50 protein-coding genes (1 of these 50 running past the window's edge) are annotated in these 57,671 nt (G+C 66.3%); 25 read left to right on the top strand and 25 right to left on the bottom strand.

Going from position 1 to position 57,671, the window contains the following annotated elements:
• Positions 1–124: 124 nt before the first annotated feature.
• The 5 genes from J2X57_RS19165 to purT form a co-directional block, all read right to left on the bottom strand.
• Positions 125–637, bottom strand: coding sequence for a tetratricopeptide repeat protein (locus J2X57_RS19165; protein ID WP_036115171.1), 513 nt, complete (start codon positions 635–637; stop codon positions 125–127).
• Positions 638–640: 3 nt separating this feature from the next.
• Positions 641–2,974: a penicillin-binding protein 1B gene (mrcB, locus tag J2X57_RS19170; protein ID WP_036115175.1), complete on the bottom strand. Its 2,334-nt coding sequence runs from the start codon at positions 2,972–2,974 to the stop codon at positions 641–643.
• Positions 2,975–3,071: 97 nt separating this feature from the next.
• Positions 3,072–3,905 (bottom strand): NAD-dependent epimerase/dehydratase family protein, encoded by an 834-nt coding sequence (locus J2X57_RS19175; protein ID WP_309869457.1) that lies wholly within the window; start codon positions 3,903–3,905, stop codon positions 3,072–3,074.
• A 5-nt stretch (positions 3,906–3,910) separates the two neighbouring features.
• Positions 3,911–5,626, bottom strand: a complete 1,716-nt coding sequence (locus J2X57_RS19180; RefSeq protein ID WP_309869460.1) for a hypothetical protein — start codon at positions 5,624–5,626, stop codon at positions 3,911–3,913.
• Between the two features lie 71 nt (positions 5,627–5,697).
• Positions 5,698–6,879: a formate-dependent phosphoribosylglycinamide formyltransferase gene (gene purT, locus J2X57_RS19185; RefSeq protein WP_309869463.1), complete on the bottom strand. Its 1,182-nt coding sequence runs from the start codon at positions 6,877–6,879 to the stop codon at positions 5,698–5,700.
• A 147-nt stretch (positions 6,880–7,026) separates the two neighbouring features.
• On the opposite strand from purT, the gene J2X57_RS19190 reads away from it, so the two are divergent.
• Both J2X57_RS19190 and J2X57_RS19195 read left to right on the top strand, forming a co-directional pair.
• Complete coding sequence (locus J2X57_RS19190) at positions 7,027–8,553, top strand: transglutaminase-like domain-containing protein (protein WP_309869466.1); 1,527 nt, start codon at positions 7,027–7,029, stop codon at positions 8,551–8,553.
• 90 nt (positions 8,554–8,643) lie between these two features.
• A complete protein-coding gene (locus tag J2X57_RS19195; protein WP_309869468.1) occupies positions 8,644–10,134 on the top strand; it encodes a transglutaminase-like domain-containing protein in 1,491 nt (496 codons plus the stop codon).
• Positions 10,135–10,173: 39 nt separating this feature from the next.
• On the opposite strand, the gene J2X57_RS19200 is transcribed toward J2X57_RS19195, so the two are convergent.
• Positions 10,174–10,551, bottom strand: coding sequence for a DUF423 domain-containing protein (locus J2X57_RS19200; RefSeq protein WP_308847158.1), 378 nt, complete (start codon positions 10,549–10,551; stop codon positions 10,174–10,176).
• A gap of 80 nt (positions 10,552–10,631) precedes the next feature.
• On the opposite strand from J2X57_RS19200, the gene J2X57_RS19205 reads away from it, so the two are divergent.
• Both J2X57_RS19205 and J2X57_RS19210 read left to right on the top strand, forming a co-directional pair.
• Complete coding sequence (locus J2X57_RS19205) at positions 10,632–11,249, top strand: SCO family protein (protein WP_036115195.1); 618 nt, start codon at positions 10,632–10,634, stop codon at positions 11,247–11,249.
• Positions 11,246–11,695 (top strand): copper chaperone PCu(A)C, encoded by a 450-nt coding sequence (locus J2X57_RS19210; RefSeq protein WP_309869472.1) that lies wholly within the window; start codon positions 11,246–11,248, stop codon positions 11,693–11,695. Before J2X57_RS19205 ends, J2X57_RS19210 begins: the two co-directional genes overlap by 4 nt.
• 9 nt (positions 11,696–11,704) lie before the next feature.
• Here J2X57_RS19210 and J2X57_RS19215 read toward each other — a convergent pair whose 3' ends face one another.
• Genes J2X57_RS19215 through J2X57_RS19225 form a run of 3 tightly spaced genes read right to left on the bottom strand, consistent with a single transcriptional unit; the run spans position 11,705 to position 13,711 of the window.
• On the bottom strand, positions 11,705–11,974 hold the full coding sequence (locus J2X57_RS19215; RefSeq protein ID WP_036115200.1) for an acylphosphatase: 270 nt from the start codon (positions 11,972–11,974) through the stop codon (positions 11,705–11,707).
• A 1-nt stretch (position 11,975) separates the two neighbouring features.
• A complete protein-coding gene (locus tag J2X57_RS19220) occupies positions 11,976–12,443 on the bottom strand; it encodes a TlpA disulfide reductase family protein (RefSeq protein WP_052191147.1) in 468 nt (155 codons plus the stop codon).
• The gene (locus J2X57_RS19225; RefSeq protein WP_309869476.1) at positions 12,440–13,711 is read right to left on the bottom strand and encodes a YihY family inner membrane protein; all 1,272 of its coding nucleotides are present in this window, start codon (positions 13,709–13,711) and stop codon (positions 12,440–12,442) included. The genes J2X57_RS19220 and J2X57_RS19225 overlap by 4 nt, the downstream gene beginning before the upstream one ends.
• An 82-nt stretch (positions 13,712–13,793) precedes the next feature.
• On the opposite strand from J2X57_RS19225, the gene wrbA reads away from it, so the two are divergent.
• From wrbA to J2X57_RS19245, 4 genes are all read left to right on the top strand, one after another.
• Positions 13,794–14,396, top strand: a complete 603-nt coding sequence (gene wrbA / locus J2X57_RS19230) for an NAD(P)H:quinone oxidoreductase (protein WP_036115205.1) — start codon at positions 13,794–13,796, stop codon at positions 14,394–14,396.
• Positions 14,393–14,791 carry a DUF2069 domain-containing protein gene (locus J2X57_RS19235; RefSeq protein WP_309869479.1) on the top strand — a complete coding sequence of 133 codons (399 nt, stop codon included), beginning with the start codon at positions 14,393–14,395 and terminating at the stop codon, positions 14,789–14,791. Before wrbA ends, J2X57_RS19235 begins: the two co-directional genes overlap by 4 nt.
• 93 nt (positions 14,792–14,884) lie before the next feature.
• Positions 14,885–16,525 (top strand): acyl-CoA dehydrogenase family protein, encoded by a 1,641-nt coding sequence (locus J2X57_RS19240; RefSeq protein WP_309869481.1) that lies wholly within the window; start codon positions 14,885–14,887, stop codon positions 16,523–16,525.
• A gap of 37 nt (positions 16,526–16,562) precedes the next feature.
• Complete coding sequence (locus J2X57_RS19245; RefSeq protein ID WP_309869484.1) at positions 16,563–17,048, top strand: asparaginase domain-containing protein; 486 nt, start codon at positions 16,563–16,565, stop codon at positions 17,046–17,048.
• 37 nt (positions 17,049–17,085) lie between these two features.
• Here J2X57_RS19245 and J2X57_RS19250 read toward each other — a convergent pair whose 3' ends face one another.
• Positions 17,086–18,423 carry a S8 family peptidase gene (locus J2X57_RS19250; protein WP_309869487.1) on the bottom strand — a complete coding sequence of 446 codons (1,338 nt, stop codon included), beginning with the start codon at positions 18,421–18,423 and terminating at the stop codon, positions 17,086–17,088.
• Between the two features lie 238 nt (positions 18,424–18,661).
• Entirely contained in the window at positions 18,662–20,515 is a 1,854-nt protein-coding gene (locus J2X57_RS19255) for a M4 family metallopeptidase (protein ID WP_309869490.1), read from the bottom strand.
• Positions 20,516–20,763: 248 nt separating this feature from the next.
• Here J2X57_RS19255 and J2X57_RS19260 point away from each other — a divergent pair, with 248 nt between their 5' ends.
• On the top strand, positions 20,764–21,213 hold the full coding sequence (locus J2X57_RS19260; protein WP_036115215.1) for a DUF4279 domain-containing protein: 450 nt from the start codon (positions 20,764–20,766) through the stop codon (positions 21,211–21,213).
• A 17-nt stretch (positions 21,214–21,230) separates the two neighbouring features.
• Here J2X57_RS19260 and sufT read toward each other — a convergent pair whose 3' ends face one another.
• On the bottom strand, positions 21,231–21,788 hold the full coding sequence (gene sufT / locus J2X57_RS19265) for a putative Fe-S cluster assembly protein SufT (RefSeq protein WP_079520771.1): 558 nt from the start codon (positions 21,786–21,788) through the stop codon (positions 21,231–21,233).
• A 194-nt stretch (positions 21,789–21,982) separates the two neighbouring features.
• Between sufT and J2X57_RS19270 the strand changes: the two genes are divergently transcribed.
• The 7 genes from J2X57_RS19270 to J2X57_RS19300 all read left to right on the top strand — a co-directional run bounded on the left by J2X57_RS19270 (position 21,983) and on the right by J2X57_RS19300 (position 26,231).
• Entirely contained in the window at positions 21,983–22,429 is a 447-nt protein-coding gene (locus J2X57_RS19270) for a hypothetical protein (RefSeq protein ID WP_043692731.1), read from the top strand.
• A gap of 141 nt (positions 22,430–22,570) precedes the next feature.
• Entirely contained in the window at positions 22,571–23,152 is a 582-nt protein-coding gene (locus J2X57_RS19275; RefSeq protein WP_036118197.1) for an RNA polymerase sigma factor, read from the top strand.
• Positions 23,149–23,526, top strand: a complete 378-nt coding sequence (locus J2X57_RS19280; RefSeq protein WP_036115221.1) for a hypothetical protein — start codon at positions 23,149–23,151, stop codon at positions 23,524–23,526. Before J2X57_RS19275 ends, J2X57_RS19280 begins: the two co-directional genes overlap by 4 nt.
• A 5-nt stretch (positions 23,527–23,531) precedes the next feature.
• Positions 23,532–24,110, top strand: a complete 579-nt coding sequence (locus tag J2X57_RS19285; RefSeq protein ID WP_051943903.1) for a DUF3106 domain-containing protein — start codon at positions 23,532–23,534, stop codon at positions 24,108–24,110.
• Between the two features lie 14 nt (positions 24,111–24,124).
• Complete coding sequence (locus J2X57_RS19290; RefSeq protein ID WP_036115224.1) at positions 24,125–24,697, top strand: nitroreductase; 573 nt, start codon at positions 24,125–24,127, stop codon at positions 24,695–24,697.
• Positions 24,694–25,584: a 5'-3' exonuclease H3TH domain-containing protein gene (locus tag J2X57_RS19295; RefSeq protein WP_255349731.1), complete on the top strand. Its 891-nt coding sequence runs from the start codon at positions 24,694–24,696 to the stop codon at positions 25,582–25,584. Before J2X57_RS19290 ends, J2X57_RS19295 begins: the two co-directional genes overlap by 4 nt.
• A gap of 62 nt (positions 25,585–25,646) precedes the next feature.
• Positions 25,647–26,231 (top strand): NUDIX hydrolase, encoded by a 585-nt coding sequence (locus J2X57_RS19300; protein ID WP_036115229.1) that lies wholly within the window; start codon positions 25,647–25,649, stop codon positions 26,229–26,231.
• A gap of 48 nt (positions 26,232–26,279) precedes the next feature.
• On the opposite strand, the gene J2X57_RS19305 is transcribed toward J2X57_RS19300, so the two are convergent.
• Positions 26,280–26,921, bottom strand: coding sequence for a hypothetical protein (locus J2X57_RS19305; RefSeq protein ID WP_309869504.1), 642 nt, complete (start codon positions 26,919–26,921; stop codon positions 26,280–26,282).
• A gap of 298 nt (positions 26,922–27,219) precedes the next feature.
• Between J2X57_RS19305 and dnaE the strand changes: the two genes are divergently transcribed.
• On the top strand, positions 27,220–30,765 hold the full coding sequence (gene dnaE / locus J2X57_RS19310) for a DNA polymerase III subunit alpha (RefSeq protein ID WP_309869507.1): 3,546 nt from the start codon (positions 27,220–27,222) through the stop codon (positions 30,763–30,765).
• A 36-nt stretch (positions 30,766–30,801) separates the two neighbouring features.
• Here dnaE and J2X57_RS19315 read toward each other — a convergent pair whose 3' ends face one another.
• Positions 30,802–31,554: a hypothetical protein gene (locus J2X57_RS19315; RefSeq protein ID WP_308847170.1), complete on the bottom strand. Its 753-nt coding sequence runs from the start codon at positions 31,552–31,554 to the stop codon at positions 30,802–30,804.
• 250 nt (positions 31,555–31,804) lie between these two features.
• On the opposite strand from J2X57_RS19315, the gene J2X57_RS19320 reads away from it, so the two are divergent.
• From J2X57_RS19320 to ispA, 5 genes are read left to right on the top strand one after another with little or no spacing between them, the layout of a single operon-like run.
• Positions 31,805–32,764 carry an acetyl-CoA carboxylase carboxyltransferase subunit alpha gene (locus J2X57_RS19320; RefSeq protein ID WP_043692721.1) on the top strand — a complete coding sequence of 320 codons (960 nt, stop codon included), beginning with the start codon at positions 31,805–31,807 and terminating at the stop codon, positions 32,762–32,764.
• A gap of 52 nt (positions 32,765–32,816) precedes the next feature.
• On the top strand, positions 32,817–33,557 hold the full coding sequence (locus tag J2X57_RS19325; protein ID WP_036115245.1) for an NYN domain-containing protein: 741 nt from the start codon (positions 32,817–32,819) through the stop codon (positions 33,555–33,557).
• Positions 33,554–34,843 (top strand): tRNA lysidine(34) synthetase TilS, encoded by a 1,290-nt coding sequence (gene tilS / locus J2X57_RS19330; protein ID WP_309869511.1) that lies wholly within the window; start codon positions 33,554–33,556, stop codon positions 34,841–34,843. Before J2X57_RS19325 ends, tilS begins: the two co-directional genes overlap by 4 nt.
• A 48-nt stretch (positions 34,844–34,891) precedes the next feature.
• A complete protein-coding gene (locus tag J2X57_RS19335; protein ID WP_036115247.1) occupies positions 34,892–35,152 on the top strand; it encodes an exodeoxyribonuclease VII small subunit in 261 nt (86 codons plus the stop codon).
• Between the two features lies 1 nt (position 35,153).
• Complete coding sequence (gene ispA / locus J2X57_RS19340; protein ID WP_309869562.1) at positions 35,154–36,038, top strand: (2E,6E)-farnesyl diphosphate synthase; 885 nt, start codon at positions 35,154–35,156, stop codon at positions 36,036–36,038.
• A 103-nt stretch (positions 36,039–36,141) separates the two neighbouring features.
• Here the strand turns inward: ispA and J2X57_RS19345 are convergent, their stop codons facing one another.
• Entirely contained in the window at positions 36,142–36,579 is a 438-nt protein-coding gene (locus tag J2X57_RS19345; RefSeq protein ID WP_309869515.1) for a DUF4870 domain-containing protein, read from the bottom strand.
• A gap of 105 nt (positions 36,580–36,684) precedes the next feature.
• The gene (pmbA, locus tag J2X57_RS19350; protein WP_036115253.1) at positions 36,685–38,034 is read right to left on the bottom strand and encodes a metalloprotease PmbA; all 1,350 of its coding nucleotides are present in this window, start codon (positions 38,032–38,034) and stop codon (positions 36,685–36,687) included.
• 123 nt (positions 38,035–38,157) lie between these two features.
• Between pmbA and J2X57_RS19355 the strand changes: the two genes are divergently transcribed.
• Positions 38,158–38,406, top strand: coding sequence for a DUF1653 domain-containing protein (locus J2X57_RS19355; RefSeq protein WP_036115254.1), 249 nt, complete (start codon positions 38,158–38,160; stop codon positions 38,404–38,406).
• On the top strand, positions 38,403–38,957 hold the full coding sequence (yjgA, locus tag J2X57_RS19360) for a ribosome biogenesis factor YjgA (RefSeq protein WP_036115257.1): 555 nt from the start codon (positions 38,403–38,405) through the stop codon (positions 38,955–38,957). The genes J2X57_RS19355 and yjgA overlap by 4 nt, the downstream gene beginning before the upstream one ends.
• A gap of 471 nt (positions 38,958–39,428) precedes the next feature.
• Here the strand turns inward: yjgA and J2X57_RS19365 are convergent, their stop codons facing one another.
• Both J2X57_RS19365 and tldD read right to left on the bottom strand, forming a co-directional pair.
• Positions 39,429–46,562 (bottom strand): beta-1,3-glucanase family protein, encoded by a 7,134-nt coding sequence (locus J2X57_RS19365; protein ID WP_309869520.1) that lies wholly within the window; start codon positions 46,560–46,562, stop codon positions 39,429–39,431.
• A gap of 393 nt (positions 46,563–46,955) precedes the next feature.
• On the bottom strand, positions 46,956–48,398 hold the full coding sequence (gene tldD / locus J2X57_RS19370) for a metalloprotease TldD (RefSeq protein WP_176167742.1): 1,443 nt from the start codon (positions 48,396–48,398) through the stop codon (positions 46,956–46,958).
• A gap of 154 nt (positions 48,399–48,552) precedes the next feature.
• On the opposite strand from tldD, the gene J2X57_RS19375 reads away from it, so the two are divergent.
• Positions 48,553–49,749, top strand: a complete 1,197-nt coding sequence (locus tag J2X57_RS19375; protein ID WP_079520758.1) for a sterol desaturase family protein — start codon at positions 48,553–48,555, stop codon at positions 49,747–49,749.
• Positions 49,750–49,793: 44 nt separating this feature from the next.
• On the opposite strand, the gene J2X57_RS19380 is transcribed toward J2X57_RS19375, so the two are convergent.
• From J2X57_RS19380 to holA, 7 genes are all read right to left on the bottom strand, one after another.
• On the bottom strand, positions 49,794–53,666 hold the full coding sequence (locus tag J2X57_RS19380; RefSeq protein ID WP_309869525.1) for a YhdP family protein: 3,873 nt from the start codon (positions 53,664–53,666) through the stop codon (positions 49,794–49,796).
• 30 nt (positions 53,667–53,696) lie between these two features.
• A complete protein-coding gene (rng, locus tag J2X57_RS19385) occupies positions 53,697–55,181 on the bottom strand; it encodes a ribonuclease G (RefSeq protein ID WP_036115267.1) in 1,485 nt (494 codons plus the stop codon).
• Between the two features lie 55 nt (positions 55,182–55,236).
• A complete protein-coding gene (locus J2X57_RS19390; protein WP_309869528.1) occupies positions 55,237–55,794 on the bottom strand; it encodes a Maf family protein in 558 nt (185 codons plus the stop codon).
• Positions 55,795–55,804: 10 nt separating this feature from the next.
• Positions 55,805–56,275: a 23S rRNA (pseudouridine(1915)-N(3))-methyltransferase RlmH gene (rlmH, locus tag J2X57_RS19395; protein WP_036115269.1), complete on the bottom strand. Its 471-nt coding sequence runs from the start codon at positions 56,273–56,275 to the stop codon at positions 55,805–55,807.
• Between the two features lie 7 nt (positions 56,276–56,282).
• Positions 56,283–56,672 (bottom strand): ribosome silencing factor, encoded by a 390-nt coding sequence (gene rsfS / locus J2X57_RS19400; RefSeq protein ID WP_036115271.1) that lies wholly within the window; start codon positions 56,670–56,672, stop codon positions 56,283–56,285.
• A gap of 122 nt (positions 56,673–56,794) precedes the next feature.
• Positions 56,795–57,436, bottom strand: a complete 642-nt coding sequence (nadD, locus tag J2X57_RS19405; protein ID WP_043692708.1) for a nicotinate-nucleotide adenylyltransferase — start codon at positions 57,434–57,436, stop codon at positions 56,795–56,797.
• Positions 57,433–57,671, bottom strand: partial view of a DNA polymerase III subunit delta gene (holA, locus tag J2X57_RS19410; protein WP_036115275.1) — the 3' portion only. The gene runs 772 nt beyond the window's last position; 239 of the gene's 1,011 nt are visible here — the last part of the coding sequence; its start codon lies off the right edge, out of view; its stop codon occupies positions 57,433–57,435. Before holA ends, nadD begins: the two co-directional genes overlap by 4 nt.

Here is a 57,671-nt window from a genome sequence, read left to right on the forward strand (position 1 = left end):
CCTCGGCTTTGACCGCTGCCGGAATTTTTCTATGAGCCATGATTCACCTCGCAGGAGATTTTGCTCCTACTTGGTGGTCCTGAAAAACCCGGCCACTACAGGCGCGCTCCTACGGGGTCTTATCTCAGAACCGGTTCGGTCCCGCGATGTGGCATTTGTTGAGCTCGGTCTTCGCCGACGCGGCGCCGGCCTGATCGTTCGCCTGCAGACGCATCTCGACGACCGTCTGCCAGTTACGTGCGCAGAGGCTGCCGGACTTCGGGCCCATCTCGAACGACTGTTTGGCCAACTGCTCCGCGCGGGGGAAATCCTGCATGCGCACGGCGATTTCCGCGCGGTCCTGGATCAGCTCGGGCGCGTCCGGCGCGCGCTTCAGCGCTTGCGCCAGCTTGGCGTCGGCATCGGGGTAATTGCCCGCGCGCTCGTCGGCCGAGGCGGCCTGCTGCAGGCCCTGGACGCCCGGATCGCGCAGCGGCGCGACTTCGATCGCCGACTTTTCACGCTCACCCGCGGCGCGAATCTGCGCCACGATGTCGTAAGACGGCTTGCTGGGGCGGGTGGCTTGCGGCGGCGCCGGCTGGCTGCAGGCGGCGACGAAGGTGACGGCGGCAATGGCGCAGAAGCGAAAGCGATGCATGGGTCAATCCGTAGGATTACTGGGAACGGGCGGCGCGGGCTGGGCAGCTCCGTCACCGCCGCCGAACATACCCTTGAATCGCTGCCAGAAACAGCCCTCTTCCGCTTCCGGCACGTAACCGGATACGAACGGGAACTGACGCGCGCCTTCGCACGACGGGTCCGTGCGCTTACCCGTCTGCGGATTCACATAGGCCATTTCCAGGCCCTCGCCCGGCGCCGCTGACAGCGGACGCGTCGGCAGCTTGCGGAACAGCTCCTGCCAGACCTTCATGCTGCCGGTGGCGCCGTAGAGGCCGGTGGGCTTGTTGTCGTCACGGCCCATCCAGATCACCGCGAGACGGTCGCCCGTAAAGCCGGCGAACCAGGCATCGCGCTGGCTGTCGCTGGTGCCGGTCTTGCCCGCCGCGTGCAGGTAGGCGAGGTTCGAATTGCCGATGGCCGCGGCCGTGCCGCCGTTGACCACCTGCTGCATGGCCCACGTCGTGAGACGCGCGGCGGTCTGGTACTCGCCTTCGCCCTCCTTCACTTCGTAGCGCTTGATCGCCTGGCCCTTGCTGTCCATGACGCCGCGCACGGCCACCAGCGGCAAGGCGTGCCCGTCGGCGGCGATGTACTCGTACAGCTGCGCCACCTGCAGCGGCGAGATGTCGATGGCGCCGAGCAGGAGCGACGGACTGGGATTGACGCCTTCGAGCCCGAACGACTCGAGAAAGCCCTTCACCCGGCCGACGCCGACCTGCATGCCGAGGTTGACCGTCGCCAGGTTCCACGAATGGACCAGCGCGTCCAGCATCGGTACCTGGCCGTGGACCTCGCGGTCATCGTTCTGCGGCGTCCATGGGGTACCGTCGGGCTGACGCATGTTGATCGGCGAGTCGTCGACGATCGACGCCAGCGACCATTTGGACGGCTGCGCCAGCGCGACGAGATACACCAGCGGCTTGACCAGCGAACCGATCGAGCGACGGGCATCGAGCGCACGGTTGAAACCCTGCTCGCCCGGATCGCGCGAACCGACCACGGCCAGCACGCTGCCGTTGGTGGTATCGGTCACCACAGCGGCGGCTTGCGCGGCGGCGCCCCGCTTGCCGAGGCTCTTCATGGTCGTGACGATGGCCTGCTCGGTATAGAGCTGCGCCGTCGGATCCAGCGTGGTGAAGATGCTCAGGCTGCCGTCGCGCAGCGCGGCTTCGTCGAAGTCCGCCGTGATCTGCGACCGCACCAGTTGCATGAAGGCCGGGAAGCGGTTGTGCGGCAGCTGTGCGTTGGGCGCGATGCCCAGCGGCGCGGCCTGCGCCGCCCTGGTCTGCGCGTCGTCGAGCAGGCCGGTGTCGTGGAACTGCTGCAGGACGAGGTTGCGACGCGACAGGGCACGGTCCGGATAACGACGCGGATCGTAATAGCTGGGGCCCTTGACCAGGCCGATCAGCAAGGCGATCTCCTGAGGACGCAGGTCTTCAAGACGGCGGCCGAAGAAGAACTCGCCGCCGGCGGCGAAACCGTGCACCGCCTGATTACCCTGCTGGCCCAGGAAGACCTCGTTGACGTAGGCCTCGAGGATGCGTCCCTTCGGATAATGCGCTTCCATCAGCAACGAGAGAATGGCCTCGTTGACCTTGCGCAGCATGTTCTGGTCGCGGTCGAGGAACAGGTTGCGCACCAGCTGCTGGGTCAGCGTGGAGCCGCCCTGCACCGTGTGACCTGCGCGGATGTTGGCGACCGACGCGCGCGCGATGGCCGAGAAATCCAGACCGATGTGATTCTTGAAGTCGCGGTCCTCGACGGCCTGCAGGCCCTGCACGAGCAGCGGCGGCACGTTCTCCAGACGCACGATGCGACGCTCTTCCTGCTGCGCGCCATACAACGTCGCGATACGTGCGGGATCCAGATGGATCGACTTGATCGGCTTGTCATTGGTGTCGTCCACCACCGAGGCGACCTGACCATTGGCCAGGACGACACGGATGCGGTGCGGCAGCTCGCCGCCATCCGGACCGAAGTAGCCGTGCGATGCGATGATGAAGCGCGAGCCGTTCTTCGAGTAGCTGCCCTGGACCTTGCCGGCTCCTTCGGTGGTGTAGCCGGCAAAGGTCAGTTCCAGCTCCAGGGCCGCCGGCGTCAGCGCCCTGCCCGGTTCCAGTGGCAGCGGCCGCGCATAGACGCGGGTGGGGACCGCGAACACGAGGTCGTTGAAGCGCTCCTGCAGGCGCGCATTGAGAATCAGCGTGTAGGGCAGCAGGAAGCCGAACAGCAGTCCCATCACCAGCCAGAAGGGAATACGCAGCCACGGCCAGGCCGTGCGCAGGAGGGAGCCAAGACGATTCAGGAAAGCCAACGCGGGAAAGTCCTGCGAGAGAGGTCGGGGACCGATGATAGGGGCAGTTCACCGGCGCCCATCTGAACGGATGAGGGCAAAGTGAGGGCGATACGGATCAGCGGACCGGCTGCCAGGTTCCGGGCTGCGGCCGGAAAGGCCGCGGATGCACACCGAGGATGGCCTCCAGGTCCGTATTGTCGGCAATCAGGTCGGTATCGAGCCGGTTCACCGGTCCGCGCATGAGCGGCGACACGGACGCGGCTAGTTCGAGCACCAGACGAGGGACCGGGAGCGGCACGACGAAACCGCCCGCGCTCCGCTGCGTCCGCCGGAACATGTCCGCGGCCGTGAGCCGTTCACCGCCGCCCATGGAGAGGGTGCGGCCGCGCGCCGCCGGTGTCCGCAGAGCGGCGACGACGGCCGCGGCGATATCGTCCGCGTGCACCGGCTGGCGCTGCCCCCGACCTGCCGGCAGCGGAAAGATATGGCGCCGGCGGGCGGATGCCACGATCGGCGTCAGACTCTTGTCCATGCCGGCCCCGTAAATAAGCGTCGGCCGGAAGACGGTCCAGGGCATGCCGCGCGATGCGCAGGTCGCGATCAGCATCGTCTCCGCATCCCGCAGGCGGCGCGAGACTTCCCGCTCTTCGGGCACCTGCGATTCGCGCTTGGTTTCGGCGCTCATCGACGACGTGGCGACGATGTGGGGAATGCCCGGCAACCGCATCTCGGCAAGCCACTTTGCCAGCAGATCGATGGGCCCCAGCGAGACGACGGCCTGCAGCGGCGGCAGCTCCGGCATGCCGTCCGGAAGATGACCGGACCGCCAGCGAGGGTCGTGGCCCGGCGGGCGCCGGCTGACCGCCATCCATGCATATCCCTCCGCCTCGAGTCGCGGAAGAAGAAAGTGCCCGATCTGACCGGACGCGCCCATCACCAATACCGTCATCGTGCTCAGCGTCCTGTCGCGATGCGCTCATACGCACTTTGCAGTCGCGGATCGTCCGGCACGTAGCGTCGTGCGTGGTCGAGCGACTGGAAGGCGCCCTGGCGATCGCCGCTGGACGCGCGCTGCAGCGCGTTATCGATGAGGGCGCTGCCGAGGCGATGACGCATCTCGCCCTGGGAAGCATCGCCCGGCGCCAGGTCCGACAGGGTGCCGTACAGATCTTCGGCGCGCTTTACGTTGCCAGCGGCGACGGCCTGCTGCATCTGCTTCTCGACCTGTGCGGGCAAGCCCTGCAGGCCCGCGCGAGCGGTCGGGTCGTTGCCGTCGATCGCCAGGGCGTTTCGGTAGAGGTCGTAGGCGCTGTCGCCCGGGGGATCCATGATGTCGCCGCGCGACGCCGCGGCCTGTGCACGACGAACCAGATCGGCGACCTTGGCTTTCTGCTCCGGACTGACCGCGAGCGAGGCTTCCGGTGCGTTGTCGTCACCTGCCTGCGCGCCCGCCACGGGCGGGACACCAGCGGCCGCATGCCCGTCGCCACCACCCAGTCGTGCGCGTGCGGCGGCGAGTTCGGCGGATTTCGGGGCGAGCTTCGTCGCCTGATCGAGCAGCCTCGCCGCCTGGGCGTCGTCATTGCTGTCGAGGGCGGCATTGGCTTGCACGATCAGCGCCTGCGCCACCTGGCCGAGCCCGGCCTTCGCGCCCGCGTTGTCGGGGTCCGCGGCGAGCGCGGCGTTGAAGCGTGCCAGCGCGGTGTCGTCGCCCTCACCGGTGAAGCGCCCCGCGCGCATCGCATCGTTGCCCTGCTGGATGAGCGTGGCGATCGCCTGGTCGTCCTGCTTGCGTGTTTCCGCCAGCGAGGCACGCAGCGACGGAAGGTCGCTGTAGCCGGGCACGAGGATGGCGATACGATCGACCAGCGCATTGGCCCTGGGGCGATCGTTGTCGGAAATCGCCTGCCTTGCCTGCGCCGCCAGCGCGTCGCCCACACGATCGAGACCGCGTGCCGCCACCGTGTTGTTTCGGTCGGCGTCGAGCACCCGGCGGTAAAGCGCCCCCGCACCGTCGTCACCGTCGAACTTGCCGGCGGCGAACGCCGCCTGCGCACGGTCGATCAGTGATTCGGTGTGGCCCTGCGGATTACGCGCCTGCGACAGCTGCTGGGTGAGGCGTTCGACGTCGCTGCCACCCCCGAGCAGTTCGCGGGCGACGTTGAGCGCGGCTTCGGCTTCGTCAAGGTTGCCCGCGCTGAGGGCGGCGTCGGCGCGAGCCACTTCCGCCATGCCGACGCGGCGCAGGCCGTCGCGCGCCTGGTCGCTGTCGGGCTGCTGGTCACGCGCCTTTTCGAACAGTTCGCGGGCGCTGTCACCCGCCGTGCCATCGAGCTTGCCGGCCGCGAGGGCCTGGTTGGCCTGACCGAGGAGATCGTTGAGCTCCGTCGCCGGCATCAGATTGCGCAGCCGGTCCTGCTGCAACCACAGGCCGGTGACGCCACCGATGAGCACGAGAACCAGCACCGGAATGAGCCAGCCGCGTTTGCGCTCGCGCCGTGGCGGCGGTGGCGTAGGTCCACCCGTACGCCGACGCGGCTCGTCGACGACGATGTGAGGCAGGCCGTCGTCCACCGGCGCGGCCGGACGGTCGAGGTCATCCAGCCGGCCGAGCGTCGGCTCGGTGCGACCGCGATGGTCGTGATCGTGGTTGTCTTTGCGTCCGCTCATGGGCGTGGGTCTTCCCTAGGAGCGGAGCAGCTTAACATTCAGGCGTGAACGGCCGTTGTAGGCCGCGCACGTCAGATTTCGACGCGGATCCGGCTGGCCGCGCGCTTGGCCTTCTCGAGGGCCTCGTCGACCGTCGCGGCGCGCGCCAGCGTCACGGCCATGCGGCGACGGCCGCGCACTTCGGGTTTTCCGAAGATACGCAGCATGGTGCCGGTCTCGGCCAGGGCTTCCGCCACGCCGTGGTAGGTGGGCGAGTGCCCCTCCCCTTCCACCAGCACCGCGCAGGAGGCGGCGGGCGAAAAAGCGTGAATCTCCGGCACAGGCAGACCAAGGATGGCGCGGGCATGGAGGGCGAACTCGGACAGATCCTGCGAGATCAGGGTGACCAGGCCGGTATCGTGCGGCCGCGGGCTGACTTCGGAGAAGATCACTTCGTCGCCACGGACGAAGAACTCCACCCCGAACACCCCCCAGCCACCGAGCGCGGCCGTGATCGCGTCGGCCTGGCGTTCGGCGGACGCCCGCGCGGTATCGCTCATTGGCTGCGGCTGCCACGACTCGCGATAGTCGCCGTCTTCCTGGCGATGGCCGATGGGCGCGCAGAACGACACGCCGTCCCGGTGGCGTACCGTCAGCAGGGTGATCTCGTAATCGAAGTCGATGAAGCCCTCGACGATGACCCGGCCCCGGCCGGCACGGCCGCCGGCCTGGGCGTAATCCCACGCCGCCTGCGCATCGGCGGGCGTGCGCAGCACGCTCTGACCCTTGCCCGACGAGCTCATCACCGGCTTGGTGACGCACGGCGTACCGAGCACCTTCACCGCCTCGACGAACTCCTCGTAGGTGTCGCAGAACCGGTAAGGCGAGGTCGGCAGGCCGAGCTCCTCGGCGGCGAGGCGACGGATGCCCTCGCGATCCATGGTCAGCCAGGCCGCCTTCGCGGTGGGGATGACCCTGAGACCTTCCTTCTCCATCTCGATCAGCGTGGGCGTGTGGATCGCCTCGATCTCCGGCACCACCAGATGCGGCTTCTCTTCCTCGATCAGCGCGCGCAGGGCCTTGCCGTCCAGCATGTCGATGACGTGGCTGCGGTGGGCCACCTGCATCGCCGGCGCATTGGCGTAGCGGTCCACGGCGATCACCTCGACAGCGAAGCGCTGCAACTCGATGGCGACTTCCTTGCCCAGTTCGCCGGAGCCCAGCAGGAGCACCTTGAGGGCGGTATGGGAGTGCGGCGTGCCGAAGGTTTTCATGCGGGGGAGGTCCAGGAAAGCGTGATCGCACATTCTAGGTGTCGCGCCACGGGGGTGCCAGCGGGCCTTACATGAAGGTTTGCATCATTGACACGACAGCTAATCGTGCTTTCATGCGATCTGGCCTTACAACGTGGATGTATGCCCATGCGTCGTCAGATCGTCGCGCTCGCGCTCCTGTCGAGCCTCGCCACCGCCCATGCACAAGATTCGAAGACCTGGATGAGCGTGATGCTCGACGGGCGCAAGGTCGGCAAGCTGGTCACGGAACGCTCGGTCACCGGCGACACCGTGACCACCCGCCAGGCCATCGATCTGCGCGTCACGCGTGGCAGCACGCCACTGGTCACCCAAAACGAAGCGGTCGCGACGGAGAGCCTCGACGGCAAGCCCCTGGCGTTCCACGCCAGCAAGACCGGCTCATCGCAGGAGAACGCCGTCGACGGCCAGCCGCGCCCCGACGGAACGTTTCAGGTGACCACGCGCGTCGGCGACGATGCGCACGTCAGCCTGCTGGCGTGGACGCCAGGCGCGGTGCTCAGTGAAGGACAGCGGCTAGCCATCGTCGCCGGCGGCTTCAAGGCGGGCAGCCACTACCCGCTGAAGACCTTCGACGCCATGAAGCAGGAGGTCGCGACGCTGGACGTCGAGGTGATCGGCGACGAGATGATCGACCTGCCGGGCGGCACGGAACGTCTCCATCATCTGCGCCAGCGGCTGGCCGGCGGCAGTGGCGCACAGTCGCTGGACATGTGGGTGAACGACCGCGGTGAAGTGCGTCGCGGCATCTCGCCACTGCTCGGTTTTCGTATGGAAGTCGCCGCGTGCGACGAAGCCTGCGCGACGGCGCCCGACCAGGACATCGACGTGCTTCGCTCGGCCATGCTGCAGTCGCCACGGATCATTCCGAACGGGTCGCAGGGTCAGGCGATGACGTATCGCTTTCACCTGCGCGACGATCTGCCGGCACCGTTCGTCAACACGGACGAGCAGCAGGTGAAAAAGCTGTCGAACGGCGATTACGAGATCACCGTCGGCCATCCGCAGAGGCATGACGACGAACCCGGCCCGACGCCTGAAGACACGGCGTCCAACCCCTGGGTGCAGTCGGACGCACCCGAGGTGATCGCGCTGGCGAAGGAGGCCGTCGGCAACGCATCCAGCGATCTGAACCGGATGCGCCGCCTGCGCAGTTTCCTGACCAGTTATATCGACCAGACCGGTCTGGAAGTCGGCTATGCCTCCGCACTGGAAACTATCCAGACGCGCCGTGGCGACTGCACGGAACACGCCGTGCTGCTGGCGGCCATGGCGCGATCGCAAGGCATTCCGACGCGCATCGTCACCGGCCTCGTCTATGCACAGCGATTCGCGGGCGCATCGCGGGTTTTCGTCCCGCACACCTGGGTGCAGGCGTGGATCAACGGGCGCTGGGAAAGCTTCGATTCCGCGCAGTCGCGCTTCGACGCCACCCATATCGCTCTCGGCGTCGGCAGCGGCGATCCCTGGCGCTTCTTCGCGTCGATGGCATCGCTGGGACGCATGCAGGTCGCCGACGTCAAGATCTCCGGATCGATGCCCGATTTCATGCAGGGTCCGGCGCCGTCGCAGCAGCCCGCGACCCCATCGTTCAACCCGGTGGGCCCTGTCGGCCAGACGGGCGGCCGTCGCTGATCCGGGCATGCCCCCCGACCCACGGGGGGCTTGACTGTGACGGCAAAAGTGCTGTGATGGAGCCGTCCCCGCCCATCCGGACGTACGCACATGAGACGGTATCCAGTCGTTCTCGCCGTACTGCTGTGTCTCCTGCCCGCGTGTGCGCTGGCGACGGAGACCTGGATGACCGTGTTGCTCGACGGGCGCAAGGTCGGCAAGGTCCGCATCGAGCGTGACGTCGTCGGCGACCGGGTGACTACCTCGCAGAGCCTGGATTTCCGCCTCACCCGCGTGAAGACGCCGCTTGCGATGCATACCGATGTTCGCTCGGTCGAGACCATCGCCGGTGCTCCCCTCGCGTTCTACGCGCGTAGCAAGATGTCCGCGCAGGAGAACACCGTCGAGGGCACCGTGCGCGACGACGGGGCCTTTCAGGTATCCAACACCGTGGGCGGCCAGTCGAAGGTAAACCTGCTGATCTGGCCGTCCGGGGCGGCGCTGATCGAAGGCCAGCGGCTGACCATGGCCACTCATGGTTTCCAGCCGGGCACGACGTACCGTATGCGCAGCTTCGATGCGGTGAAGCAGCAGGTCGCCACCGTCGACATGGAGGTGATCGGCGACGAGATGGTCGACATGCCGCTGGGGCGCGAATCGCTGCACCACCTTCGGCAGACCCTGGCCTCGGGCAAGAACAACCCGTCGGTCGATCTGTGGGTCGACGACCAGGGCTTCGTCCGTCGCGGCATCGCACCGTTGCTCGGCTTCCGCATGGAAATGACGGCATGCGATGAGGCCTGTGCCAGTGCACCCGACCAGGACGTCGACCTGCTGCGCGCGGCGATGATCGGCGCACCCCGCCCCATGACCGCCAACCTTCGCTTCGCACCGGTCCGATATACGATCCTCGTGCGCGGCGGTTACACCAGTCCGTTTGTGCAGACCGACGAGCAACGCGTCACCCCGATCGGCGACGGGCTCTACCAGCTGGACATCGGCTTTTCCCAGTCGCACAGCGGCGAGCCCGGCCCGCTTCCGGAGGACACGGCACCCAATCCCTGGGTGCAATCCGACTCGCCTGAAGTACTCAGTATGGCGCGATCGATCGTGGGCGACGCGGCGACCGATATTCAACGCATGCGACGCCTGCGCTCCTACCTCTCGGACTACATCACGGAGAAAGGGCTGGACGTCGGTTACGCCTCGGCGCTGGAGACGATCCAGACCCGGCGTGGCGATTGCACGGAACATGCGGTGTTGCTTACCGCCCTCGCCCGCTCGCTGGGCATTCCCACACGCGTGGTCACCGGCGTCGTCTACGTCGAGCGATTTGGCGGCGTGAACCGGGTCTTCATCCCGCATGCCTGGGCACAGGCGTGGATTGAAAACCGGTGGGTGAGTTTCGACTCCGCGCAACGCCGCTTCGACGCCACGCATATCGCACTGGGCGTGGGTGACGGCGAACCGTGGCGCTTCTTCTCGTCGATGTCGGTCCTGGGCAGGGTCCGCATCGAGCGCGCCATCCCGGCATCGTCGCTGATGGACATGCCGGCACCGAGCATGGGTGACATGGGCGGCGGAGCTGGCAAAGGCGGGTGATGGAGACGCTCTTGCAGGGAGCCGGCCCTGCTGGCGATCCTACGGCGCCCGCCGCAAGGACAGCCCGACCGCGATCCACGCAACGATAAACGCCACCCCGCCGAACGGCGTCATCGCCCCCGTCCACCGTGGCGCCCCCAGTGCCAGCGCGTAGAGGCTCCCCGAAAACAGCACGATGCCCACCGCGAACAGCGCGACGGCGACCGATCGCGCCCGTCCCGGCGCCAGCCCGACCACCGCGACGAACATCGCCAGCGCATGCCAGAAGTGATACTGCACCGCGGTGTGCCACACCTGCAGCCCGGCATCGTCGACCACGCCACGCAAGGCGTGCGCACCGAAAGCCCCTAGCCCCACGGCCGAAGCACCGGCCACGCCGACGAGGAGAGCATGGGCACCACTGACAGGTTGTCGCATTCGGTTCGTTCCGGATAAGGGCGTGCCTGGGAACCGGCACGGGTGTCGTATCCTGCGCAGGATATCCCGCGGAGTGTCGCATGAAGCCGTTCCTTGCCCGCCGGGTCATGCTGACCCTGCTCGCCCTCGTCTCACTGGCTGCGCTGAGCGCCTGCCAGCACGAGCCTCAGCCCGAGTGGCGACTGAACGATGTGTCGGGCCACCTTCCCGACCTGGACTTCAGGCTGACCGACGACAACGGCAAGGCGGTGACCGGTGCCGACTACCGTGGCAAGGTGACGCTCATGTACTTCGGCTACACCCACTGCCCGGACGTCTGCCCGCTGACCCTGACGCAGCTGCACGTGGTGCTCGGCCGCCTCGGGCCTGCCGCCGACAAGGTCCGCATCCTTTTCGTCAGCGTGGATCCGGCGCGCGACACCCCGCAGATCATGCACGACTACGTCAACGCCTTCGACAAGCACGCCGTGGGCCTGGTCGGCTCCGATGCCGATGTGGAAGCGCTGGCCAAGCGCTATCGCTCCGCATTCACCCGTGAGCCCGACAAGGGCGACGGCGCTTATGATGTCAGCCATAGTTCGGCCATCTACTTCTTCGATGCCCAGGGCAAGGCACGCCTGCTTGCCACACCGTCGGCGTCACAGGACGACATGGTCCACGACCTGACCCTGCTCACCTCGCTGGAACCCCACGCATGATGCTTCGCTCGCTCGCCGCCGCTCTGCTCGTTTTCGCCACGACGGCGCATGCCGCCGATACCGCGCCTGTCGTCGACGCCAGCGCCGCATGGATCCGCGTCCTCCCCGGCAGCCTGCCCGCCGGCGCGTACGTGACGTTCGAGAACCGGTCGACGACCGCACTGAAGATCGTCGGTGCGGAAAGCGCCGACTACGCCGAAGCCATGATCCACCGCAGCAGTACCGAAGGTGGCATGGGGCGCATGGAAATGGTGGACAGCGTGCCCCTGCCCGCGAATGGCAAAGTCGAGTTCAACCCGGGCGGCTATCACGTGATGCTGGAGAAGCCCAGGCATCCGGTGAAGGCGGGCGATACGCTGACCATCACCTTCGATTTGTCCGACGGGAAGAAGCTGCCGGTGACGTTCATCGCGCGGCCGGCGAATGCCACGGGCCCGAAGGACTGAGGCGCGCTCCTACCGGATGAGGAAATCCACGGGCGCATCGTGCGCCCCGATGTCCTCGCGATACATCTCGTCCACCCGCGCGTGTTCCGGCCCGTCACGCAGCCAGACCTCGAGCTGGTCGATCGCCGCGGCATCACCGTACGCGACCACCTCGACGCTGCCATCCGGCAGATTGCGTGCATGGCCGGTAAGCTTCAGCGCCACGGCCCGCTCGCGCGCCGAAGCGCGGTAGAACACGCCCTGCACCTTGCCTCTCACGATGAAGCGTGCGGCTTTCATCTCATGACCCCCTGGCGATGGCCTCGCTCAGTTTCTCGCCCGTCACCGGGCCGACGAAGCGCTGGGCGACGTGGCCGTCCGGCGCGATCAGGTATGTGGTGGGCAAACCCTTGGGCGGGTCGAAGTCCTTCGGCGGTGCCGTGACGTCGAGCTGAGCGATCGGGTAGACCACCGGGTGCTTGTCGACGAAGGCCTTGATCTCCTTCGCGTCGGTGTCCTCGAAGGCGAGACCGATCGCCACGACGTCCTTGCGGCTCTTCACGAACGCGGAAATGTCGGGCATCTCCTTGATACACGGCACGCACCAGGTGGCCCAGTAATTCACGATCACCCACTTGCCGTGCTGAGCGGAAAGATCGAACGGCTTGCCCTCCAGCGTGGTGACCTTGAGCTCGGGTTTGGCGGCGGTGGCCGCCATCGCGGGCGTGGCGAGTGCCAGGGCGACGACGGCGAGTGTGCGCAGGATCATGCGGGGAAATCCTCGATGGAAACGGGTGCGGGTGTCGGAGGGAACAGCTGGTCGAGTCGCGCACCGAGCGTGGCGTCGAGCGCCGCCGCCAGGTTGTCCAGCAACACCAGCAGGTCGGGCGGAAGGTAGATGCCCATGCGCTCGACCTGCTCGCGCGGACGCAACGGCAGACGGTACTGCGTGCAACGGTACACACGCAGGAGTTCGGTCGTGTCGAGGCTGCGACTGAGCAACCAGCCACCGGCCTCGCCACGCTGAATCATGTCGGCGCGCTGTAGGTCTTCGAAATAGCAGGCAATCGCGCTGGATGGAAGATACGGCTCGCGCAGGCGGATGATGGCCGGATCGACGCTGTCACCGCGACGCTGCGCCTCGACGAAATGCTGCAGCACGACGAGCAGACCGATGAACTCCGCGCCTTCCGGCAAGGCTTCGGTCGGTACGACGTACTCGAAAGCGGAAATCGACGCGGCGATGGAGGCGCCGAGGATCACGATGATCCACGACAGGTAGATCCACAGCAGAAAGATCGGGATCGCGGCGAGCGCGCCGTAGATCTCTTCGTAGTTGGGCGAGTTGCGGATGAACTGGGTGAAACCCCAGCGCGCGAACTCGAACAGGATCGCCCCCAGCAGCGCACCGATGGCCGCATGCCGCCACGAGATGCGGCGGTTGGGCACCATCGTGTACATCAGCACCAGCGTCACGAAGGTGATGACGAAGGGCAGCAGGCTGATCAGCCGGAACTGCGAGGCGATCTGATCGGCCGCCGCGTGCAGCAGCGGAAACGCGGTGATATAGGACGACAGGGCCAGACCGCCGACGACGAGGATCGGCCCGAGGGTGAGGGCCGCCCAGTAAAGCAGCAGCCGCGAGGTCCAGCCGCGCGGCTTGCGCACACGCCAGATCCGGTTGAGACGATCCTCAATGCTGATCATCATCGAGACCGCGCTGAACAGCATGACCAGGATGGAGATGCCGGTCAGCTGGCTGGCCTTGTCGGCGAAGGCCAGCATGTACTCCTGGATCTTCATGCCGGTGGCCGGCACGAAGTTCTGGAAAGCGTAGTTGGCCAGGGAGCCGCGCCACTCCGCGAACACGGGGAAGGCCGAAAGGATGGCGAAGATCGCAACGGTCAGCGGCACCAGCGAGACCAGCGTCGTGTAAGACAGTGCGCCCGCGGTCTCGAAGCATTTGTCGTCGACGAAACGCAGCCAGGTGAAGCGGGTGAAGCTCAGGGCGCGGTCGCGGTCGAAGCGCAGCGGCATGGTGGTCCTTGAATCCTGGTCCCGGTGGTTTGGGAACGTAAACAGTTCTGCGAGACTAGTGCCTTCGCAAAGGCACTCATCCATGTCCCACGACGTTCTCGTACTCTACTACAGCCGCACTGGCCACACGGCCCAGCTCGCTCGACTCGTTGCCCGCGGCATCGAGGAAGTCCCCGGCATGCGCGCCCGGTTGCGCCAGGTACCTCCCGTGGCCCCGGTGACCGAAACCGCCATGCCGCCGGAACCCGAGGAAGGCGCGCCGTACGTCAGCCGGACGGACCTGGTCGAGTGCGTCGGTCTGGCCATGGGTAGCCCGACCCGCTTCGGCAACATGGCGGCCCCGCTCAAGCATTTCCTCGACACGACGGGCGCCGAATGGGCATCCGGCGCGTTGGCCGGTAAGCCCGCCGCGCTGTTCACCTCGACCAGCACCATGCACGGCGGGCAGGAATCGACCCTGCTGACCATGGCCCTGCCCCTGCTCCACCACGGCATGGTGATCGTCGGCCTGCCCTACACGGAGCCGGCGTTGTCCAGCACGACCACCGGTGGCACGCCGTACGGCGCCAGCCACGTCGCCGGCTCCCGTGGCGACAACGCGATCAGCGAGCACGAACGCGACCTTGCCCGCGCGCTGGGCAAGCGTCTGGCCGACATCGCGCGGCGGCTCGGCACCCCGGCATGAACGAAACGCCACAGGGCACGGGCGGCTCAGCCGGGCATCGCACGGCGCGCACGGGCGGGATGAACGGCCTCAGCGCCAGCCAGAAGACCGGACTGGCCGCCTGGGCGGCACTGATCGTCATTCAGCTGCTCTGGTACTCGCTGTATCCGCCGGTCTCGATACCGACGTGGGTGGCCTTCGCGATCACCGTTCCGCCGCTGCTGCTCCCGCTGATGTCCCTGCCCCGCGTCACCCGCGCGCTGCTATGGGTGGGCATCCTGGCGCTGTTCTACTTCTGCCACGGCGTGGCGGAAACCTGGAGCTCCGCGAACGATCGCTGGCTCGGCATCCTAGAAATCGTCGTGACACTGCTGCTGATCGGCACCCTCGGCGCAGGTGTGCGCCGTCGCCGATAAGGTCCAACCAGGCGTTATGCTGCTCCGCGTATCGACGCGGGCGTCCGCAGGATGCAGGCTTGGCTATCCGATCGACACGCCAAGGACGTCACGATGGCATTCGTGCAGCACGCGCCGCAGCTGGCGCACCCGTTTCAGCATGATCGCGTGCTCCAGGCATGGCTCGCGCAACGGCTTCCCGCGGAGCGCGCCACGGCCGTGCGCCCGGACCTCGATGCCCTCGGCGACTACGCCGTCATGGCCTGGGAACGGCGTAACCGCACCCCCCGCACCGAACCGGTGCTCACCTCGTGGGATGCGTGGGGTAACCGCGTCGACCGGATCGCCCTGACGCCGGCGTGGGAAGAAGGCCCGGCCATCACCACACGCCACGCGGTGCTCGCTTCAGGTCACGAAGCCTCGCCCTGGGCGCGCGTCGAGGAGTTCTTCCGGGTTTACATCTACCACGTGTCGAGCGAGTTCTATTGCTGCCCGCTGGCGATGACCGACGGCGCCGCCACGGCGATCCGCGCCTCCGGCAACGCGGCGCTGATCGAGCGGGCACTGCCGCACTTCCTCAGCCGCGACCCGGCCTCGTTCTGGCTCTCCGGCCAGTGGATGACCGAGACGCCCGGCGGCTCGGACGTCGGCCGTACCGAGACGGTCGCCCGGCAGGACGCGAACGGTCAGTGGCGGCTTTACGGCCGCAAGTGGTTCAGCTCCGCCGTCGTCGGCGAGGCCGCGCTCGCCCTTGCGCGCCCCGAAGGCGCTGGGCAGGGCACCGCCGCGCTGGGGCTCTTCTACGTGGAAACGAAGGACGACCACGGTGCGTGGCGTGAGATCACCATCGACCGGCTCAAGAAGAAACTCGGCACCCATGAACTGCCCACCGCCGAGATCCATCTGAACGGTCTGCCGGCCATCCCGGTCGGCCCCGTCGACCACGGTGTGCGCCAGATCGCACCCATGCTCAACGTCACCCGTACCTGGAACGCCGTCTGCGCGGTCGCGAGCATGGCCCGCGCGATCTCCCTGGCGCGAGACTACGCGACACGCCGATACGCTTTCGGCGCGCGTCTCATCGACCACCCGTTGCACGCGCGCACGCTGGCCGACATGCAGGCCGAATACGAGGCCGCCTTCGCCCTGACCTTCCACGTGGCCGAATTGCTCGGGCACGTCGAGCACGGCCAGGCCGGCCCCCTGGACGCTCCCCTGCTCCGGCTGCTGACGCCGCTGGCCAAACTCTGGACGGCCAAGGTGTCCATCCGCGTCGTCTCCGAAGCGCTCGAGTGTTTCGGCGGCGCGGGCTACATCGAAGACACCGGCCTGCCGCAGCTCCTGCGCGACGCGCAGGTCTACGCGATCTGGGAAGGCACCACCAACGTGCTGTCGCTAGACATGCTGCGCGCGCTGGGCAGCGTCGGCGTCGCCCCGATCCGCGGCGCGGTCGCCGCGCTGGCCGAAGAAGGGAGCCCCGAACGGCGCGCCATCGACAGGACGCTCGATGCGACCGAAGCCCTTCTGGGCGACGTGGCGGCCGACCGGGCGTCCCTCGAGGCGTCGGCGCGAGGCATCGCCTTCACCCTCGCGCGCTGCATGGCGGCGGCCCTGCTCGCCCGTGCCGCACGGGCAGGCGATTCGGCCGGCGACGCCCGCCCGGCAGCCGCTCTCCGCCGGTTCGTCGCCCGCGGCCTCGATCGTCTGGCTCTTCCCGACAACGAGAGCGACAGCCTGCTCGCCGGCAGCATGTAAGATAGGCGCCCGTTTCACCCGGCTTCCCAGGTCAACCATGCAGCAGCTCACCATCGTCACCACCGGCGGCACGATCGACAAGGTCTACTTCGACGAAAAGTCGGATTACCAGATCGGCTCCCCGCAAATCGGCGACATCCTGACCCAGCTCGGCGTCGCGTTCCGCTTCGACGTGATTCCGATCCTGCGCAAGGACAGCCTGCACGTGACGGACGAAGACCGTGCGCTCATGCGCAGCACCATCGAGGCCCAGCCCCATCGTCATGTGCTGGTGACCCACGGCACCGACACCATGGTGGAAACCGCGCGTGTACTCGCCGGCATCCCCAACAAGGTGATCGTGCTGACCGGCGCCCTGAATCCGGCTCGTTTTCAGGGGTCGGACGCCGTGTTCAACATCGGCTGCGCGGTCGGCGCGGTACAGACGCTGACCGATGGCGTGTACATCGCCATGAACGGCCGCGTGTGGAATCCGGAAAGCGTCCGCAAGAACCGCGACGCGAACCGCTTCGAAGCCATCTGATTCGAAGCGATCCGATACGCCGGCCTGAACGCGCCGGTCAGGGCTTGCCACGATCTTCGACGACGGCGTCCACCGTGGCGCCCGCATCCATCAGGCCCGCACCACAGCCTTTCGGGCAGGGACCGGGTAAAGGCCGCGCATTGTCGACGAGCTGACGCGTGATCGCTTCCACACCGATCGCCGGATCCGCCGATCGCATCAGGGCCACCAGCGCGGAAACCTGGGGCGCTGCCATGGATGTGCCCGCGTAGTACTTGAGAAGAGGCCTGCCCTCACTGCCGCGCTTGCCGCCGTCGACGGTCGACAGGATGTCGTCGGCACCGAATGTCGTCAGCGAGCCGCCCGGCGCAGCCAGGGTGACGCCGTCGCCGTGGTTCGAGTACCAGGCCATCGATCCGTCGCGTGCCAGCGCATTCACGCTCACGACGCCCGCGCAATTGGATGGAGAGACCGCGGAGGCACGGATGCCGTCGTTACCTGCCGCCGCTACGACGGCGACACCACGCGAGCGCGCCTGTGCGATGGCCGTCGCCAGTGCCATCCCGCAGGCACCGGGCGTCCTCAGGCTCAGGTTGATGACGTCGGCGCGGCGGGCGATCGCGGGAACACCTGGCAGTTCACCACCGCTCGCCCAGACGATCGCATCCGCCACATCCGAGAGACGGCCCCCGCACTTGCCCATCACCCGCACGGGGATCACCTTCGCCTCGGGCGCGACGCCCAGCATCCCGCGACCATCGGGTGACCTCGCCGCCACGAGACCGGCGACATGCGTGCCGTGCCACGATGATTCGGACGCCGTTGACGAACCACACTCGCCCGCGTCGCTCCAGTCGCCTTCGTCCGCGGGATTCGCATCGCGCCCGTCACCATCGCGTGCCGCGGCGGCATCGCTGACGAAGTCGTAGCCCGGCAAAAGCTGACCGACAAGTTGCGGATGCGGTGCGATGCCGGTGTCGAGTACGGCCACCACGGATCCGGCGCCTTTCGTGTAACGCCAGGCCACCTCCGCGTCGATGCCGACACGAGGATCGTGCATGTACCACTGGCGATGCCATAACGTCGTAAGGCGGCCTGCGGGCGTGACGATGCGGTCTTCTTCGATATCGATGACACCCGCCATCGATGCGAGCACACCCGGATCCAGGCCGTGCACGTCGAAAACCTCGCCGCCCGCCGCAAGGGTGCGCACATGCACGGGCTGGGCGATGCGCGTGGAACGCGCGTGCGATACACGTGGATGCCTTGCGGCTGCCGCACTCACCCTGTCGCTGAAGTGCACGATGTATCGATCGGCGGGCATCTCGCCAGCCATGGCGACAGGTACGGGCACGCAGGCCGCGGCGGCGAGTAAAGCTAAACGGGGATACGTCATCGATCGCATCTCGGACACCCTGGGAAAACGCGGCGACGCCGCAGTCGCTACAACGTAGGCCGATCCGTTCCCGGCCAGTACGCGCCGACGCTCATCAAGGCATGTAGGCGAAATGGGGATGCACGTTAAAGGGTTTGCGAGCAGCGAAGTGTGCAGACAGGCATCCTCCCGACGCGGGCACAAAAAAGGGCCCGGACGTTTCCGTCCGGGCCCCGACGCAGCAAGCGAGAGGGGTCGCTTACGGCGTCCAGGTTGCCTTGAGCGAGACGCCCGAGAACGTCGAGTAACCGCGGACCTTCACGTAATACGTGCCCGCCTGGGTGGTGGCGAAGGTGCAGGTTTCGTTGTTGCCCGAAACGTACGGACGGCAGTTGTAGCTGGAGGTGGTCGGTGCGGAACCGAACTTGACGTAGAGATCCGCATCACCGGTACCACCGCTGGTCACGATGCTGAGGTTCTTCGCGCCAGCCGCCACCACGACGGTGTAGCTGAGTTCGGTACCCGAGCTGCCGGCAAGGCCGGTCTTGGCCACACCGTTCTGCAGCGCCGTGCCACCGGTACCGCCACCGCCGCCGGTCGAGCAGCTGACACCCACGCCGGTGAAGGCGGTGGCGACATCCGTCGCGGAGTAGCCGAGATCGGTCGCCGCGCTGGCGACACCGCAGGCACCGGAGTTGAACGTGGAGCTGGCGGTCCAGTACAGGGCATTGGCGCGGGCGAACACCTTGAATGCCTTCACCGTGTCCCAGCCACTGGTCTTGGCCAGCAGGCAGAACGCCTTGTTGTAGACACCCGACGAGTAATGCACGTCGAGACCGCTGTAGTAATCGGACGCATTGTCGATCGAGCCACCGTCCTGCGACGGCGTGCACATGTAGCGCAACGCGTTACCGATACCGGCGCTGGTCTTGACGATGTCGGCACCGACGAGGAAGTCGTTGCTGCCGCGGTCGTAGTATTCGGCCGCTTCACCGGCGATGTCCGAGTAGGCCTCGTTCATGCCGCCCGACTGTCCGCTATAGGCCAGGTTGGAGTGCTGTTCGGTGTAGCCATGGCTGATCTCGTGCGAGGTCACGTCCAGGGCGACCAGCGGGTAGAACGTGCTGGCACCGTCGCCGAAGGTCATCGAGCTGCCGTCCCAGAACGCGTTCTCGTAGGAGCTGCCGTAGTGCACCTTCATGATCAGAACCTGGTTCAGCGGTGCCGCGCCGGTGTACGAGGTGTACATGTCGTGCACCACGCCACCGAAGTGGTGGGCGTCGTTGATCGGGCCGTACGCGCCGTTGACCGCGTCGCCACTCGATCCGGCGCTACAGGTGAAGCTCCACAGCGTGCCGGTTCCCGACGTCGCCTTCTTCATGTTGTACGACTTCACGTAGGCGTTCTGCGCCGTGCAGGTCGTGCCGGATTGCGTAACGCGCAGCGCGGGCTTGCCGCCGGCGCCCCAGGTGTACTGTCCGGTTTTCTGATTGCCGCCCGGACCGGTCGCATCGATCTCGGCGTAGGTCAGGCCTTCCCACTGCTCGATGATCTCGCCGGTGTTGGCGTCGATCAGGGCGGTCGGGCGGGTCGGATGGTCACCGCCGGAGAAGAACGAGGTGAGATAGACCAGACGCGCGGGAGCGCCGTCGCCCGGATAGATGTACAGATCCGCCTTGACGTTCTCCGGTTTGACGGTGGCGACGCCGGCCAGCGACGGCGCCTGCTTGCTGAGCAAGGCGACGGCGCGCGTACCGTCCAGCCTGGGGGTGACCGAGGCGATATCGACCTGCAGGTCGGACGTGACCGCACCATTGGCGACCAGCGCATTCCCCTGCGTGTCCTGCTCGACGGCGATGCTGCGGCCATAGACCGGCACGCCCTTGAAGGTCTGCTGCATGCGGACGGTCTGCGTGCCCTTTACCGTGGGCAGCGAGGCTTGTGCGACGAATCCGTTGTCGGCGGAAAGTCCCAGTTTTGTCGCCAGCTGGTTGGCCGGTACGGCACCCAGGCTCTGCGCACGCAGTGCCTGTTCGGTAGCCGCCGATGCGACCGAGGTGGCGGCGATCCCGAGGGATGCGACCAGGAGTTTCAAGCGAACATGAGTTGCCATTAACGTTCCTCCTCCAGGAATGGGCCGCACTCCGCCATGGCGGACCGTGAGGACCACACTCCGAACGATTTGAATTCGCGCCGCGGCGCGATGCCCGTTTTATGTCGCGACGACCGGTCCCCCAACCGGAAGTCCTCACCAACCTAGCGCAAGAATTCGCGACCGACTACCTAGGGATTTCCCTAGGGCGGCAAAAAACGCGATGCTACGCACGAATTGCGAACACGAACTTGCGGAGGGGGCGACGCATGGCGCGATTACCGGATCTGGACCTTGACCTGCGTCGACTGACGCCGACGGTGCGCGCGGCGTTCCGTCTCACGTCGGAGCGGCACACGCTGGATCATCTGCTGAGAGAGGTCGGCATCGAGGGTGCCGTCACGTGGCAAAAGGGCGAAAGCATCGCCTCGACGGCGTTGCAGCGGCGGACCAACGGCTGGTGCTTCGAGCTGCCGCCGCAACGCACCTACATGCTGGATGACGCGCTGACGCAGCTGTTGCACGCGCTTGCGCCGCATCGCGACCAGATCGTCGCGCTGTCCAGAGCACTCGAACTCGACGCACACGTCGCGCTCGACACCGACATCTACGAAGACCGTGTGCCGACCGGCTACCTGTCACCCGCCAACGTCAAAGCCATCGCGACATACGGTGCGTCGCTCGGCACGGAAATTCATCTCGCCGAGCCGAACGGCTGAGGACGGCGTCGCCGGGATCAGAGCATCCCGGTTTCGAGCTTCGCCGCATCGGACATCATGGAGTGATTCCAGGGCGGGTCGAATACGAGGTCGACATCGGCCTCGACGATCGTGGGAATGAGCTCGACCTTGGTGCGGACATCGTCGACGAGGATGTCGCCCATGCCGCAGCCCGGCGCGGTCAGCGTCATCTTCACGTAAACGCGGCGCGAGCCCTCTTCGGTGGATTCGAGGCTGACGTCATAGACCAGACCCAGTTCCACCACGTTGATGGGGATCTCGGGATCGAAGCAGGTGCGCAGCTGCTGCCAGACCAGCTTCTCCACGTCGTCGTCCGTCGCGCCGTCCTCGAGTTCGATCGGGCGCGGCGGCTCCTTGCCCAGCGCGTCGGCGTCGTCGCCGGCGATGCGGAACAGGTTGCCTTCCACGTAAACGGTGAAACTGCCGCCGAGGGCCTGGGTGATGTAGCCGATCTGCCCGGCGGGAAGCGTCACCGTCTCACCCTGCGGCACCATGACTGCCTGGCAGTCACGTTCGAGGGTGAAGGGCTCGCTGCTGAGGCTGAAACCGCTCATTGCTGTCCTGTAAAGGCCGCGCCGCGGCCGCAAAGTCGTCGATTATGCGCCTGCCCGCGAGGCGGGGGTAGGCACCTACCGGCTTAACGTCGGGGCGCGCGCGTCGGGGCACAAGAGCGCCCGGCCGCTTGCCCCGCTATGATGGCCCCCTTTTTGCCGCACCCGGGATCCCATGCGCGACCTGACCGAAATCCATGCCGGCTGAGCGCACAGGCCTTCCCGGTTTCCTCTTCGGTGCACTCTGCGCGGCCATGTTCGGCCTCGCCGCGGGCGCCGTCTGGATGCTCCCCTCGATGATGTTCGGCCGCGCCCTCCCGGCCCTCGTGCTGCCGGTGGGCTGGGCGCTGGGTCTCGTCGTGCGCCGCTGGCTGCGCTTCCGCGGTCCTGTCGGCGCCGTCCTGGCCGGCGCGGCAACCCTGCTGGCGGCCCTGTACACGGCGTGCCTGGTGGTCGCCGCCACGATCTCCGGGATGATGGGCATCGGCTTCGGCCAGGCCATCGCCGACGCCGGACCGGCCATGCTGCTGGACCTCGCCCGTCTCGCGCAGCGCCCGGTCGACCTGTCGCTCTACCTGACCGGAGCCCTGATCGCGGCCCTTACCGCCTGGCCGCTGGGCCGGCGGAAGCCGCGCGGCGACTGACTTTCATAAGCGGTAAATCCCCCTACGGGAAAGATGTTGCGGGGAAGTAACAGTCAACCGGCGGTCGATGACCGCGTTTACCGGAGTGAACCTGGCGATATGGAGCACGAGGATGCGAAACACGACGATGCGGAGAAAGCCGTGAACGGCTCCCTCGCACTCGACAGCGCATCGCTCGAGGATCTGCGCGAGGTCCCGGCGAACATGGACGCCTTCCTGGCGGGTATCGAGCGACGCGCCTGGCGTATGGCCGAAATCCACCTGGGCAACAAGGACGACGCCATGGATGCCGTCCAGGACGCCATGCTGCGACTCGTCAACCATTACGCGGGTAAGCCCGCCGGTGAGTGGACGCCGTTGTTCTGGGGCATCCTGCGCCGACGCATCGTCGATCTGCAGCGGCGCCGCAAGGTCCGGTCCATCGTCGTCAGCTGGATGGGCGGCGGTCGCGACGACGAAGGCGACGAACTCCCGATGTGGGAGCCGGCGGACGACGCGCCGGATCCCTCGGCCCGGTTGCAGGACACGCAGGCCTACGGCGACATCGTGACGGCCGTGCGCAAGCTGCCCCGGCGCCAGCGCGAAGCGTTCACGCTGCGCATCATGGAAGGCCTGGATGTGGCCGAGACGGCCGCCGCGATGGGCTGCTCGGACGGCAGCGTGAAAACCCACCTTTCGCGCGCGATGCATGCGCTGCGCGATCAACTGGAGGCTTGGCGATGAGCCAGCACGATCGAGAACTCGAACGTCGCGCCCGGGACCTGTACCTGCGGGCCAGCCGCGACGTGGATCCGGCCACCGCGGGCCGCCTGCGCGCGGCGCGGCGCACCGCGCTCGCCCGTCCGCAACCGTCCATGACGCGACGCCTGCTACTCCCCGCAGGTGCCTTCGCCGTGGTCGCTCTCGCTTCGCTGATGATCTGGCAGCCGCGGGTATCCCCCTCGGACATGCCGGTGGCCACCCAGCAGTCCGCCGAGGCGGAGCCCAGCGATCTGCCGCCCGATGCCGACAGCGCGGACCCCGCGCTGTACAAGGACATGCAGTTCTACAGCTGGCTCGCCTACAACGACGCGCCCTCGTCCCCGTCCCGCAAGTGAGCCCCATGCGCCGCCTTCCGCTCGTCCTCGCCCTGTTCATGGCCTTCGCGGCGCCGCTGACGGCGAGCGCGCAGGATCGCCCCCCACCGCCGCCCGGCGGTGAGATGCCGCTGCCGCCGCCCCGTCCGTGGAGCGCGCTGTCGGCCGACGAAAAGGACATCCTCGCGCCGCTGGCGCATGACTGGGACACGTTCCCGCCGCAGCGCCAGTCGCGGATGCTCGAGAAAGCCCAGCGCTGGCGCGGGCTGCCGCCGGATCGTCGTGCGGAAATCCGCGACCGCATCGAACGCTGGCAGCACATGACGCCGGAGGAGCGAGCCGAGGCACGCCGGAACCAGCAGAAGTTCCAGGACCTCTCTCCCGACCAGCGTGCCCGCCTGCACGACGCCTTCGAGCGTTTCAGGAGCCTCACGCCCGACCAGCGGCATGCGCTGATCGAAAAGTGGCGCAACATGACACCCGATCAGCGCCGCGACGCGGTGGACCACGCGGGCCCGAACGACATCGTGCCCCCGCCCCACGGCGGTCCGGGCGGCCCCGACGGCCCGGGCGATCGCCGGCCGCCTCCCCCTCCGGGGGAGTGAGCTAAACTGGGGCAATGACCGAAAACGACCTGGCTTTCCTCAACGACCGCCGTTCGGTGCCTTCGCGCCAGCTCGGCGAACCCGCCCCCGATGACGCCACGCTGCGCCGCCTCCTCGAGGCCGCGATCCGTGTGCCCGACCACGGAAAACTCGAACCCTTCCGCATCCGCGTGCTGCGCGGCGAGGCCAAACTGGCCTTCGGCCGCAAGCTGGCTAAGCTGGCGGTCGAAGCCAATCCGGGCCTGTCCGAATCCAAGCGCGAGAAAGAACAGCGCCGCTACGAATTCGCCCCGCTGGTCCTGGTCGTTTCGGCGAAGATCGACACCGACAGCAAGGTCCCCGAGCTGGAGCAGGACCTTACCGCCGGCTGCGTCGCATACAACATCCTGCTCGGCGCGCAGGCGCTCGGCTACGGAGCGCAGTGGCTCAGCGGCTGGGCCGCCTACGACCGTGAGGTTGCGAAGCTGCTCGACATGAAGAAAAGCGAACACATCGTCGGCTTCATCCACATCGGCACGGCCGCCATCGACGCGCCGGAGCGCGATCGTCCGTCGTACGACGACATCGTGAGCGTGTGGTCGCCGTGAGCGACGACTCCCTCGTCCACCTGGTCGACGGCAGCCTGTATGTGTTCCGGGCATGGCACTCCATGCCCGACGAATTTCACGACCACGAAGGCGAGCCGGTCAACGCCGTGCACGGCTTCACGCGATTCCTCTGCGAGCTGCTCGAGCGCAGCCGTGCGGAGCACATCGCGGTGGCGTTCGACGCGTCGCTCACCACCTCGTTCCGCAACACGATCTATCCGGCGTACAAGGCCAACCGCGACCTGCCACCGCCCCATCTGGTCCGTCAGTTCGGGCTGTGCCGCGAGATCTCCGCGGCCCTTGGCCTCACCGTGCTCAACGATCACCAGTACGAGGCCGACGACCTGATCGGCAGCGCGCTGTGGGGCCTGCGCTCGCATGGCTTCCGCGGCGTCATCGTTTCCGCCGACAAGGACTTCGGTCAGTTGCTCGGCGAGCACGACGAGCAATGGGACTTCGCGAAGAACGTGCGCTGGGGGCCTTCCGGCGTCTTCGACAAGCTCGGCGTGCATCCACACCAGGTCGCCGACTATCTGGCGCTGTGCGGTGACGCGGTCGACAACATCCCCGGGGTACCTGGCATCGGTGCGAAGACCGCGGCCGCCCTGCTCGCCCACTTCGGTAGCCTGGACAACCTGCTCGATCGCATCGACGAGGTGCCGTACCTGCGCATCCGCGGCGCCGCGGCCTGTGCGGCTCGTCTGCGTGAACATGCGGAACAGGCGCTGCTGTGCCGTCGCCTTACCCGCATCGCGCTGGATATCGCCGTCGCCGAGACCGCCGATGCCCTGAGCCGCCGTCAGGGCGAAGCCGCCACGATCGACGAATTGTGCGAGCGCCTGCGCTTCGGACCGCTGACCCGGTCACGCCTGCGCGCCTTGATGTAATACGTCACCCAGTCGATATACCCTTGGTCGGATATTCCCTATATCCCTCCAAGGAACCCGCCATGCAGACCAGTCCGCTGCCCCATGCCTCGCCGATCCCCGATGACGCCAGTGCGCCGGAAGAGGTCCTGCACAAGGCGAAGTGGCTGACCCTGAAGAAGCGCGGCCGCTGGGAATACGCCGAACGCAACAATCCGGGTGGCGCGGTGATCATTCTCGCGGTGACGCCCGACGACAAGGTCGTCTTCGTCGAGCAGTACCGCGTGTCGATCCTGAAGAACACCATCGAGATGCCCGCCGGCCTCGTCGGCGATCTTGCCGGTGCCGAGGACGAGGACGTACTGCTGGCCGCTCGCCGCGAACTGGAAGAAGAAACCGGCTACGCCTGCGGCAGCATCGAGTTCGTGCATGAGGGCCCGTCGTCGGCCGGCATGAGCACGGAGATGATCGCCTTTGCACGCGCCTGGGACCTGTCCAGGGTGGGCAAGGGCGGCGGTGACGAGACGGAAAACATCATCGTTCACGAAGTGCCACGTGCCGAAGCCGGCAAGTGGCTGTTCGACCGTGCGAAGGAAGGTTTCTCCATCGACGCGAAGCTGTTCGCGGGGCTCTGGTTCATCGAGCATCCCGAAGCGCACATGCGCTGACAGCGACCGGCAAACCCACTCCGGCCGGGTGGCCGGAGTGGGTGACGATCAATTCGCCGCGGTCGGCTGGACGCTGACGTGCACGTTCTGGATCGACACCGAGCCGCCTTCCATCCACATCTCATGGCCTCCCGGCGTCGAGAGCCGCTCCTCCGACTGGATGTCGACATACAGGAAGTTGGGATCGAACCCGACGTTCTGGCCCGGCACGGTGAAGCGGAACGTGCCGACGGCATCGCCGCCGAACGTGGCCTTTTTCTCGCCAAGCTCCAGTCGGTGACGCCCCTGATCGTCACCCAGCCAGAAATTCACTCGCAGCTTGCCGAGCGCGCCGCCCTGGACCTGCGTGAGACCTGCGTTGAACTGAACGGTGTAACTGACGTCGCCGCCGTAATACGTCGTACCGAGGGGCGTAAACCCACGGACCGTCATGGTCGGAGCGCGCCACGCCGGGCCTACGCCTCCGTCGATCTGCTCGCCAGGGTGGCCGAACGATTGCCACATCGAGGTCCGATCGAATAAGCCGTGGTCGGTCTTCAGTCGGCAGGCTGCCTGTGCCATGGCATCGATCGAGCCGCTGCAACCGGGGAGATTTTCCAGTGACGGAGCCGCCAGCGCGTGACCGGTGAAGAGCAGGGTCGCGATCGCCGCCGTGGCGACCCACCGACGGTGAGAAGGGTGCTTGCGCATGACTTACATTCCTTTGTGAGTGATGAGGGGTAGTACGGACACTGGCGCCAGGGCGAGGGAGGGGGATAGCTCAGGCGCCAGCCGACGGGATTGTCGGCCGATTGCCCAGGAAACTGTGGCCTACTGACAGGCCTGACGGCATAGGCCGCAGCAACCTCGCGGCGACCGCCTACACGGACCCGCTATATCACGTGCCGAGGCCGCCAGATGGCTGCCCGGCGGACAAATCCGTCCTGTCAATTCTTGTCCCCGCCCCCTTCCCGGCGTAGCCTTCCCTCTGCTCTGCCCGGCGCCGCCCATGTCCGTTCGTTTCGCCCATCTCCACCTGCACAGCGAGTACTCGCTGGTCGACTCGACCATCCGCATCAAGCAGCTGGTCGCCGCCTGCGCACGGGCGGGTATGCCCGCCGTCGCGCTGACGGACGAGAACAACATGTTCGGGCTGGTAAAGTTCTACAAGCAGTGCACGGCGGCGGGCATCAAGCCGATCGGTGGTTGCGACATCTGGGTCTCAAGCCCCGATGATCCGCGCCCCTGGCGTCTCACGCTGATCTGCCAGGATCGCGACGGCTACCTCAATCTCTCCCGGCTGGTTTCACGCGCCTGGCGCGAAGGCCAGGGTACCGGCCGCGCGCTCGTCGATGCCGCCTGGATGCATCCGGAGAGCGTACGCGGCCTGATCGCCATCGCCGGTCGCGAGAGTGAAGTCGCGCGCGTCGCGCTGACGGCGGGTCTTCCCGCCGCGACCCTGCGCCTCGGCTTCCTGCAGCGCCTGTTCCCCGACCGTCTTTACCTCGAACTGACCCGCACGGGCCGTGAGAACGAAGAAAACTGGGTGCGCGCCGCCATGGCGCTGGCAGGCGATCACGAACTGCCCGTAATCGCGAGCAACGACGTGCGCTTCCTGCTGCGCGAAGACTTCGATGCGCACGAAGCCCGCACCTGCATCAACCAGGGCCGCGTCCTCGCGGATCCGAAGCGCCCGAAGGATTACAGCGAAGAGCAGTACTTCAAGTCGCCCGAGGACATGGAGGCGTTGTTCGCCGACATTCCCGAGGCGCTGGAAAACACGGTCGAACTGGTCAAGCGCTGCAATCTCGTGCTCGAGTTCGGCACGTATTACCTGCCCAACTTCCCGGTCCCCGAAGGCCACACGCTCGACACCTTCATCCGCGATCTCGCACAGAAGGGACTCGAAGAACGCCTCAGCCAGCATCCCATCGCCGCCGGCAAGACGCTGGAGGATTACCAGGCGCGCCTGGATCGCGAAGTCGACGTCATCATCCGGATGGGCTTCCCCGGCTACTTCCTGATCGTCGCGGACTTCATCGGCTGGGCGAAGGACAACGGCATTCCGGTGGGCCCGGGCCGAGGCTCGGGCGCGGGCTCGCTCGTGGCGTGGGTGCTGAAGATCACCGACCTGGATCCGCTGCAGTTCGAGTTGCTTTTCGAGCGCTTCCTCAACCCCGAACGCGTGTCGATGCCCGACTTCGACATCGACTTCTGCATGGATCGCCGCGACGAGGTGATCGACTACGTGGCGCGCAAGTACGGTCGCGATCACGTCAGTCAGATCATCACCTACGGCTCGATGGCGGCGAAGGCCGTGCTGCGCGACTCCGGTCGCGTGCTCGGCATGGGCTACGGTCAGGTCGACCGTCTCGCCAAACTCATTCCCAACCGTCCGCTCGACCTCACCCTCGGCGACGCGCTCGGCCGTACGGAAAAAGCCAGGAAAGAACCCGATCGCGTCGTCAAGGAATTCTGCGACGTCTACGATCAGGAAGAAGAGCCGCGCCAGCTGATCGATCTGGCGCTCAGCCTCGAAGGTCTCACCCGCAACGCCGGCAAGCACGCGGGTGGCGTGGTGATCGCGCCCACACCGCTGACCGACTTCGCCCCGCTGTACTGCGAAGCCAGCGGCGAAGGCGTCGTCACGCAGTACGACAAGGACGACGTCGAGGCGGTCGGCCTGGTGAAGTTCGACTTCCTCGGCCTGCGCACGCTCACGATCATCGACTGGGCGGTCAAGGCGATCAACAGGCGCCGGGCGAAGGAAGGCACGGACGCGCTGGTGATCGAATCGCTGCCGCTGGACGATCCCAAGGTCTACGACCTGCTGAAGAAAGCGCAGACCGTCGCCGTCTTCCAGCTCGAGTCGCGCGGCATGCAGGGCATGCTGAAAGAGGCCCAGGCCGACCGTTTCGAGGACATCATCGCGCTGGTGGCGCTGTACCGCCCCGGCCCGATGGATCTGATCCCGAGCTTCTGCGCGCGTAAGCATGGGCGCGAAGCGGTGGAGTACCCGGATCCGCGCGTCGAACCCATCCTGAAAGAGACCTACGGCATCATGGTCTATCAGGAGCAGGTGATGCAGATGGCGCAGATCGTGGGCGGTTACACGCTCGGCGGCGCCGATCTGCTGCGCCGTGCGATGGGTAAGAAAAAAGCCGAGGAAATGGTCAAGCACCGCGCGACCTTCCGCGAAGGCGCCGCCAGGGACGGGATCGTGGGCGACAAGGCCGACGCGATCTTCGACCTGATGGAGAAGTTCGCCGGCTACGGCTTCAATAAGTCGCACGCCGCTGCGTATGCGCTGGTGTCGTATCAGACCGCCTGGCTGAAGGCGCACTACCCCGCCGAGTTCATGGCCGCGACGATTTCGTCGGACATGGACAACACCGAGAAGGCCGTCACCTTCCTCGAAGAAACGCGGGCGATCGGCATCAAGGTGCTGCCGCCCGACGTCAACGCGTCGGACTGGATGTTCGAAGCGGTGGAACCGCGCGTGGTGCGTTACGGCCTTGGCGCGATCAAGGGCGTCGGCCAGGGTATCTGCGAGGAAATCGTCGCCGAACGCAAGGCGAAGGGGCCGTTCCGCGGACTGGTCGACTTCTGCCAGCGCGTCGGCTCGAGCAAGCTCAACAAGCGCACCATGGAAGCGCTGGTCCAGTCCGGCGCGCTCGACGCGCTCGGCGAGAACCGCGCCACCCTGGTCAAGCACATTCCCGAAGCGATGCGCGCCGCCGACCAGGAAGCGAAGAACCGCGCTTCGGGACAGGTCGATATCTTCGGCAACGCGTTCGGTGAGGCGGAAGCCCCCAGCATCATCGAACTCTCCGGTTCGGTGCCGGAGTGGCCACTCGAACAGCTGCTGCAGGGCGAGCACGACACGCTCGGCCATTACCTGTCCGGTCACCCCACCGACCCGTGGAAGGCCGAACTGGCGCAGCTGGGCAGCTGTCCCATCGGCGAGATTCCGCAGCGCTACCAGCCGCCCAAGCCGCGCCGTAACGACGACGACGAAAACGCCAACCGCTTCCGTCGCGGCCCAGATACGCCGTGGACCGTGGCCGGCATGGTGGTGGGCATGCGCAAGCGTGGCGAGAGCGATGCGTTCGTCCAGATCGAGGACGCGACGGGCGTGCTCGAGACCAGCTTTTTTCGTGACGTGTTCACCGACGCCGCCCCCCTGCTTACACGCGGAAGCATGATCGTGGTCGAAGGGGGCCTGCGTATCGACGACTTCGCCGGCGGCTATCAGCTGCGTGCCCGCAAGGCCTACGCGCTGTCCGATGCCATGGAGCACTTCGGCCGCCTGCTCACGCTGAAACTCAACGGCGTCGGTCCGGACTTCCCGCAGCACCTGCGTCAGGCCCTGATGGGTTATCGCGGGGGACGTACCCCGCTGATGCTGGCCGGCTACCGCAACGCGGAAGGCCAGGCCAGCCTGGAGCTGGGCGATCAGTGGCGCGTGCGCGCCCTCCCCGACCTCGTGCGCACCTTGCGGACGATCCCCGGTGTTCTGGGGACCGAGCTGCGCATGGTACGGCCGGCCGACTGAGCGCCGGCCGCTCCTGCCGGCCGGGCGATACGCCGCCTATTCGGACGCCGACAGCTGGACGGGAATCTGGCCGGGGTAGGAACGGACGACGACGACATCGTCCGCCTTGATCGCACCGACGCCGTCGACTTTCTGGATCCTCACGCCGATATGCCGGACATGCGAGCCTGCCGGGACGAGGACGCTGTCGACAAGTTCGCCCGAGGGCCAGCCCCCCGAGTTCAACTCGCCCTTGATGGCCTGTGTCTTATGCGCCGCGTTCCACTTCTTGTCGCCGTCGTCGAACGCGGTGGCTATGAGGACCGTGGCACCGCCCTGCTCGGCACCGACATGCGCGTGGACGGTGTAGACGAAATCGTCGGCGTCGGCGGGCGGGAGGGCGACCCACTGGGTCACACTGTCTTCCGGCTCCGCCAGGCGCACCGTCCGATAACGGTTATTCGCCGTGTCGTAGAGCGCCAGCGACGCGTTGTACCTGTCGGCGCCAGGTCCTTCGAAGACCCAGGGCGCCAGATGATCGGCCATCGCGTGGCGCTTCGTGTTGAACCCGAACCACTGGTACTCGCCATGCCAGAAGGCGTCGTTTACGCCTTCAAAGTCACCGTTTGGCACGGTGAGCCGGCAGATCTGGCCTTCCGCGGCGATGTCGCACTCGGGCATGCGATGGATCGCGTAGGGGCCGGGGATCTCGGCGAACGCCACGTTCGCCCCGGAGACGCTGGCGACCAGGCCGACCATCAGAAGCGAGAAGCGGCGGCGTTTTGCGATACGGTGAATTGCACCGGGCATGATGATTCCTTTCGTCAGAAGAGGTGATCCTCCCGTCGACGCGAAGGTCGAGGCAGGGCCGCGGGCAGCCGTGCCCGCCGACGCATTGAAGCAAAGATCACACGTCCCGGGGGACCGCCTCACAGCGGCGCCAGTCGTACCTACATGAATTTCGGGCAATTCTTACCTCCCGGGCCGACCGTACCCTCGCGCACACGTCCCCGGGCGCCACTGGGTATAATCAGCGGTCTTGTCCGGATGCTTCGTATTCATGAATCCCAACTTCCTCGATTTCGAACAACCCATTGCCGAGCTGGAAGCGAAGATCGAAGAGCTTCGTCATGCCAGCAGTGGGCAGGCTTTCAACATCGACGAGGAAGTGGGCCGTCTGCGTGAAAAGCTGAAGATCAAGACCAACGAGATCTTCCGCAATCTCACCCCGTGGCAGATCAGCCAGGTATCGCGCCACCCGGCACGTCCGTACACCCTCGATTACATCCAGGCGATGTGCGAGGAATTCCACGAGCTCAAGGGCGACCGCATGTTCGCGGACGACCAGGCCATCGTGGGCGGCCTAGCCCGTATCAATGGCCGCTCGGTCATGGTGGTCGGTCACCAGAAGGGCCGCGACACCAAGTCCAAGGTGAAGCGCAACTTCGGCATGCCGCGCCCCGAGGGCTATCGCAAGGCGCTGCGGCTGTTCAAGATGGCCGAGCAGTTCAGGATCCCGGTCTTCACCTTCATCGATACGGCCGGCGCGTGGCCGGGCATCAATGCGGAAGAACGCGGTCAGTCCGAAGCCATCGCCCGCAATCTGCTGGAAATGGCCGAGCTGCGTGTGCCGATCATCTGCACGGTGACTGGCGAAGGCGGCTCCGGCGGCGCGCTGGCCATTGGGGTAGGTGACCGTACGCTGATGCTGCAGTACTCGACGTACTCGGTCATCACGCCCGAAGGTTGCGCGTCCATCCTCTGGAAGAGCGCCGACAAGGCCAAGGATGCCGCCGAGGTCATGGGCCTCACCGCGCCGCGCCTGCTCGAGAACGGCCTGATCGACAAGATCGTCCGTGAGCCCCTGGGCGGTGCGCATCGCAGCCCGCAGTCGATGGCGGTTCGTCTCAAGGCCGTGCTGCTCAACGAGCTGGATGCCCTGGAAGCGCAGCCCGTCGAAGCCCTGCTCGAAAACCGCTACAAGCGCCTGCGCGGCTACGGCGCCTTCACCGAGGGCTGATCGTCCCGGCATTGCGGTTACCATCGGCGCATCTCCCCAGCGGACATGCGCCATGGCCGACGTCCTCGTCAAACTCGCCGTCCTGATCGACGCCGACAACGCCCGCCCCGCCATCGTCGACGGCCTGCTCGCCGAAGTGGCGAAGTACGGCACCGCGCACGTGAAGCGCATCTACGGCGACTGGACCGGCCCCAACCTCAACGGATGGAAGGCCGCCCTGCTCGATCATTCGATCCAGCCGATCCAGCAGTTCGCCTATACGTCCGGCAAGAACGCGACGGACTCCGCGATGATCATCGACGCGATGGACCTGCTGTACTCCGAACGCTTCGATGGCTTCTGCATCGTTTCCAGCGACAGTGACTTCACGCGGCTGGCGTCGCGTATTCGCGAGGCGGGGCTGATCGTTTACGGCTTCGGCGAACTGAAGACGCCCAAACCGTTCGTCTCCGCGTGCGACAAGTTCATCTACACCGAGGTGCTGGTGGGCGCCAGCGAAAACGAGGGCGATGAAGCGCCCGCACCGAAGTCCGCCAGCGAACTGCGCGGCGATACCAAGCTTGTCAATCGCCTGCGCAACGCGGTGGAAGCCGCTTCCGATGAAAATGGCTGGGCCGCGCTCGGCGGCATCGGCAGCATCCTCAGCAAGCGCTCACCCGACTTCGATTCACGCAATTACGGCTACGCCAAACTGAGCGGCCTGATCAACGGCATCGGCCTGTTCGACGTGGACGAGCGTCAGTTCGGCAACGCCAAACACCTTTACGTGCGCATGCGAAGCAAGGGCAAATGAGTCGTTCCCTGACCGATCACGTGGCGAGCGCTCTCAGTGACGCTCCCAGGGCTGCGCTCGTCGTCGCGTTCAGTGGCGGGCCGGACTCGAGCGCCCTCCTGCACGCCCTGGCGACCCATTCCCCACGCCCGCCGTTGCGTGCGTTGCATGTGGACCACGGGTTGCATGCCGAAAGCGGCGCGTGGGCTTCGCACTGCCGACGCTTCTGCGACGGTCTGGAAATACCTCTCGAGGTATCCCGTGTCTCCGTGGATCTCAGTCGCGGCGAAGGGGTCGAATCCGCCGCGCGACGTGCGCGGCACGCCGCCTTCGCTGCATCGCTGCGTCCCGGCGAGCGCATGGTGCTGGCGCATCATCGGGACGACCAGGTCGAGACCGTGCTGCTGAAACTTCTGCGTGGCGCGGGGCCCGACGGCCTGGGCGGCATGCGTCCGCTGCGTCCGTCAGGCGCGGGGATGCTCTGGCGGCCACTCCTCGACCTGCCGCGCGACGCGCTGCTCGAGCATGTCGCCACGCATGCCCTGTCGACGATTCACGACCCGTCCAACGACGACCCGTCGATCGCCCGTGGCTACCTGCGCGGCAGCGTGCTTCCCGTGCTTCTCGAACGCTGGCCTCAGGCTGGCACCAGCATCGCGCACAGCGCGCGGCTATGCATGGAAGCGGCCGACAGCCTGCGCGATGCCTGGATGGATGCACTGGAAACCGTGCGCCGCCCCGAGAGAACGCTGGATGCCGAAGGCTGGCTCGCGCTTCAGCCGGCGTGGCGGACGCCACTGCTCGAGCACTGGCTGCACACGCAGGGCCTGTCCGCCCCCACGACCGGACAGCGACTGCAACTGGAACGCCAGGCCCGCGAAGGCGGCGCCGAAAAGCTTCCGCTGGTCGGCTGGCTGGATACGGAGGTGCGTGTCTGGCGCGGCCGCCTGTGGGCCATGCGGCGCCTGCCCTCGTTCGATACCGAATGGTCGGCCATGTGGTCGGGTGAGCCGCTGGCGCTGCCCGGTGGGGGCACGCTCACCCTGGGCTCCGCGCGACTCCGGGAGCCGCTACAGGTGCGCTATCGCTCCGGCGGCGAAACCTTGCGTCCCGAGGGGGACCGGCACACCCGCGAACTGCGTGACCTGTTCCAGCAGGGCGCGGTGCCGCCGTGGCGCCGTCCGCGCATGCCGCTGCTGTGGTCAGGCAAGGAACTGGTCGCCGTCGGATCCCGCTGGATGAGCGAACGCGGCCGACAATTGTTCCAGGAAGCGGATGGGGTCCTCACGTGGGATGAGGACGCCTGATTCGCCGCGCGATTGATCAAAAAGCCTATGTGAGCTAGTTTTGCGGCCATGCCGAAGTCGTCCGCCCCTGTCGCCGCCACTCCCTCGATCGCCGAGTTCGAGCATTCGCTCGACGAACTCGAGCAACTCGTCACACGGATGGAAGGCGGCGAACTCAGTCTCGACGAGTCCCTCAAGTCCTTCGAGCGCGGCATCGGCCTCTATCGCCACTGCCAGACGGCGCTGGAGCAGGCCGAACTGCGCGTGCGACTCCTGCTCGATCCCGAAGCCCCCGAAACCGCCGAAGCCTTTGACTCCCGCACCGACTGACCTGCCCGCGCCGCTCAAGGCGCTGGTCGGCCGTGCAGACGACGCGCTCGCGCGCGCGCTGCCCGCCGAAGACCTCGCCCCCACCGAACTCCATCGCGCCATGCGCTACGCGGTGCTGGGCGGTGGCAAGCGTCTGCGCCCCCTGCTCGTCTACGCAGCGGGCCATGCCCTCGGTTGCGACGGCGGGATCCTCGACGCGCCCGCGAGTGCCGTGGAGATCATCCACGCGTATTCGCTCGTGCACGACGACCTGCCGGCCATGGACGACGACGACCTGCGCCGCGGCCGCCCGACCTGCCACATCGTCTTTGGCGAGGCCATGGCGATCCTCGCCGGGGATGCGCTGCAGGCGCTGGCGTTCGAGATTCTGGCCACGCCGTTCGGCGCCGATGACGACGCCATGGCACGGATCGCCATGCTGCGCACCCTCGGTGCGGCCTGCGGTGCCGAAGGTATGGCCGGCGGCCAGGCCTTCGATCTTTCGGCGGTGGGTACCCGGCTGTCGCTCGATGAGCTCGAGCGCATGCACGCCTACAAGACCGGCGCCCTGATCCGCGCCTCGGTTCGCCTCGGCGCTCTCGCGGCCGGGTGCCGGGATGACGCCTTGCTGCAACGACTGGACCGTTACGGCCATGCCGTCGGACTGGCGTTTCAGGTCCGCGACGACATCCTCGATATCGAGGGCGAATCCGCCGTCATCGGCAAGACCGCCGGCAAGGACGCGGCAGCCGACAAGCCGACGTTCCCGTCGATCATCGGCCTCGACGCCTCGAAGGCACACCTGACCGCCCTGGTCGACGATGCCCTCGACGCCATCGCCCCGCTCGGTCCTCGTGCCGAATGGCTGGCGGACCTCGCCCGCTATTCCGCCAATCGCGGCCACTAACCGCCCACGGCGCGAGGCAACGCGACGGTGAGGCCCAGCCCTGCCGCCGAACGAAAAAAACCCGCCTGAGCGGGTTTTTTTCTTTCCGTCACAACGGTTCGAATCAGCTCACCAGCCGCAAGGCGAACGGATACCGATACGTTCCCGTCTGACTCACCTTTATCGCGGCGAGGATGCAGAAGACGATGTTGACGATCCACAGAACCAGATGCAGGAAGGCACCGATGAGGATCACCGTGAGGATCCAGCAGATCACGTAACCGATAAGCACGGTCAGCTGAAAGTTCAGCGCTTCCTTGGCCTCGGCCACCAGGTAGCCCTTATCCGCCTTGTCCTTGTTGATCAGCCAGACGACGAGCGGCACGATGATGCTGAGGATCAGCCCGGACAGATGCGTGAGCATTGCCAGGTTCTTGTCGTCGTTGGTGTGCGCGGAGGCTGGCGGCACCGGTTCGTACGGCGGGGCGCCATACGGGGGCGGCGACGGCGGCGGAGGTGCAGGCGGCGGTGTCGGCGGGATGTGGTCGGACGGCGTACTCATGGCGCTGCTCCGTAAGATGTCGCGCCCACTGTCGGAGAGCGCCGTGAGCCTGTCAAGCAGACTTCCGGCAGGGTCGGGCCGTCCGTCACGACCGCCCGGACCCGGTCATTCGCCGGCGATGGTCATCTTCTCGATGAGCCAGGACCCGGTCAGCACGTGCGAGCGCCGGTCCACGTCGGCACCGACCGCCGCCAGGCCGGCGTACATGTCACGCAGATTCGCCGCGATGGTGATCTCTTCGACCGGGTAGGCGATTTCGCCGTTTTCCACCCAGAAACCCGACGCGCCGCGGGAATAATCGCCCGTCACGATCGACACACCCTGCCCCATCACCTCGGTGACGAGCAGGCCGGTACCGAGCTGGCGCAGCATGCCGGCGAGGTCGTCGTCACCCGTCTTCACGACCAGGTTGTGCACGCCACCGGCGTTGCCGGTGGACTGCAGACCCAGCTTGCGTGCCGAATAGCTGCCCAGGATGTAACGCTGCAACACGCCATCCACGACCAGCGGCGACTCGACCGTGGCGACGCCTTCGGCATCGAAAACGGACGAGCCCAGACCGCGAGGAATGAGCGGTTTCTCATCGAGACGGAACCACGACGGCAGGATCTGCTTACCCGCGTGGTCGACGAGAAAGCTCGACCGGCGGTACAGCGATCCGCCGCTGATCGCGCCGAGCAGGTGCCCGAGCAGGCCGCGGGCGACTTCCGGTGCGAACAGCACCGGCGACTGGCGTGTACCGAGGCGACGCGCATTCAGGCGCGACAGCGTGCGCTCGGCGGCCTTGCGACCGATCTCGGCGGGGTCCATGAAGTCCTGCGCGCGGCGGCCGCTGTCGTACCAGTAGTCGCGCTGCATGGCGTCGTCCTCGCCCGCAATAAGCGCGACGGACAGCGAATGGCGCGTGCCTCGCTCGCGGCCGAGAAAGCCGTGAGAGTTGGCGTAGACCGACAGGCTCCGGCCCGTGTTGACGCTGGAACCGTCGGAATTGGTGATGCCCGCCACCTCGCGACCGCCGTCCTCGATGGCCTGGCCCAGCGCGATAGCCTGGTCCACGTCGAGGTCCCATGGGTGCCAGAGGTCGAGGTCGGGGAAGCTCGTGGCCATACGGTCGGCGTCGGCCAGACCGGCCGCCGGGTCTTCCTCGGTGAACCGGGCGATGGCGCAGGCCTGCTCGATCGTGGCCTGGATCGAGTCCGGATTGAGGTCCGCCGTACTCGCGGAGCCCTTGCGCTGGCCGAAGTACACGGTCAGCGAGAAGCCGCGGTCACGGGTATGCTCGACGGTCTCGACCTCGCCCAGACGGACGTTGACGCTGAGTCCCGTGTCGATGCTGGCGGAAACCTCCGCTTGGCTGGCGCCGGCCGCGCGGGCCCGGCGAATGGTGTCCTCGGCAAGGGTGGCGAGGCGGTCGAGGTCCTGCTGGCTGCTGTCGGCGGTGGAAACGAGGCTCACTTAGGGCTTCCCGGAGGGCTGGGTTAGAATGACGGGCCGCACGCGGCCAACCCATCGGATATGGGGCCGCGTGACCCGATCAAAAGCAACGCAGCGCACCGTCCATGGTGCCATGGAACCGTTATGAGCATCCGTGTCGGCTACTACCGCCACTTCAAGGGCATGCCCTATCGCGTGCTGGGCACCGCCCGGCACAGCGAGACGATGGAAGAACTCGTCGTCTATCAGGCCCTCTATGGCGAACACGGCCTCTGGGTACGCCCGGCCAGCATGTTCGCCGAGACCGTCCAGCACGACGGCAACACCGTACCGCGCTTCGCCTTCGAGCGTGACGCCACCGATCCGCTCGCCATTCAGGAGACCCAGGCATGAGGCCGCATGACGACCGTCCGCGCGCGGACGAGGAAGAAGAAGACTTCGGCCCCAGCCGCAGCGAACTGCGCCGCAACGCACTCGATATGCTGAAGCTCGCCGGTCAGCTGATGGACCTGCCGCCCAGCCGCATCCCCAAGCTGAAGCTGCCCGACGACATCGTCGACGAGATCGGCCGCACCCGGAAAATCACGGCGCACATCGCCCGCAAGCGTCAGCTCGCCTACCTGGCCAAGCAGATGCGCCGCCACGGCGACGCCGCCTTCGTCGACGCCCGCGCCGCGCTCGGTGAAGACCGTGATCGCCAGCGTCAGGAAGCCGCGCACATGCATCGCCTGGAGGCCGCACGCGAAAAGCTGCTGACCGGTGGTGACGAAGCGCTCGGCGAGCTGTTCGACAAGTATCCGGATCTCGATCGCCAGCACGTACGATCGATCGTGCGTCAGGCACGCGTCGAGCGCGACGCGAACAAGCCGCTGCATGCGTTCCGCGAGATTTATCGGCTGTTGAAAGAGCTCGAAGCTTCGCAGGCGGACGACGCTGCGGAATGAAGAGGAGCCCGGCCGATGCCGGGCTTTTTCTTTGAGGTGTTCGTGTATTGGTTTCATGCATGACGGCATGGATAGCGCCCTGACTTCGGGGCAATTCCGAAAAATGCGGCTGAGTTTAGGGGCTGCGGCAATCCCGTGTCGCGAGCAGGCTCGCTCCTACAACAGCGGTAGCGGGTGCGCGGTGGCGGGCGGGCGGTGGCAGGCGGACGGCCGCAGGTGAGCAAGTGGTCGCTTTCGGCTCGGTATACCTCACCGATCAGAGGTGACGTCGGTTGCCGTTCCTGGAGCGCTTCCGCACGAAGGCGAAGGCCGTAGGAGGACTTAGCGACAGGAATGGCAGCCGGCGGCGCCCTCCCTCAGTGCGAACGCTTCGAAGCGAACCGCGATGGCGAAGCCGAGCCATCCCGAGAAAGACAAACAAAAAGGGCGACGGATCACTCCGCCGCCCTTTTCCTTTTTCACGTACTCAACTTACCAACCAATCCCCAGATCCAGATGCTCCGGCTGGGTCTCGATCAGCGTCGAGCTCTGATCCGACACATCGTCATACGCAAAACCGTACGCCTTGCCGTTCACCCCATGCAGGTGCCAGAAGCGCGCGTAGTAGTTCGCCGGCGACTGCAGGTAGAACGCGCCGGCGTCCTTCCACTCGCTGTTGTCTTCCATCACGTGACGGTTGAACGCCGCACAGATCTGCGCCTCAAGCTGGCCTTCCACCCCCCACGGATCGTTCGATCGCGCCAGCGTGCCCTTACCTTCGAGCACATCCTGCGTGGTCGGCTTCTGCACGTTGAAGAGCATGCCCTGCGGCTCGTCCGGCTCGTGCGTGTCCGCCCAGTTCGTGTGTCTGAACACCAGCACGCCATCGACCACGGAACCTTCGAACTGCTTGGCACCGATGCTCATCTGCAGCACGTGGGACTGGTAGTACGTCCACGACTGGTCGATGTAATCGTCGAAGTAATGCTCCTGCGGCTTGCCCACATCGAACGCCGCCTTGCCCGGGGCCAGGATCCGGATCGGATCGGCATCGGCGATCTGGAACTCCGCCGGCACCTCCTGGTTGTACTCGGCGAAGATCTGCGCACGTGTCTGCGTGATACCCGAGTTCACGTGACGGGTCTTGTTACCGCCATACACATCGAGCGACAGCGGGATGGAGAACTGATCCACCTGCGTCGTGTTGATGAAGATGGCATCGTCGTTCCAGGTGAACTCATACCAGTCGTAGTACACGTCGATGTTCGGGTCCGTCGCGTTAAGCGGGTTGGGACCGGCGAAACCGATGGTGTTATCGGCCGCCTTGAGCACCTTGATGTACATCGGCTCGCCGACCGAGACGAAGATACGCCCCGAACTCAGCTTCGGCAGCTTGAGCAGTTTCGACTGCGCGAGCGTGAAGAAGTAGTTCGGATAGTTCTGTCCGTTCTTGGTCAGGTGACCCGTAGCATCGTTGTCCTCCACGGCGAGCGGCACAGTCGTGCCGTCCGGCTTCACCCATGAGAACACGTTGGTGGTCGGGTCGCGGCCGATGACGGCGACGAACACCTTGTCGTCGGGCCACTTGCCGTTGGTCGCGTTGCGCAGCTGCGTGCCGATGAAGCCCGGGTACACGTCGTAGTCGAAGCCCGTCGACGGATCGTTCGTGCCGGTGCCCGGATTGGACGGATCGGTCGGCGTCGTGCCTGCATCCGCACCGTACACCTCGAACTCCCACAGCGAGTAGCCGTACTGCGTGGAACGCGTCTGGCCGTGCATGCGCACGTATCGGGCCGAGACGGCCGGGAAGGTCAGCGTTTCGACCCCACCCGTGCTGCCGGCCTTCGCGTACGCGGTGCTCCAGGACTGGCCATCCATCGACACCTCGATCAGGTACTTGATGGCATGCGCGTTCTCCCAGTTCAGTACCACCTTGTTCACCGACTTCACCGAGCCGAGGTCGACGCGGATCCATTGGTCGTCCGTGAAGCCCGAGGACCAGCGCGTACCGGCGTCACCGTCGTTGACGTTGGCTGCCTTGAATGCCACGGCGTTCTCGGTGTCCGATGCCAGCACTGGTCGATTCAGTGCCAGGTTGCCACTGGCCGGTGCCGGGTCCTGCGAGGCGACCGGCTGCTGCACCGTCAGCGTCGCCGCGCTGCTGGTGACGCTGCGGCCCGACGCATCGGTGACGACCACATCGTAGCTACCCGCATCCGCGGTCGTCGCGGTGAAGCCGAAGGTCGCCGATGTGGCGCCGGCCACCGAGGCGGCGTTACGTCGCCACTGATAGCTGACCGCGCTACTCGCCTTGACGCTGACGCCGAAGCTCGCCGCCTGCCCCGCCGTCACGCTCTGCGACTGCGGCTGGGTGATGAACGACGGCGGAGGCGCGGCGGCATACACCTCGAACTCGAACATCGAGACACCGTAGCCGGTGTTGCGCTTCAGGCTGTTCATGCGCACGTACTGCGCCGTCTGCACCGGGAACGTTTGCGTGTCGACGCCACCCTTGCCCACAACCGGACCCACGATGGTGTTCCACGACTTGCCGTCGCTGGAAACATCGATGGTGTACTGCGCCGACGACGCGTTCTCCCAACGCATGATCACGTGGTCGAAGCTCTTCACCGACCCCAGGTTGACCACCAGGTCGACCGGATCCACCTGCTGCACCGAACCCCAGCGCGTATCGAAGTCCCCATCGATCGCGGCGGACGGACTCAGGTCCGGACGCTCCGTACCGAGGGACGACGACGCGGACGCACCGGCGGAAGCGAGCGCGATGTTCACGCCCCCCTTGCCGTCACCCGGCTGACCTGGGCTGGCCGGATTGCCACCGCCGTTGTCGTTGCCGCCACCCGGCTGCGTCACCGGACCGGCCCATGCCGGCGGATCGAAGCCGGCCGTCGAATTATCGACGGTCAGCACGACGTTGTTGCTTGCCGCGGTGATGCCCTGCGCGCTGACGACATTGACGCGATACACCGTGCCATTCTGCGCGGCCGTGAGGGCACGCGTGGCATAGGTACCGTCGGCCGTGCTCGAGACGAACGTGAGCACGTCCTGGTCGTTGGCGTCCCTGGCCACCGTGTACCAGTCGTAGCTGAGCGGACCCACGCCCGTCGCCGTCACGGCGAAGTGCGCGGAACGACCGACACCGGCCTTCTGGGCGCCCGGCTGAGCCGTAATCGTCGGCGCGACCACCTTCGTACCCTTGACGCAGAGCACATGACCCGGATTGTTCTCGGCCACTTCGCGGCGGATATCGCCCAGCGAACTCACCTGGAAGGCGAACGTCGCGTCGGTCGGGTCCTTGCCATCGGTCCACGTATTCCATGCGCCCGGGAACGCGGCGCTGGAGTAATGCTGGCCGCTGATGGCCAGCGCTTCGTCGACGGTCGGCAGACGCATCCCATCCTGCGCACAGGTCTGGATCGCGACGGATTGCGTGAACTGCGCACCCTGGTCGGCGAAGCCACGCTGCACGCGATCCCACTGCAGGCTACTGAGGTTGTCCGTCACCAGCGTCGAGCCCGTCGCGGACGTGTAGCGATCCGTGATGGCGCAGCAACCGGGCGAGTTGTACACCTCGAACTCGTAGAGCGAGTAACCGTAGTCCGTGGCACGCTTGACGCCCTGCATGCGGACATAGCGACCCTTCACCGGGTGGTCGAAGGTGAAGTCCTCGGTGCCACCGTTGCTCGTATCGGTGTGATACGCGTCCTGGAAGCCGCCGTCGGGGCTGTCGGAGTACTGGATCTTGTACTCGCTGGCGTGCGCGTTTTCCCACTTCAGCACGACGCGGTTGAAGGTCCGTGACGAGCCGAGATCGACAGTGATGTTCGCGTTGTCGTCGCCGACCTTTGAACCCCAGCGGGTGGTCTCGTCGCCATCCACCGCCTGCCATGCGGCGGTGCCGTTGACGTTCTCCACTTCCGTGGACGAGGTCGCCTTCTCGCGGGCGAGATTCGCGCCCGGCGGTGCCAGTGTGAGCTTCGCCGAGGCGGTCGCGACCACGCCGGTGATGTTGGTCACCGACACGGTATACGTGCCGACATCGCTCTGCTGCACGGAGGGCAACGTGAGCGTGGGCAGATCGTCGCCCACCGCGACGCCACCGACCGACCACTTGTAGTGGAACGGCGAGGTGCCCGCTACGAGCGTGGACGCGTCGAACGTCGCCGGCTGACCCGGGTTGGCACGCACATCGGCCAGCGCACCGGTAAACACCGGCGGACGCGCGGCATTCACCGTGAGGTGAGCGGGCACCGACGACGCATTGCTGCCGAAGTTCCTGATGACGACAGCGTAGTTCACGTTGTTGTCGGCCACGGTCAGGCTCGGCGTGACATAGCTCGGGCCATTCGCACCCGGGATCTCCGCCGCGCCTTTCATCCACTGGTAGCTGAGCGTGGGCGAACCCGACGCGACCACCTGGAAGTGCGCCTGCTGGCCCTCGTCGACGTTCTGCGCGATGGGCTGCGTCGTGATGGTCACCGGACTGAAGGCAAACACCTTCAGCAGCGCGGGGGCCGACTCCTGATCCGGGCCCTGTCCGTGCACGACCACCGTATAGCTGCTGCCGTCATCCGCACGCGTCGACGCCGGTGTCACATAGCTCGCGCTGGTGGCGCCCGCGATGGCGACGCCGTTCTTCTTCCAGGTGAACGTGAGCGGCGGCGTGCCGGACGCGGTCACGGAGAAGTGACCCACATCGCCCTCGGTCACGTCCTGCCCGATGGGCTGCGCGATGATCGACGGCGGACCCGAAGCATTCGGAGCCGCGGGAACGTCGACGATATTGAACGTCGCCGTGCCTGCCGTGAGGCCGGCCGCCGTGGCGGTGACCGTGACCTGGCCGGCGGTGAACTTCGAGCGCAGGGCGATCTTCTGCAGGCCACCTTCGAACTGCAGCTCCGGCGAACCCGGTGAGTGATAGCTGTGAATCGGCTCGGGGATGCCGCCATTGTTGTCCGGCACTTCACCGGCGCTGTAATCCACGTACTGCTGCGTACCGCCCTGATAGGTCACGATGGACGCGCCGCCGGTGACTTCGAAGGTCACCTTCTGCGCCGCCGTCGGTACGACGACGCCGTTCTTGTCGACGACCTTCGCCACGATGAACGCGGCGTCGGAGCCGTTGGCGGTGACCTGGAAGCGCGAGCCATCGGGCTTGACCACGTTCGGCACGACGTCGAGCTCGATGTGATCGGCGGTGCCTGCCGTGGTCAGCGTATCCTGCACGGACTGACCATTGGCATCGGTGCGCACGTTGCCCAGTGCGTCGAGGCACTGTGCGGTGGCGGTACCCGACTGCCACGTGAGGTTCCAGTGCACCTGGCCGGGCAGCTTCGTGGTGGCCTGCGCCTTGTCGGCACCGACCATCTTGCCGGTTTCTTCGTCGACCGGGCCGTTCTCGAGCGCGTAAGACGCTTCGTCGATGGTGTCCCAGGTATTGGGCACCTGATCGCTGACCTGCGGCACGCCATTCACCAGCAGGCGCACCTTCGGGCAGTTACTGAATGCATTCACCTGGATATTGCCGGAGCGATTCCAGTGATTGGCCAGCTTGACCACCGGCCGCAGTTCGTACGGTACCCACACCGATTCGTAGATGTAGTACAGCATGCGCGGAAAGCGGTTCGCATCGGTCATCGATGCGTTGTTGCCGCGCACGTTGTGGCGGAAGCCCTTGATCGGCTTGCCGTCGGCGTGCGTCGCGATACTGCCGTCCGGGTTGCGCTGGTAGGTCCAGTGCGTCGCGTCCTCGAGACCTTCGACCATCTCGATGACTTCGCCCGGCGTATCCGACATGTACCACTGCGCCATGCCGAACGTACCGACCTTGCGCGCCTGCGAATACGGCACGAGGTAGTTGAGCGCGAAGGCCAGCTCGTAGTCGTACGAATGACGCAGCGTACCCGGACCCCAGTATTCCGCGCCCCAGGCCGGTTTGTTCGGGAATTCGTTCGAATGCAGGTAGGTTTCGCAACCGGCCTTCGAGCAGCTGAGGATGTCGCCATTGGCGGCATCGGGCGTGCGGTCCGCCGCGGCGCGCGGTGCGATGCTGTCCCACGTGCGTGCCAGCGCGCGAAGTTCCACCGCGAACGGTGTCGACATCACGCCATTGTCGTGTTCCCACGCGAGGATCGACGGGTGGCTGCGATCGCGGATCACGATGTCACGATGGACCTCGCGCTTGATCGTCCACATGTCGTTACACGCCCGGTCGCCGGTCGCGCAGGGCGTGGCGAAGCCGTTCTCGCCGTCGCCGCTGGGCTGCACGATGAATACGCCCAGCGCATCCGCCGCCTCGACGAATTCGGGACTGGACGGCGAGTGACCCGGGCGCCACAGGTTGCCGCCACCGGCGGCCAGCTGCTGCAGATCGCGCCATTGCTGTTCTTCCGGCACGGACGAGCCGAGCGCGGGGTAGTCGTAGCGGCCGGAGCCGCCCCACATGTATTGCTTCTTGCCGTTGATGTACGGGAAGTCCTTGTCCCAGGTGATCACGCGAATGCCGAGCGTGCTCTGCTTCGCATCGACCACGACGCCGTCGATACTGACCGTGTGCAGCACCTTGTACAGGTACGGCTTGCCGTCCAGGCTGTTGTTCGGAAACCACAGGTGCGGGTTGCTCACCTGCAATGTTTCGTCGAAAACGGGCGTCTGGTCGCTGGGCACGTAGTTGGCCGGCAGCGACTTCTGCTGCTGGTCCGACGTCACGACGTTGCCGTCGGCGTCGACGATCTGGGTCGTCAGCGTGACCGTCTTCGCGGCGGCGGTTTCGTTCGCGACGTTGGTCTGCACGCGTACGACGGCCGAGGTGTGGTCGGCACTCAGGCTCTGCGTACCGACGTAGGTACCCCAGGTGTTCTGACCCGCGTAGACGTTTTCCGGGATGTGCACGAAGTTGGTGACGTGCAGCTTTACCGGGCGGAACAGGCCCGCTTCGGCCTGGCCAAAACGGAAGGAACCGGAGAAACCCGGGTCCTCGAAGAAACCGCCGCCGCTGCGGCTGACCTTGACGGCCAGCACGTCGGTGCCGTCGAATTTGAGGAAAGGCGTCAGGTCGACGATGTGCGGCACGAAGCCGATGACGTGGGTCGCCTGCGCGTCCTTCTGGCCTGGCTGGTTGAGCACGCCGGTGCCGGGAACGAAATGGCCGTTGATGTAGACACGGTCACCCGTGTGCGCACCTTCGAACTCGACCATGACCTTCTTGCCGGCGAACTTCGCCGAGTCGTCGAGCCTGACGCGATACCAGCTGGTCTCGCCGTCCAGGCTGCCCTGGCCACCGCCGGACTCCTGGTTGATGAAGGTGGTGAAGTCGTTGGCCGCGTGCGGGATGCCGACGGTCAGCCACGCGCTGTCGTTGTAGTTGACCAGGGCGCCGTCGTCGCCGTTGGGCAGCGGCGCGTAGGTCACCGGATCATTGGGGTTGGTGATGGCCTGCTTGGTGTATTTCCAGGGCCGGGCACCGAGATTGATGTCCTGCCGGTCCGAGGGCGCGAGCGTGACGGCTTGCGCCGTCGCGGTCACGCCCAGGAGCGCGATGACGAGCAAGGCGGACAGCCTCGCCAGCCTCGGCGTACCGTGGGGTGATGTGGGTTGTCGCTTCATGGACGAGGGGTCCCCTGTATGTGCCACGTGTGAGGTGAGCCGCGTGATCGACAGCACATTCCCAGGCGCGCACGAACGCCTGCGCCAGCGCATGTCGCGCCGGCGGTCTTCGTTCGTTTCGCGGTGAGTGGAGGCGGACCCGCCTTGCCCCGGGCTTTAGCCATCCATACGCTGTCAGCGCGGATCTTCCGCTTGCTGAATGTCACTCACAATACTAGAGGGTGCTCGAAGCACGACTTTTCGCAGAGTGAGTTCGCATTCCGTGACGGGCGTCCGGTTTGCCCGGCAGAGGATAGCTTCGATCAAGACCGGAACGCATGTTGCATGCGTTCCTTGGTGACATACCTCTTGCGAGGTATGTCACGAAAACGTTCCACGTCAACGTATTGGCGGTCAGGCCGCGGTGCCGCCGACGGTCATGCCATCGACACGCAACGTCGGCTGGCCAACACCGACGGGCACGCTCTGCCCGTCCTTGCCGCACACGCCCACGCCTTCGTCGAGCGCGAGGTCGTTGCCGATCATCGAGACGCGCGTGAGCACCTCGGGGCCGGAGCCCACCAGGGTGGCACCCTTGACCGGACGCGTGACCTTGCCGTCTTCGATGAGGTAGGCCTCGCTCGCCGAGAAGACGAACTTGCCGTTGGTGATGTCGACCTGACCGCCGCCGAAGTTCACGGCGTAGAGGCCACGCTTGACCGACCGGATGATCTCCTCCGGCTCACGGTTACCGGCGAGCATGTAGGTGTTGGTCATGCGCGGCATCGGCAGCTGCGCGAAGGACTCGCGACGACCGTTACCGGTGGACCTGACGCCCATCAGCCGCGCGTTGAGCTTGTCCTGCATGTAACCCTTGAGAATGCCGTTCTCGATCAGCGTGGTGCATTCGGTCGGCGTGCCTTCGTCGTCGATGCTCAGCGAGCCACGGCGACCCGGCAGCGTGCCGTCATCGACGATGGTCACTCCGTCGGCCGCGACACGCTGGCCGATGCGACCGGTGAAGGCGGAACTGCCCTTGCGGTTGAAGTCACCTTCGAGACCATGGCCGATGGCCTCGTGGAGCAGCACGCCCGGCCAGCCCGGGCCAAGCACGACGGTCATGTTGCCGGCCGGCGCATCCACCGCTTCGAGATTGACCAGCGCCTGGCGCACCGCTTCCTCGGCGAAGGCGTGGGCGCGACCGTTCTCGATCAGTTCGCCATAGCCGTAACGACCGCCGCCACCGGAATGACCCTGCTCGCGGCGGCCGTTCTGCTCGGCGATGACCTGGACGTTGAGACGCACGAGCGGACGCACGTCGGCGGCCAGCGTGCCGTCCGAGCCGGCGATGAGGATCGTGTCGAGCGTGGCCGCCAGGCTGACGATGACCTGCCTGACGCGCGGATCGCGCGAACGCGCATAGGCATCGACCTCGCGCAGGAGCGCGATCTTGGCTTCGTTGGGCAGGCTCTCGACCGGGTCGATGGCCGGATACAGCCCGCGCCCGGTCGCGATGGCCAGCGGTTTGCCGGCACCCGCTCCGCCCTGCGCAATCGCGCGCGCGGCACGGGAGGCTTCGAGCAGCTGCGGAAGCACGATTTCGTCCGAATAGGAGAAACCGGTCTTCTCACCGGAGATGGCGCGCACGCCCACACCCTGCTCGATCGAGTGGCTGCCATCCTTGACGATGCCTTCCTCCAGCACCCACGACTCGCTGCGGGAATGCTGGAAATACAAATCCGCCGCGTCGATCGACGGCCCCATCAGCTGGGAAAAGACGCGATCGAGGTCGGTGGAAGCCAGGCCGCCGGGGGTGAGCAGGCGCCGTTCGGCAAGGGAAATCAGGGAATCCATCAGGTTCGCCGGTAGAGATGGGGAACCCCACAGGTGGGGTCGGATGGGGTCAGCTTAAACCCTGGTCCCTCCTGCGTCACCGGCGGCGGACGGCCCAGGCAACCCCCAGGCCGGCCGGGTGCTAGGATTCGTCCAGACTCACCGGAACGGAGCCTCCATGAGCAGGGGAAAGAAGCGGGCCATCGCCCGTCGTGTCGCGACGGCGCCTGTCCGTCGTGCGGAAGCGGTCGTCGACGAAACACGCGACCTGCTGAACAAAAGCGGTCACCTCGACCCCCGCAAGGCCATGGTCAGCACGGCGATCGCGCTGTCGCTCGGCTTCCTCTGCCTGTTGGCCGTCATTGCCTTTCATTTCCCCCAGTACCTGACCACGCCCGATCTGCGGCACAAGTATTCGGTGGATGTCCTGCGTCAGGCACTGCTGGGTGCGCTGCTGATCGCCGGCGGCCTGTCGCTGGCGAACGTCATCCTCGGCCGCCGCCGCAACCTCAATATCGCCGCGTTCGCCATGGTACTCGCCGCCGTCGCGCTCGGCGGGTCGCGCGTGCCGGTAGGCGCATTTCCCGACCACACGCCCTACATCGGCCTCGACTGGTTCATCCTCGACCTGCTCGGCTCGACGGTGTTGTTCGTCGTGATCGAAAAACTGTTTCCGCTTTACCGTGGCCAGTCGGTGTTTCGCTTCGAGTGGCAGACCGACATGAAGCACTTCGCCGTGAATCACTTTGCGGTGGGCCTCGCGCTGCTCGTGGTGAACTTCCTGATCCACCACGCGTTCACCTGGCTGGTGAACAGCGACTTCCAGCGTATGGTCGCGAGCATCCATTTCGTGCCACAGCTGTTGTTGTGCATTCTCGTCGCCGACCTGGCGCAGTATGCAACGCACCGTGCGTATCACGAGGTGCCTTTCCTCTGGCGCTTCCATTCCGTACACCACAGCGTGAAGACGATGGACTGGCTGGCGGGTTCACGCCAGCACATGCTGGAACTGCTGTTCACCCGCGTCTGCGTGCTGGCTCCGCTTTACGTGCTGGGTTTCAGCGAAGCGGTAACCAACGCGTACATTCTGGTGGTCGGCTTCCAGGCGGTGTTCAACCACGCCAACGTGCATCTGCCGTGGGGTCCCTTGAAGTACGTCCTCGTGACACCTGATTTCCATCACTGGCATCACGCGTCGGACGACGAAGCGATCGACAAGAACTATGCGGCGCATTACGCCTTCATCGACTATGCGTTCGGTACCGCCGTCAAGTCGACGAAGCAGTTTCCGGAGAAATACGGCGTGGTGGGTGACTACATGCCGGATGGGTTCGTGAGGCAGCAGCTGTTTCCGTTCAGCAAAACGAAGACCTGAAGCGCGTCCGGATCCGGCATGCTTTTCGCGCGCAGGGCGCGCTCCTACAACGGCTTGGTGGCCGTGGAGGGCTCGCCCTTCTCGATCGGGGTGAACACGGGTTTATCCCAGCTGCCCGTGACGTGGTATCGCTTGCGCGCCGCCTGGTTCAGACCGCGGCCCAGGATGCCCTGAACGGCGAGACCCGCCGCGGCGCCGACGGGACCGCCGGCCAGCGCACCGACGACCGGCAGGCTGTTGCCGAGGTGCGGCACCACCAGCACCTCCTGATCGTAATCACGAGCCTTCAGGCCCGCCCGGCCGGTGATGGTGATCTCCGCGGCGGGGCCGCGAATCTTGAGGTTGCTGGTGCTCGCGTCACTGTTGGCGAAGCGGAAGTCGCCGGTGATCGAATCGAACGCGAAACCCTTGCCGAGCACGTCACCGAAATCCAGCGCCATGCGACGCGGCAGATCGGTCACGGATACCAGTCCGAACAGACGACCGACGCCGGGCTGCACTTCGAGGATCCGGCCCTTGGCCACGTCGACCTTCAGCGTGCCGTCCATGTTCGCCAGCGCAAGCGCGGAAGGGCCACCGGGCCACGTCGCGTCGAGCCGTGCCGACGTGCGCCCGCCCTGCAGGATGCCTGCGAAACCGAGCGCGTCGAACATGCGCGCCACGTCCTCGGAGGCGAAGTCCATCGCCAGATGCGTCCTGCTGCGCTTTTCGTCACCGTTCCAGTCACCCGACGCGGTGATCTGTACGTTCTTCGACTGCGCACGCAGCTGGTCGATGTGCATGCCTTCGTCCGTCGGCCAGGTTTCCAGCCGGGCTTCGCCGAGCTTCGCCTTACCCAGACGCATATCGCTGACCTGCAGATGCATCGGTGGCAGGCTGGACGGAGCGACACCCGCCTCGTTCGCATCGGCCGGCTTCCTGGCGGCAGCGGCATTGTCTTTGGCTTCTTCGGCCCTGGCCGCCGTGGAGGCGACCGTAGCGGCCGCACCCGCGGCGGCCTTGCCCTTCTTCGCGGCGTCCGCGGCATCGTCGGCCGATGGCCACCAGATGCGATCCATCCGTGCCGTGATGCCACGGCGCCGCATTTCTTCATTAGGTACGGTCATCTGGCCGGCGAGGGCCTCACTCTCGACTTTGAGCGCCAGCGCCTGCGGACCGGGATTGGCGACGATATGCATGTCGGCGAAATGCTGGCCGAAAACCTCGGCGTCGTCGGTCACCAGGTCGAGCGAACTCAGTCCCGGCCCTGTCCCGCCCGTCGACAGGCCCACGACGTACTGCACCCATCCGGATACGTCGAGCTTCGCGGCATGTCCACCGATGAGGTAACCCTGTGCAGGCAGGGCGGCGGGCACGCTGGTGCCGAGATTGAAGGCGGCGGCGATGGGAACCTTGTCGGTGGGCAGACGCAGGCGCCCGCGCACGACATCGCCGATGGCGACATCGAGACGCGCACCGTCGACCGGCAGACCGACGCGCACCGATAGCGGCTGGGGCACGCTGGCGGCTTTCTTCACCGGCGTCGGCATCAGCAGCTCGACGCCGCGCAGGTCGGAGTCGACCGTCAGGGTCTGCGCGGTGGCATCCCCCTCCCCTGTCTTGCTGAGGTCGAAACCGACCCGGAACGTGCCGCGGCCCCTGGCGATGTCCGCCAGCCATTTGAGGTTTTCGTACTGACCTACCAGTTCGTCCATCGTGAACGCGCCCGTGACCGTCGCGTCGACGATCTTCGCCGGATCACCGGTGCCGCCCGCGATGGCGAGGTCCAGATTCGCGGGCTGGCCGCGGAACAGCGTCTTCAGACCCTGCGCCGTGAACCCCTTACCGTCGAAGCTCATGGGGCCGGTGATCTTATCCAGGCGCAGCTTCCACGCGTCGGCGACGAGATCCGCATCCTTGATGGTCGCCCTGCCGTCGAGGGTAAAGTCCTTCGTGTCCTTCAGCGGCAACAGCAGGTTGAATCCGAATTCACCGGTGCCACCGAGCTTCATCTTGTCCAGCGTTTCGCGGCTGCTGGTGCCGACCGGACTGTTCTTCACGAAATCGAGGTAGCTGCCACCTGTCCCGGCGCCGCTCAGCTTCAGATCGAGCACGCCCTCACCGAAGTCGGCGATCACCGCCGATGCCGCGCTGATGGCATTGCCGAGCGAATGGCCTTCCGAGGCGTCGATCGACATGCCGTTGTCGACAAAGCTCGCGACGGCGGAAATGCCTTCGGCACGTGGCCAGCCCGTGCCGTAGTCGAGCACGGTATCGTCGATGACGGCGCGACCTTCGAATCGCCCCTCGTGATTCCTGAACGGAAACTCGCGCAGGTTGCCCCGAATGAGGGCCGAGCCGCTTTCGATACGCCCGGAAACGATCGCGCGGTTGAGCCAGTTCTGCGAGCCTTCCGACATCGAGTGAATCGGCCAGAACAGCTTCGCCGCGGCCACGTCGCCTTCGCCCAGCGCGACGTACATATCCATGAAAGGCCCCGTGTCGGCGGCGGGCAGAACGAATTCCCCCCGCGCCTGACCGCCGAAGCCTTCGCCGCGAAAATCGAGCGGATCGAGACCGATGTGCCAGTCGCCCTCGTCCTTGTACACGGCGATGTCGCCGCCCAGTGACTTCATGACGAAGGGCTTGCGGAAGATGCCGGTGGCGTCGATCGTCGTCGTCTGCGTCGGCAGGCTGAGCGACATCGCCTCGGCGTCGCCAAGCACTTCGCCCTTGAGCGATGCGATGCCGGGCAGCGTGCCGCTCGCGTCGATGCCCAGGCCGGAGAAGCCGGCACGGACGAATTCGATACCGTCGATGGAATTCCAGTCGGCACGCAGGTCGTCGAAGCGACCGCGCGGGTGCCCTTCGCCAAGCCATCGGGCGAGCGAGGGAGACATCTGCGGAAGGATGCCCGCCCACGGCAACAGCGGCGCGAGGTCGACACGGCGCCCCGCCAGGGTGCCATCCGTCCGGTCGCCGACCGTGTTCAGCAGCAGCGCGAGATCGCCACCGTCACGCCCCGCCCAGTCCACGCGCTGACCGTTGGCCGTGCGATGCAGGCTGACGATACCGTGCAGGCCTGCCGTGGTCACCGTGCGCGCAGGGCCACGTACCGCGAGACCATCGAGATCGATACGCGACGTCATGCGCACGACCCTGGCGTCGCGCCAGTCCAGCCATGTCTCGATATTTCCTTTGCCGCCGGCGAGTGCGTAGCCACCGGCCTCGAAGTCGCCGGTGAGCGCGGCAAAATCCACGTCCGCGCCCTTCACGTACACCCGGCCATGCGAACCGTCGGCGGCGAACCGCCCCGCGGCCGTGAGCACCGTGCTGACGTTTTCACGGCGCAGGGTGCCGCCGATGCGCAACGCGTTGTCCTCGAGACTGACACGCAGCTGATCGGCGATCAGCCCGTAGTGTCGTCTCGTGGTCTCGTCGTTTATGTCGAGGCGCAGGTTGCTGAGCCACAGGTCCGCTGAAAGGTTGTCCAGCGAGACCTTCTGCGTGCCGCCGCCGGTGGCGAAACCGTCGATGCTCCAGCGACCGTCGGGCGCACGGCGCAGCCCCAGTCGCAGATCGCGGAGCCGCAGGTTGATCAGATGACGCGACGGAAGGATGAAGGCGCCGAAATCGAGTTTGACCGCCGCCTGGGGCAGACGCAGCGGCTCACCGCCATCGGTGGGCGACACCGTCACATCGCGCATCACGAACAACGGGCCGGAAGGTCGCCAGAACCCTTCCAGGGACGCGAAGTGAACCGGCCTGTGCAAGGCGTCGCTCAGCATCGCTGCGACACGATCGGGATACCGCGCCGCCAGCGGCAGCAGCAGCTGGCCAAGCGCCATGATCAGCGCGAGCACGACCAGCACGCTCGCGACCAGACCCAGAAGGAAGAACCGCAGGCGTCTCAGGCGATGGCGCCAGCCGGCACTCACCGGCCGACGTTCCGGCGACGATCGCCGGGCTTAAAGAAGAACGACATCGAACTGTTCCTGCGAATAGTGTTCTTCCGCCTGGAAGCGGATGCTCTTGGCGATGAATTCCTCGAGCTCGGCCACCGCCGCCGATTCTTCTTCGAGAATGCGGCCGACGACTTTCGGGCTGGCCATGACGAGCAGCTTCTGCGCATTGAACTGGCGCACGGCGCGGGTGATCTCGCGAAAAATCTCGTAGATCACGGTCTCGGCCGTTTTCAGCGTACCGCGGCCGCTGCATGCGGGGCATGGTTCGCACAGCTGCCGCTCCAGGCTTTCCGTGGTGCGCTTGCGGGTCATCTCGACCAGACCCAGCGCCGACATCGGATAGACCGTGGTCTTGGCGTGGTCTTTGACCAGGCCCTTTTCGAGCATGCGCAGCACCTGCCGCTTGTGCTCGTCGTCGATCATGTCGATGAAGTCGATGATGATGATGCCGCCGAGATTGCGCAGGCGCAGCTGGCGCGAGGCCGCCTGCGCCGCCTCGAGATTGGTGCGGTACACCGTTTCCTCGAGGTTGCGGCTGCCGAGGTAGCCGCCCGTATTGACGTCGATGGTGGTCATCGCTTCGGTCTGGTCGACGATCAGGTAACCGCCGGATTTCAGCGGGACTTCCTTGCGCAGCGCGCGCTGGATCTCGTCCTCCACGCCGTAGAGATCGAAGATGGGACGCTCGCCCGCGTAGTGCTCGATGCGGTCGGACAGCACCGGCATGAACTTGGCCACGAATTTGACGGTTTTCTCGTAGGTTTCGCGTGAATCGACGCGTACCTTCTCGATGCCGTCGTTGAGCGAATCGCGCAGTGAACGCAGCGGCAGCGAGAGTTCCTCGTAGACGCGCTCGCCGACCTTCGCCTTCTGAATGTTCTCCTGCACGACGCGCCAGACCTTGCTGAGGTAGGTCACGTCGAACGCCAGCGATTCTTCCGACTGGCCTTCCGCATTCGTCCGCACGATGTAACCGAGGTGGTTCTCGCCGATCAGTGGAAGGATGATGTCCTTCAGCCGCTGGCGCTCGGCTTCTTCCTCGATGCGCACGGACACGCCCAGCGTGCGTGAATGGGGCAGCAGTACCAGGTAACGCGACGGGATGGAGAGATGCGTGGACAGCCGCGCGCCCTTGCTGCCGATCGGATCCTTGACCACCTGAACGACGATTTCCTGGCCTTCGTGCACCAGTTCGCTGATCGGCGGCACCGGACCGTGTCCGTTGGACTTGCCTTCGGTGGCATCGGTCGGCGGCAGCGACGGACGGACGATGTCGGAAGCATGCAGGAACGCCGCGCGCTCCAGTCCGATCTCGACGAACACCGCCTGCATGCCGGGCATGACGCGCTGCACCCGGCCCTTGTAGACGTTGCCCACATAGCCGCGCTTGGTCGCACGTTCGACGTGGACTTCCTGCAACATGCCGTTTTCGACAACGGCCACGCGCGTCTCACGCGGCGTGACATTAATCAGGATTTCCTCGCTCACCGCGCGCCCTTTTCCTTGAGTCATCGTGCTTTATAGCCCGCGCGTCCCGCGCCTGTCACGGTCCGCGAAGCAGTCGGGACGTTTCGAACAAAGGCAAGCCCATGACGCCCGTGTAGCTTCCGGAAAGATGTTCCAAGAAAGCGGCGGCACGTCCCTGGATGGCATACGCGCCGGCTTTGCCGAAGCACTCGCCCGTATCGATGTAGGACGCGATATCGGCCTCCGGGAGCGCCGCGAAGCGCACCGTCGATACCGACACCACCCGACGCTCGCCGACAGCCTCTACGAGCCACACGGCGGACACCACACGGTGCTCGATACCCGAAAGCCGCCTCAGCATGTCGGCCGCGTCGGCCGCATCGCGGGGCTTGCCGAAGACGTCGTCACCGAGCACCACTTCGGTGTCGGCGCCCAGGACACGGGCGCCCGCCTCCGCGGCCACCCGCGCGAAACCGGCACGGGCCTTGTCCAGCGCGACGCGGGAGACGTAATCGTCGGGCGATTCGCCGGACTGACGGATTTCTTCGACATCGACGTCGAGGGTGCGGTGGGATTCGCCGATCTGCGCGAGAAGTTCCCGACGGCGCGGGGATTGCGAAGCCAGGTACAGCACGGCGATTCCTTCAGGCCCGGTGGTAAGGGTGACCGGCCACGAGCGTGGTCGCGCGGTAGAGCTGCTCCGCGAGCACGAGGCGGACGAGCATGTGCGGCAGCGTCAGCGGGCCGAGCGACCAGCGCTGGTCGGCCCGTGCCAGCACATCGGGCGCGTGGCCGTCGGGACCGCCGATCAGGAAGGCCAGATCGCGACCGCCCATGCGCCATTGTTCGAGCTGCCGGGCGAGGTCTTCGCTGGACCACGTCCTGCCCCGGCCATCGAGTGCGACGACGTGGATGTCGCGCGGCAGTGCCGCGAGGATCGCCGCGCCTTCGTCGAGCGTGGCACGCACGTCATCGCGGCCCTTGCCACGCGTGCCGGGTTTGATCTCGGTCAGATCGAGGGGCAGCTCGTGGGAGAGCCGCTTGCGGTATTCGGCGAAGCCCTCCGCCACCCAGGCCGGCATGCGCTCGCCGACGGCGATGAGGCGGGCCCGCACGACCGACTCAGGCGTGGTGCGAGGCTTCGTAGCCGTCGTCGCCGACGGTCCACAGGCGCTCGAGGCCGTAGAACTCGCGGATACGCGGCATCATGACGTGGACGATGATGTCGCCCAGGTCGACGAGGACCCACTCGGCCTCGGTCTGGCCTTCGACGCCCAGCGGCATGACGCCCGCTTCCTTGGCGAACTTGATGACTTCGTCGGCGATCGACTTGACGTGACGGGCCGAGGTGCCCGACGCGATGAACAGGATGTCGGCGATGGAGGTCTTGCCACGGACGTCGATTTCGCGGACGTCCTTGGCCTTGAGGTCTTCCAGGGCCGCGACCACGCGCTGGCGGAGGTGCTCGTTGCTGACGGTGGACTTGGCCTTACGGGATGCGGACGAACTCAAGATGCGAAAACCTCGTACGGCGGAATGCCGGCGCTGGGGCGGAGTATACCTCCGCCGGGCACGGGGCGCGTCAAATGCCTTGGCAGCTAAAGCAGCGCCGGCGGGGCCCAGCTGGCGGGCGATCAGCGCCCGAGGGCACGGTAAGGTGCCAGCAACGCGTCTTCGGCAAAACACTCCGACGGCATCAGAAAGCGCGGTTCGTTCCCCCCCGCGAACGACTCCCGGATCGCCGTCGCGGCGATATCCAGCGGCGTGATGGCGATATCGAGCACCCGTCCCGCGGGCCCATGCGGCCGCGGAGCGCGGCGATCGGCGATAAACGCCGAGAGTTCGGCCGACGGCTCATGCGTGACGCCCGGCCGGTTGAGCACCCCGACATGCGCCAGCGTGAACAACTCACGCCAGAGGTGCCACGACGCCAGACCGGCGAAGGCGTCGGCGCCGACAAGCAACACCAGCGGACGATCCGGGCCGATCTCCGCGCGCAGCGACGCCAGGGTGTCCACGCTGTACGAGGGACCGTCCCGGTCGAGTTCGCGGGTGTCGATGCGCAGCCGGTCCTGACCGGAAAGGGCCGCGCGCAACAGCGCCACGCGGCCGGCCGCATCGGCCACCGGCGGCGGACGGTGCGGCGGCGTGCGGGCCGGCACGAGACGAACCTCGGCATCCAGGGCCTCGGCGGCCTCCCAGGCGGCACGCAGGTGACCGTTATGGATCGGGTCGAACGTGCCGCCGAGAATGGCGAGCGGTCGCGCCTCGCTCATGCGAACGCCACCGCGGCGCGCGGCTCGGCGATGGCCGCGATGAGCCGCTCGGCCTCGAGCCAGGGATTGCCCTGCTCGCGACCCTTGGCCATGCGGTCGATCCGCGCGGCACGGGCAAGGCAGGCCATCCAGTGCTCGCGCGGCGCACGACGCAGCGCCTTGCGGAACAGTTGTTCGCGCGCGGGCCACAGGCGCTCGACCTTGGCCTGCGCCGCGAAATCGCGGGCATTGGCCA

It is taken from the genome of Luteibacter sp. 1214 (assembly GCF_031455395.1).
Lineage (GTDB): Bacteria > Pseudomonadota > Gammaproteobacteria > Xanthomonadales > Rhodanobacteraceae > Luteibacter > Luteibacter mycovicinus.

Coding starts and splice junctions, on each gene's coding strand:
- J2X57_RS19300 (WP_036115229.1), top strand. CDS start 25,647: ATGCAGACCAGTCCGCTGCCCCATGCCTCGCCGATCCCCGATGACGCC.
- J2X57_RS19190 (WP_309869466.1), top strand. CDS start 7,027: ATGCGTCGTCAGATCGTCGCGCTCGCGCTCCTGTCGAGCCTCGCCACC.
- J2X57_RS19320 (WP_043692721.1), top strand. CDS start 31,805: ATGAATCCCAACTTCCTCGATTTCGAACAACCCATTGCCGAGCTGGAA.
- J2X57_RS19290 (WP_036115224.1), top strand. CDS start 24,125: ATGACCGAAAACGACCTGGCTTTCCTCAACGACCGCCGTTCGGTGCCT.
- J2X57_RS19255 (WP_309869490.1), bottom strand. CDS start 20,515: ATGGCAACTCATGTTCGCTTGAAACTCCTGGTCGCATCCCTCGGGATC.
- J2X57_RS19210 (WP_309869472.1), top strand. CDS start 11,246: ATGATGCTTCGCTCGCTCGCCGCCGCTCTGCTCGTTTTCGCCACGACG.
- J2X57_RS19285 (WP_051943903.1), top strand. CDS start 23,532: ATGCGCCGCCTTCCGCTCGTCCTCGCCCTGTTCATGGCCTTCGCGGCG.
- J2X57_RS19205 (WP_036115195.1), top strand. CDS start 10,632: ATGAAGCCGTTCCTTGCCCGCCGGGTCATGCTGACCCTGCTCGCCCTC.
- J2X57_RS19280 (WP_036115221.1), top strand. CDS start 23,149: ATGAGCCAGCACGATCGAGAACTCGAACGTCGCGCCCGGGACCTGTAC.
- J2X57_RS19220 (WP_052191147.1), bottom strand. CDS start 12,443: ATGATCCTGCGCACACTCGCCGTCGTCGCCCTGGCACTCGCCACGCCC.
- J2X57_RS19195 (WP_309869468.1), top strand. CDS start 8,644: ATGAGACGGTATCCAGTCGTTCTCGCCGTACTGCTGTGTCTCCTGCCC.
- nadD (WP_043692708.1), bottom strand. CDS start 57,436: ATGAGCGAGGCGCGACCGCTCGCCATTCTCGGCGGCACGTTCGACCCG.
- J2X57_RS19270 (WP_043692731.1), top strand. CDS start 21,983: ATGCCGGCTGAGCGCACAGGCCTTCCCGGTTTCCTCTTCGGTGCACTC.
- J2X57_RS19335 (WP_036115247.1), top strand. CDS start 34,892: ATGCCGAAGTCGTCCGCCCCTGTCGCCGCCACTCCCTCGATCGCCGAG.
- J2X57_RS19260 (WP_036115215.1), top strand. CDS start 20,764: ATGGCGCGATTACCGGATCTGGACCTTGACCTGCGTCGACTGACGCCG.
- purT (WP_309869463.1), bottom strand. CDS start 6,879: ATGAAAACCTTCGGCACGCCGCACTCCCATACCGCCCTCAAGGTGCTC.
- J2X57_RS19345 (WP_309869515.1), bottom strand. CDS start 36,579: ATGAGTACGCCGTCCGACCACATCCCGCCGACACCGCCGCCTGCACCT.
- J2X57_RS19225 (WP_309869476.1), bottom strand. CDS start 13,711: ATGCCGCTGCGCTTCGACCGCGACCGCGCCCTGAGCTTCACCCGCTTC.
- J2X57_RS19365 (WP_309869520.1), bottom strand. CDS start 46,562: ATGAAGCGACAACCCACATCACCCCACGGTACGCCGAGGCTGGCGAGG.
- wrbA (WP_036115205.1), top strand. CDS start 13,794: ATGTCCCACGACGTTCTCGTACTCTACTACAGCCGCACTGGCCACACG.
- dnaE (WP_309869507.1), top strand. CDS start 27,220: ATGTCCGTTCGTTTCGCCCATCTCCACCTGCACAGCGAGTACTCGCTG.
- J2X57_RS19175 (WP_309869457.1), bottom strand. CDS start 3,905: ATGACGGTATTGGTGATGGGCGCGTCCGGTCAGATCGGGCACTTTCTT.
- J2X57_RS19355 (WP_036115254.1), top strand. CDS start 38,158: ATGAGCATCCGTGTCGGCTACTACCGCCACTTCAAGGGCATGCCCTAT.
- J2X57_RS19200 (WP_308847158.1), bottom strand. CDS start 10,551: ATGCGACAACCTGTCAGTGGTGCCCATGCTCTCCTCGTCGGCGTGGCC.
- J2X57_RS19165 (WP_036115171.1), bottom strand. CDS start 637: ATGCATCGCTTTCGCTTCTGCGCCATTGCCGCCGTCACCTTCGTCGCC.
- yjgA (WP_036115257.1), top strand. CDS start 38,403: ATGAGGCCGCATGACGACCGTCCGCGCGCGGACGAGGAAGAAGAAGAC.
- J2X57_RS19245 (WP_309869484.1), top strand. CDS start 16,563: ATGCAGCAGCTCACCATCGTCACCACCGGCGGCACGATCGACAAGGTC.
- sufT (WP_079520771.1), bottom strand. CDS start 21,788: ATGAGCGGTTTCAGCCTCAGCAGCGAGCCCTTCACCCTCGAACGTGAC.
- tilS (WP_309869511.1), top strand. CDS start 33,554: ATGAGTCGTTCCCTGACCGATCACGTGGCGAGCGCTCTCAGTGACGCT.
- J2X57_RS19315 (WP_308847170.1), bottom strand. CDS start 31,554: ATGCCCGGTGCAATTCACCGTATCGCAAAACGCCGCCGCTTCTCGCTT.
- J2X57_RS19375 (WP_079520758.1), top strand. CDS start 48,553: ATGAGCAGGGGAAAGAAGCGGGCCATCGCCCGTCGTGTCGCGACGGCG.
- J2X57_RS19305 (WP_309869504.1), bottom strand. CDS start 26,921: ATGCGCAAGCACCCTTCTCACCGTCGGTGGGTCGCCACGGCGGCGATC.
- J2X57_RS19180 (WP_309869460.1), bottom strand. CDS start 5,626: ATGAGCGGACGCAAAGACAACCACGATCACGACCATCGCGGTCGCACC.
- J2X57_RS19240 (WP_309869481.1), top strand. CDS start 14,885: ATGGCATTCGTGCAGCACGCGCCGCAGCTGGCGCACCCGTTTCAGCAT.
- J2X57_RS19235 (WP_309869479.1), top strand. CDS start 14,393: ATGAACGAAACGCCACAGGGCACGGGCGGCTCAGCCGGGCATCGCACG.
- J2X57_RS19325 (WP_036115245.1), top strand. CDS start 32,817: ATGGCCGACGTCCTCGTCAAACTCGCCGTCCTGATCGACGCCGACAAC.
- J2X57_RS19250 (WP_309869487.1), bottom strand. CDS start 18,423: ATGACGTATCCCCGTTTAGCTTTACTCGCCGCCGCGGCCTGCGTGCCC.
- J2X57_RS19215 (WP_036115200.1), bottom strand. CDS start 11,974: ATGAAAGCCGCACGCTTCATCGTGAGAGGCAAGGTGCAGGGCGTGTTC.